The sequence below is a fragment of the Synechocystis sp. PCC 7509 genome (genome assembly GCF_000332075.2).
Classification (GTDB): Bacteria; Cyanobacteriota; Cyanobacteriia; order Cyanobacteriales; family Chroococcidiopsidaceae; genus Aliterella.
In genome coordinates, this window is record NZ_ALVU02000001.1 from 2,060,108 (window position 1) to 2,117,778 (window position 57,671).

The 57,671-nt window shown below is 41.6% G+C and carries 24 protein-coding genes and 2 pseudogenes (1 of these 26 cut by a window edge); 17 read left to right on the top strand and 9 right to left on the bottom strand.

Annotation, left to right across the window (positions count from 1 at the left end; genetic code table 11):
- Window positions 1–264: 264 nt before the first annotated feature.
- On the bottom strand, window positions 265–1,893 hold the full coding sequence (locus tag SYN7509_RS0210585; RefSeq protein WP_009631325.1) for an energy transducer TonB: 1,629 nt from the start codon (window positions 1,891–1,893) through the stop codon (window positions 265–267).
- Window positions 1,894–2,181: 288 nt separating this feature from the next.
- On the opposite strand from SYN7509_RS0210585, the gene SYN7509_RS0210590 reads away from it, so the two are divergent.
- The 3 genes from SYN7509_RS0210590 to SYN7509_RS0210600 are packed head-to-tail and all read left to right on the top strand — an operon-like array spanning window position 2,182 to window position 5,382.
- Window positions 2,182–2,850 (top strand): MotA/TolQ/ExbB proton channel family protein, encoded by a 669-nt coding sequence (locus tag SYN7509_RS0210590; RefSeq protein ID WP_009631326.1) that lies wholly within the window; start codon window positions 2,182–2,184, stop codon window positions 2,848–2,850.
- A complete protein-coding gene (locus SYN7509_RS0210595) occupies window positions 2,850–3,260 on the top strand; it encodes an ExbD/TolR family protein (protein WP_009631327.1) in 411 nt (136 codons plus the stop codon). Before SYN7509_RS0210590 ends, SYN7509_RS0210595 begins: the two co-directional genes overlap by 1 nt.
- Window positions 3,261–3,285: 25 nt before the next feature.
- Window positions 3,286–5,382 (top strand): acylase, encoded by a 2,097-nt coding sequence (locus tag SYN7509_RS0210600; RefSeq protein ID WP_009631328.1) that lies wholly within the window; start codon window positions 3,286–3,288, stop codon window positions 5,380–5,382.
- Between the two features lie 66 nt (window positions 5,383–5,448).
- Here SYN7509_RS0210600 and SYN7509_RS0210605 read toward each other — a convergent pair whose 3' ends face one another.
- Genes SYN7509_RS0210605 through SYN7509_RS0210615 form a run of 3 tightly spaced genes read right to left on the bottom strand, consistent with a single transcriptional unit; the run spans window position 5,449 to window position 9,452 of the window.
- The gene (locus SYN7509_RS0210605) at window positions 5,449–5,667 is read right to left on the bottom strand and encodes an MbtH family protein (RefSeq protein ID WP_009631329.1); all 219 of its coding nucleotides are present in this window, start codon (window positions 5,665–5,667) and stop codon (window positions 5,449–5,451) included.
- 40 nt (window positions 5,668–5,707) lie between these two features.
- Window positions 5,708–6,829: a PepSY-associated TM helix domain-containing protein gene (locus tag SYN7509_RS0210610; RefSeq protein WP_009631330.1), complete on the bottom strand. Its 1,122-nt coding sequence runs from the start codon at window positions 6,827–6,829 to the stop codon at window positions 5,708–5,710.
- 1 nt (window position 6,830) lies between these two features.
- Entirely contained in the window at window positions 6,831–9,452 is a 2,622-nt protein-coding gene (locus SYN7509_RS0210615) for a TonB-dependent receptor (RefSeq protein ID WP_009631331.1), read from the bottom strand.
- A gap of 617 nt (window positions 9,453–10,069) precedes the next feature.
- Between SYN7509_RS0210615 and SYN7509_RS0210625 the strand changes: the two genes are divergently transcribed.
- Genes SYN7509_RS0210625 through SYN7509_RS0210685 form a run of 13 tightly spaced genes read left to right on the top strand, consistent with a single transcriptional unit; the run spans window position 10,070 to window position 54,954 of the window.
- A complete protein-coding gene (locus SYN7509_RS0210625; RefSeq protein ID WP_009631332.1) occupies window positions 10,070–15,310 on the top strand; it encodes a non-ribosomal peptide synthetase in 5,241 nt (1,746 codons plus the stop codon).
- A gap of 37 nt (window positions 15,311–15,347) precedes the next feature.
- A complete protein-coding gene (locus tag SYN7509_RS27600; protein WP_009631333.1) occupies window positions 15,348–20,792 on the top strand; it encodes a type I polyketide synthase in 5,445 nt (1,814 codons plus the stop codon).
- Window positions 20,789–23,368, top strand: coding sequence for a condensation domain-containing protein (locus SYN7509_RS0210635; RefSeq protein WP_009631334.1), 2,580 nt, complete (start codon window positions 20,789–20,791; stop codon window positions 23,366–23,368). Before SYN7509_RS27600 ends, SYN7509_RS0210635 begins: the two co-directional genes overlap by 4 nt.
- The gene (locus tag SYN7509_RS0210640) at window positions 23,368–27,807 is read left to right on the top strand and encodes a non-ribosomal peptide synthetase (protein ID WP_009631335.1); all 4,440 of its coding nucleotides are present in this window, start codon (window positions 23,368–23,370) and stop codon (window positions 27,805–27,807) included. The genes SYN7509_RS0210635 and SYN7509_RS0210640 overlap by 1 nt, the downstream gene beginning before the upstream one ends.
- Window positions 27,804–33,680, top strand: a complete 5,877-nt coding sequence (locus SYN7509_RS0210645) for a non-ribosomal peptide synthetase (RefSeq protein WP_009631336.1) — start codon at window positions 27,804–27,806, stop codon at window positions 33,678–33,680. Before SYN7509_RS0210640 ends, SYN7509_RS0210645 begins: the two co-directional genes overlap by 4 nt.
- 8 nt (window positions 33,681–33,688) lie before the next feature.
- A complete protein-coding gene (locus tag SYN7509_RS0210650) occupies window positions 33,689–34,723 on the top strand; it encodes a TauD/TfdA family dioxygenase (protein WP_009631337.1) in 1,035 nt (344 codons plus the stop codon).
- A gap of 43 nt (window positions 34,724–34,766) precedes the next feature.
- On the top strand, window positions 34,767–39,227 hold the full coding sequence (locus SYN7509_RS0210655; protein ID WP_028954239.1) for a non-ribosomal peptide synthetase: 4,461 nt from the start codon (window positions 34,767–34,769) through the stop codon (window positions 39,225–39,227).
- Window positions 39,227–42,472 (top strand): non-ribosomal peptide synthetase, encoded by a 3,246-nt coding sequence (locus SYN7509_RS27605; RefSeq protein ID WP_009630731.1) that lies wholly within the window; start codon window positions 39,227–39,229, stop codon window positions 42,470–42,472. Before SYN7509_RS0210655 ends, SYN7509_RS27605 begins: the two co-directional genes overlap by 1 nt.
- A gap of 12 nt (window positions 42,473–42,484) precedes the next feature.
- Window positions 42,485–47,089, top strand: coding sequence for a non-ribosomal peptide synthetase (locus SYN7509_RS27610; RefSeq protein ID WP_009630730.1), 4,605 nt, complete (start codon window positions 42,485–42,487; stop codon window positions 47,087–47,089).
- Entirely contained in the window at window positions 47,089–51,357 is a 4,269-nt protein-coding gene (locus SYN7509_RS0210670) for a non-ribosomal peptide synthetase (protein ID WP_009630728.1), read from the top strand. Before SYN7509_RS27610 ends, SYN7509_RS0210670 begins: the two co-directional genes overlap by 1 nt.
- A gap of 39 nt (window positions 51,358–51,396) precedes the next feature.
- A complete protein-coding gene (locus SYN7509_RS0210675; RefSeq protein WP_009630727.1) occupies window positions 51,397–52,791 on the top strand; it encodes an aspartate aminotransferase family protein in 1,395 nt (464 codons plus the stop codon).
- A 22-nt stretch (window positions 52,792–52,813) separates the two neighbouring features.
- On the top strand, window positions 52,814–53,623 hold the full coding sequence (locus SYN7509_RS0210680) for a cupin-like domain-containing protein (RefSeq protein WP_009630726.1): 810 nt from the start codon (window positions 52,814–52,816) through the stop codon (window positions 53,621–53,623).
- Window positions 53,620–54,954, top strand: a complete 1,335-nt coding sequence (locus tag SYN7509_RS0210685) for an MFS transporter (RefSeq protein WP_009630725.1) — start codon at window positions 53,620–53,622, stop codon at window positions 54,952–54,954. Before SYN7509_RS0210680 ends, SYN7509_RS0210685 begins: the two co-directional genes overlap by 4 nt.
- A 307-nt stretch (window positions 54,955–55,261) precedes the next feature.
- Here the strand turns inward: SYN7509_RS0210685 and SYN7509_RS25665 are convergent, their stop codons facing one another.
- The 3 genes and pseudogenes from SYN7509_RS25665 to SYN7509_RS0210700 all read right to left on the bottom strand — a co-directional run bounded on the left by SYN7509_RS25665 (window position 55,262) and on the right by SYN7509_RS0210700 (window position 56,334).
- Window positions 55,262–55,837, bottom strand: a complete 576-nt coding sequence (locus SYN7509_RS25665; protein ID WP_227501491.1) for an IS630 family transposase — start codon at window positions 55,835–55,837, stop codon at window positions 55,262–55,264.
- Window positions 55,831–55,962, bottom strand: a pseudogene (locus tag SYN7509_RS31725) (winged helix-turn-helix domain-containing protein); the annotation flags it as partial. The pseudogene SYN7509_RS31725 and the gene SYN7509_RS25665, both read right to left, overlap by 7 nt.
- 18 nt (window positions 55,963–55,980) lie before the next feature.
- Entirely contained in the window at window positions 55,981–56,334 is a 354-nt protein-coding gene (locus SYN7509_RS0210700; RefSeq protein ID WP_009630723.1) for a helix-turn-helix domain-containing protein, read from the bottom strand.
- A 172-nt stretch (window positions 56,335–56,506) separates the two neighbouring features.
- On the opposite strand from SYN7509_RS0210700, the gene SYN7509_RS0210705 reads away from it, so the two are divergent.
- Window positions 56,507–57,265: a helicase-related protein gene (locus SYN7509_RS0210705; protein ID WP_227501552.1), complete on the top strand. Its 759-nt coding sequence runs from the start codon at window positions 56,507–56,509 to the stop codon at window positions 57,263–57,265.
- A 147-nt stretch (window positions 57,266–57,412) separates the two neighbouring features.
- On the opposite strand, the pseudogene SYN7509_RS31730 reads toward SYN7509_RS0210705, so the two are convergent.
- Together SYN7509_RS31730 and SYN7509_RS0210715 are read right to left on the bottom strand one after the other, a co-directional pair.
- A pseudogene (locus SYN7509_RS31730) lies at window positions 57,413–57,499 on the bottom strand (hypothetical protein); the annotation flags it as partial.
- A 60-nt stretch (window positions 57,500–57,559) separates the two neighbouring features.
- Window positions 57,560–57,671, bottom strand: partial view of a helix-turn-helix domain-containing protein gene (locus SYN7509_RS0210715; protein WP_009631412.1) — the end only. 242 nt of this gene lie beyond the right edge of the window; only the last 112 of its 354 coding nucleotides appear in the window; its start codon lies beyond the right edge, outside the window — the gene reads right to left on this strand; it ends in the stop codon at window positions 57,560–57,562.

A 57,671-nucleotide genomic window follows, 5' to 3' on the forward strand; every position in this document is an offset into this window, starting at 1 on the left:
TGTTGCATACTTCTTACAGGCGATCGCAAAAAATTAGCTTTAAACATTTAAAAGTTTAAAATTAAAACGCATACCTAGTATGTATTCCAGGCTTATTCCGGTTTCCTGTTCCGATGATTATCACTACCCTAAATCATCTTTTGCCTTTCACCTTTATCGTAATCCTTTACGCGGACATGATGTCATCCCTGCTTTGGTTGGGTCAAAAAAGTTTTGATGCTGCTAGTCGGGATGCAAACATTTTTTACAATTTCAGCAACGCCACTAATCGTTAGGATTATCTGTTAGTTGAGACTGTTGTAGTTGGCGTAAGGACTGCCGCAGTTTAGTCTGGTTAGAGCTTTGGCGCTGACGGCGCAGAGATTGACCTAGCGCCCTTTGATTAGTAATTAGAGCTGGCTGGGGCGATCGCCTTGATGCTCTAGCGCGCCGACGAGGTAGGGCGGCATCTTCTGCTCGACGTGGTGGTAAGGTATCTACACGGCGAGTGGCGGCAGTTTGAGGGCGACGAGGCGATGGACTTGAGTTTTGCTGTCTCTGTCTAATTCTGCGAGTTGGTGTAGGTGTGTTTGTTGTCTCCGTAGCTGGATTGGAGCGGGCGTTTTCTATCGGTGCGCGTCTTGACTGGGCGGGTCGGCGTTTGCGGCGTTCTCGGAGTTTGCGCGATCGCTCTGACCCCTCAATTGCAAAGTCTACTTTGGCAGAAACGCTCCGTTTTCCCCCACTTGGAGCTTTAAATTTCCAACGTCTTGCTTCTTCTAAAGCGGCTTTATCTAGCTCGGAGTGACCGCTAGAACGTGCTAGGCGTACTTTAGTTACATTTCCTTTGCCATCAACATCAACGTTAATTTCTGTTTTGCCTTCCAATCCTCGTCGCCGCGCTTTAGCTGGGTACTTTGGTTTGCTACAAGTGCGACAAGCTAAACTACCGGAACTAGCATTTGCATTGCTACTAGATTCTGGCTGGGCATTTCTTGATCTAACATTCTGCGCTTCTGTAGCTACATTTGAGCCACTTCTGTTATTCGTACCAATTCTAGAGCCGCTATTCGTACTAGAACTGGGTTTATTTCCTATCCCAGTTCTAGAGCCACTTGCAGAACTATTAGCTCTGCTTGTTCCAACAGTGGAATTGCCCGTGCTATTACCAGATGGGGCGTTACCTGTAACTCTAGAGCCGCTATTCGTACTATTTACAACCCAATTACCACTTTGAATCGGTAAGTTATTAGTGTTGCTTGGTTGGCGAAGTCCTAAAGCATTAGGTTGACTACTTGCACTGATATTATTTGGTTTTTGATCTGTATTTCTAGTAGTTGCAAGTAAATCTCTTAATTTTTGATTATTTGGCGATCGCGGAGTTACGGAACTTGGTACTGTTGGGCTTGCGGCTACAACTTCTGGCGCTGTGGGAACTTTTGCGGGTGCTGTTATCTTGGCAACTGGTGCTGGCTGGGGTTTAGTGATTTCTTTGGGAGTTTGGATTAGTTTTTGTTGTGGAAGTGGTGTCTTTGAGTTCTCAACAACTTGTTTCTTTGGAATGTTTGTTAAGGGTTTAGGCGGTTTTTGAGTAACAACTGATGGTGAAGATGGTGCGATCGCTATAGATGAAGGTGCAGACACCACTTTTGGAGTTTCGTTACGGCTAGCGCTAGGGGGCGATTTTTCTTGAGTTTCTGCAACGGGTTTTTCTTCTAAAGTGGGTGGTTCGATTAGCGTCAATTCCATTGGCTCATCTTTCAAGGGGGGTACTTTGTCCAAGAAATTGCCAATCCCAAACCCTAATATCGCAATATGTAACCCTACTGAGCCAATCAGACCGAGAGCCAGAAAAGACTTGAGAGTCTCGGCGGCTTTTTCTCTCTGTTGGGCAGCTATGTTAGAAAAGCCCATACTTTATTGCCATTCTTTTGCACTAATTGAGCTAAAGATTAAAACGTAATAGAGCAAAAGTCAAGCGAGAAATTAAGATGGATAGCGATCACTCTACGTGCGCTTTCGCCATTGTCTGAACGATCCATAAACATCAACCGTAGAGGAGCAGTGCATTGCGCCCCTACAAGTAATTAAATTGCTTGACATTAATTCTCATTTAACTTAATCTCACTTGAGAAGTATTATCAGCTTGTAGAGTCATTCAACAGGCTGACGGTTGGTTAAGAATAGGGCTAGAGATAGGTTATGGGCATAAATGAAATATTTGTTGCCGGAGGGATTGTCATGTATCCCTTGTTGGCATTTTCGTTGACAGCGATCGCGCTAATTATTGAACGCTGTTTGTTTTGGTACAAAATCAACCAAAAGCAACGCCGTGTAGTGCGCGATGTATTAGCTGCCTACCGCGATGGTTCAGAGATTGTTTTGTCCAAGTTGCGACAAAATGGCGATTTGCCTATTGTCCGCATCTTTTTAGAAGCTTTAGAGTTAGATTACGCCCCACCGCAAGCTTTTCGCCTTGCCTTAGAAGGTGCAACGCAGGCAGAATTGCCAATACTACAGCGATTTAACACAGTTTTTTCCACAATTATTACTGGATCTCCTCTCCTTGGCTTATTAGGTACGGTTTTGGGTTTAATTCGCACCTTTGCTAACCTCAGTATTGGTAATACAGGTGGTAAAGGAGTTGGACAAGTAACGGCGGGTATCTCCGAAGCCTTGGTTTCTACAGCTTCGGGCATGGTAGTTGCTTTTATAACCCTCCTTTTTTACGGTGCATTTCGCGGATTGTATAAGCGACAGTTAGCTCTGATTCACGAGTATGGCAACCAGCTAGAGGTATTGCACTTGTTTCGGTACGAAGAACGACAAACGGATATAGGAATAAAAAGTTTGGGACAGGGAAGAAAGTAATGAACGTGCCTAATGACGATAACGATTCTCTGCCAGAGATTAACCTTACTCCGATGATTGATGTTGTTTTTGCGATTTTGACATTTTTTATTTTAGCCAGCCTGCTTTTAACTCGTTCGGAGGGTCTACCAGTAAATCTCCCCAGTGCGAAGACGGCAACACAGCAAAATCAAACCCCAACTAAGTTGACAGTGACCATTGACGAGCAAGGCAAAGTATCCCTCGATCGCCAAAGAGTTGAAGTCAGCGAACTAGCGACGCGAGTTAAAGCATTGAAAGGCAATAAACCAGAATTACTAGCGATCGTCAATGCAGATCGAGCGGTGGTACATGGTCAGGTAATTACAGTAATGGATGAATTACGCACAGTACCAGGAGTGAAGTTAGGCATTGCTACACAGCCGAAGTAATCAATAGGTCAAAAAGCTAAATAAAATGCTGTCTTTTTTACTTGCTTGGTACAAGCGCTATTTATTTAAAACTTTAGCGTTTACATTCAGTCTTATTTTTGTCTTAATTGTCGGCAGCCAAAGTTTTAGCTCTACTTCTTTATCTAATCAGATACTTTGGGATACTTATGGCGTACCGCACATCTACGGTCAAACTATCCCTAGTGCGTTCAAAGAATTTGGCTGGGCGCAAACGCAAAGTCATGGCAACTTACTTTTGAGTCTTTACGGTCAAGCTAGGGGAAGGGCGGCGGAGTATTGGGGAGAGGAGTATGTAGAATCAGACCAGTGGGTTTTAACTATGGGCGTACCCGATCGCGCCCGTGCTTGGTATGCTGCCCAAAGCCCAGCTTTTCGCAGCTATTTAGATGCTTTTGCTTCCGGTATCAATGCTTATGCCCAAGCACACGCCGATCTAATTGATGACTCAGTGGAGGTGGTACTACCAGTTAAGGGAGAAGATATATTAGCTCACTTGCAACGAGTCCTCAACTTTACTTTTATTGTCGATCCTACTCAAGTTGAAAGTTTGAGTCACAAACAGCCCAAAGCTGGCTCTAATGGCTGGGCGATTTCTCCCCAACGTTCAGCAAGTGGCAATGCGATGTTACTTGCAAATCCTCATCTACCTTGGTCAGATTTATTTTTGTGGTACGAAGCGCAGATAACCGCCCCTGGAATTGATGCTTATGGGGCAACACTGGTTGGGATTCCAGTTTTAGCGATCGCTTTTAATAATAATTTGGGCTGGACGCATACCGTCAATACTTTTGATGGTTGGGATGCCTACGAACTCAAGCTTGCTAATGGTGGCTATATTTTTGATGGGAAAGTTCGCCTTTTTGAGAGTGAAACTATTGCTCTAAAGGTAAAGCAAAAAGATGGATCGCTTAGTAACAAAGAGCTTATAGTTAGGCGTTCGGTTCACGGTGCTGTATTTGCCGCCGATAAAACTGTAGCTTTGCGCGTTGTCGGTTTAGATCGACCAGGTACGTTAGAACAGTGGTGGGATATGGCGCGATCGCAAAATTTCCACCAGTTTCAAGCCGTACTGCAACGCTTGCAACTACCAATGTTTACAATTATGTATGCCGATCGCGCTGGGCATATTATGCACCTATTTAATGCTCAAGTACCAGTACGCCAGCAAGGAAACTTTGCTGATTGGGAAAAGCTAATTCCGGGGGAAACCTCAAAAACTTTGTGGACTAAAATTCATTCCTACCGTGACTTACCGCGCATTGTTGACCCCGCTAGCGGCTGGTTGCAAAATGCCAACGATCCGCCTTGGACTACTACCTTCCCACCAGCTATTGATGCTAATAATTATCCAGCTTATATAGCACCGCGTTCTATGTCTTTTCGGGCGCAACGTTCCGCCAAGATGCTATTTGAGGATAAAAAAATTTCCTTTGATGAGATGGTTGCTTACAAGCATTCTACACGGATGGAATTAGGCGATCGCTTACTAGACAATCTTATTCCTGCCGCAAACAAGTACGGAAATAAAATAGCCAAACACGCAGCTAAGGTACTGCAAACTTGGGACAGACAAACTAATGCTGATAGTCGCGGTGCGGTCTTGTTTGCCTTGTGGGTGCAAGCAATGGACTTAGATACAGCATTTAGTCAACCTTGGAGCGAAAAATCGCCGCGTACAACACCTGATGGATTAGCTAATCCTCAAGCTGCGGTTGCTACCTTAGAAGCTGTAGCAGAAAAGGTTGAAAAGACTTATGGGGCGTTGAATGTGCCTTGGGGAGATGTTTTTCGCCTCAAGTATGGCAATGTAGATTTGCCTGCTAATGGTGGTTCTGGAGACTTAGGGATTTTTCGGGTAGTAGATTTTATTGCGGCAAAAGGCGAAGTCTTTCAACCTGTAGCTGGAGATTCTTTTGTTGCAGCTATTGAGTTTTCCCAACCTGTAAAAGCAATGGCACTGACTAGCTACGGTAATGCAACTCAACCAGGTTCACCACATATTAGCGACCAATTGCCGTTATTTGCTCAAAAAAAGTTACGTCCAGTATGGCGGGATTTCAAAAATATTCAGGCGCACTTAGCTAAAAAAGAGGTATTTTAATCTCCTAAAGTTGATAATTAAGTTTTTAGTCTTGGCTATATATACCTAGCCAAGACGTATACCACTTTAACAGGCAGAATCTTCCATCTTCTTCCTTAAACTTAAAGGTCGCATATCTGTCCAAACTTCTTTAATATATTCTAAGCATTCATGTTTTAAACCGCTTTTACCCGCATCTTTCCAGCCAAGGGGATTTTCTTTATCCACAAGCCAAATTGAATATTGTTCTTCATGATTGACTACAACTTTATAAATTGTGTTATCTATTGTTTCGTCTTGATACATATTCTTACTCCTGTTTTCTAACACTGTTCGTCAAAGAATCTCATTTGCAATTTAACTTTTCTAACTTTCTCCTTTTTTGGGCTAACGAATTATTAGGTTGATACCACCACATCACTAAACCAGTAATAAATAAAATCAATGGTGTAAGTCCTACAAAAAAGTAAAGAATCCGGGTTGGTAAACCGCCAAACGTTCCAAAATGTAAAGGATTAAAAGCATCTACTACCTCATCGCCTAAAGAAAGCGATCGCGAATTTCTAAGTTGCAACACCTCCCCGGTATATCGATCTAAATAAACTCGACTGCGCCAGACTTCTTTTTCTTCAGGAAATTGTTTACCTACCATAAATACCGATTCCGGCGTAGTAGGAAAACTGATATAAGTAGTTTTAGCACTGGGTAAAGCTTCCTCGGCACGTTTTAGCATTTGCGCGATCGCTATAGTTGATTTTCCTTTTGCTGGTTTAGATACTGGTTTTGTGGGGATAGGCGTAAATGTAGCTGCATAAATTATCGGTTGAGTGTAAGCGTAAAAGTTCCAGCAAAAGCCAGTAAAACCAGTGATTGCTAGAAAAATAGCTGCAATAATTCCGACTACTTTATGAATATCAAAGTTAAGTCTTTTGATCGAAGCATTAGTTTTAATCTTGAAGCCATTAATCAACTTGCGCCAACCAGACCAAAGGATAATACCCGTAATACTCAGTACAAACAAGAAAAAAGCGGCAATTCCCACAATGATTGTCCCAGTTTCCCCAGTTAACAAAGCATTATGCAAATTATAAACAATGTCCATAATGGCATACTGAGAAATGCGATCGCCTAATATCTTGCCTGTATAAGGATTAACAATTACTTCCGTTGTCGGTTGATTTTCCGATTCTAATTCAACTCTAATTGGCGCATTTGCTTGAGTTGGTAGCTCAAAAAAACTCAATGTAAACTTAGGTTCTGGATAAGCTGCCTTGACTGTATCAATAACCGACAAAATCGACACTTGTTGCTGCTGAGGAACTATTTGCCCAAACTGAGATTGCAGCAGAAAATGATTGATTTCATGCCTAAATACTAGCAAGCTACCCGTCAAACCAACAATTACTATAATTAGTCCGGCAACTAATCCAAGATAGCGATGTAATTTGAAAGCAGTGCGGCGGATCATACTAAAACTCAATAGAAAATGAACCAACAACGGTTAAAGGCGCACCAGGTACAACAGTGTTTCTACCAATCTCGCTAGTAGCAAAATAGCCAACATCAAATAAGTTTTGGACGTTGATTGCCGTGCGCCAATTATCTCGGCGGTAAAAAATCGCTGCATCGGTACGCACATAGCTTGGTAACTGGAAGCTATTATCCAAATCTCCTAGTCTAGAGTCTACATAATAAAAGCCCAAACCAAACCCTAACCCGTGCAAATCCCCATTTTGTAGCTCGTAAGTAGTCCACAAACTAGCTTGATTTCGCGGCACATTGGGAATCTTATTGCCCACTGGAAAATCATTACTTTCAGTAATTTCAGCATTAGTATTGCTATAAGCTGCAATAACATTTAATCCTGGTAAAATTTCCCCCGCAACATCTAATTCAATTCCCTGACTGCGCTGTTCGCCGATTGCGATACTAAAGGCTTCTTCTACTGGATCGGTAGTTGAAATATTAGTTTTGGTAATTTGATAAGCCGCCAAGGTAGCAGTGAACCTTTCATTTAACTGAGTTCTAACTCCTACTTCGTATTGAGTTCCGCGTGTCGGTTCTAATAAGGAGCCGTCAGCACGAATACCACTATTGGGAGCAAACGAACGGCTGTAGCTGGCATAAAGTGAAACTGGTTCAATGGGTTGGTAGACAATACCGATACGCGGACTAAAAGCATCATTTGATTGGCTAGTTTCGCTCTCGTTCAATTTGTCGTCCACTTCTTGAGTAACGCTATCAAATCGACCGCTAATTAAAAATTTGAGATTGTCAGTTATGGCAATTTGATCTTGGAGGAAAATACCTAATAAATTGACAGTGGTTTTGTCATCTCGCAAAAAGATTAGCTCTGAACGATCTGGTCGCGGACGCTGGTTGTAGATGGGATCGTAGATGTTGATGCTAGGTGTAAAACGATCCTCTATTGAAGTATCGAAAGCATCTGAAGGTGTTTTAAAAAAACCTTCTAGGGTACTTCTTTGCAAATCGAATCCAACTAATAACTGATGCTCGACGGAGCCTGTATTAAATTTGTTAGTTAGCTCAGTCTGCATTGCATAGATTTTAAAGGCGTTGGCGTTATCAAAGTAATCGCGCGATAACTCTCCAGTTTCTTCGTTTAATTCTAGGGCGTTGGTATTTTTAACGGTTTCGTTATTTTGTAAGTATTGAAAAGCATTGCGGATTTTGAGATTGTCGTTAAATCGATGCTCTAAGTTATAACTAATATTTGTTTGTTCGCTCTGGCGAAAGTCTCCAGGTTCGCCCAAAAAGTACTCGCGGGGAATATCCGCCACTCCTTCCCCAATCGCAACTATACCCCGGTCAAAGGTTCGCCTGTCGTACAAATAGCTAGTATCGATTGATAAATTAGTCTGCTCCCCAATCTGCCAACTAAATACCGGAGCAACAAAAACTCGTTCGCTGTTGACAAAATCTCGGAAGCTACCAGCATTTTCATAAGCAACATTCAGTCGATACAGCAACTCTTTGTCTGGAGTCAATGACCCGGATAAGTCAATGCTAGGGCGATAAAAGTTATAAGTACCAATGGCTAAATTGAGATTATAAAAAGGATCTGCCAACGGTTTTTTAGTTACAACATTGACTATACCCCCCGGCTCAACATTGCCGTAGAGAACGGAAGCAGGCCCTTTTAGTACCTCAACTTGCTCAATATTGGCGGGATCTCGCAAAATTAAACCGCTTTCTGTAAAGCTGTCTTTAAATCCATCTCTCAATGTCGTTGCATCTGCAAAACCTCGAATATTGAAGTTATCAACAGTACCGCCGAAGTTGTTTCCCGAAAATACGCCGCTCACATTTTGCAACGCTGCTTCTAACCGAGTTATTTGGCGATCTTCTAAAACCTGTTGCGGTACTACTTGAATAGATTGCGGGATATCGCGGATTGGCGTATCTGTTCTAGTCGCTGTGGACGCATCGGGAATATTATAGCCATCATCTTGCCTTCCCGTAACCAGAATTTCCGGTATTTCCTCTGGTTCTGTGGGGGGTATTTGCGCTTCCTCTAATTCTGTATTTGGTTTTGCGGGGGGTGTTTGCGCTTCCTCTGATTCTGTATTTGGTTCTGATGGGGTAGTAGGAGGAGTTTGGGCTGTATTTGTCGTTGGTACAACTCCAAAAATTAAACCTTCCTCGCCATCAAATAACTCAATTTGGGGTGGGGTATTTTCTCCGTTTACGGTGACGCGGATAGTATTAGCATCAGAATTAGTAACCGTTATATTAGCAATTCCGCTAACAGGTTTATCTTGGTTAAAGGTAGCCCCAGATGGTAAGCGCAGTTGAGCATTTTTGACATCGGCAATAAAACTATTTCCCTCACTCCCCTCGACAACTTCCAGTTTTTCGCTGTTAGCAGACTGCAATATTAGCTCAATTCCAAGATCGGTAGAGTTAACTTCAACTCCAGTAATTTGTACTACTGCTGGTGTTTGTGCTAACTGAGTAGGAGTTGCGATTACTTTTTGTCGATCTTGTCCCTGTACTAGCTTTGTTTTTACCTCCTCGGCAAGGGCGGCATCAATCGCCAATACCCCAGCTAAACCTGAAACCAATAGCATCGGAAGTAACTTCTGTAGCTCCACTTTTAAACCCCAAACTTAACTGTCCTTTCTTAGCCGTAGTCAATCGGTACTTATTGAATATTCTTAGCACTACTTAGGCTAGTAGACTCTGAGCTTATTGCAAATAATACTTATTACGGTCAAACCAGATTATTGCAAACTATTTGCATTTTTGAAAGTAGTTAGCCAAAATTAGATTCAAAATTACCTTGAGAAATTGAGTAGAGATGATTGAATAATCTATACCTATCAGTGCTTTTAGGGCGTAAATTTCAATTGCAATCAAGTTAAAATTCATCTGAGCATGAATAAAATTATTGACTCTATAAAGCTTAAAAATCTTTGCATCTATCTAAAGATAGAAAAAAAAGTTTTAAACGGGGCTTTACTTTATTGCGAATATTTGTAAATATACAGAGGCTAAATGCGATTAAAGCCCTAGAGTGATTTTGTGTAATTGAGAAAGACTAGCAACAAAACCTAAAGTAATGCTTGAATAAATATTTCTGACCAAGAGGGCAAACTAGATGCGATCGCCACGAGGGCATCTAGCACATTGCCGAGGAGAACGGACAGGGTTTTGTCCTACTAAAGATTTTTAAGGGTGGATTTTAATGTTTGATAGCGGACTTGCACTATTCAATAACGGCGACAAAAAAATTACTGGGGATTTTTCGACCTTTGTAGAACTTCTCCGCCATAGAAGCGTTACCCAATCGGATGTACAGGCTTTTACATTTTTGCTTGATGGGGAGAATGTAAAAGCAAGCTTGACTTATCAGCAGTTGGATAGCCAGGCGCGGGCGATCGCATCTCAATTGCAGGCAAAAGGAGCAGCAGGCGATGTCTACGACAGGCTGCGCCTACGCGCATTATTACTATATCCACCAGGTTTAGATTATTTGGCAGCATTTTTCGGCTGTTTGTATGCGGGAGTCGTGGCTGTCCCCGCCTACCCACCTCGCAATCAACGCAACACGCCCAGAATTAAAGCAATTGTTGCCGATGCCCAGGCACAGATTGCTTTAACAACAACGGCTATTTATTCTACAGTCCAGTTGCTAATAGATTCAGATTCCTTAGAGTGGCTAACTACTGACAACCTAGAACCGGGTATAGAAGATGCTTGGCAACAGCCTTGTATAGACACAGATACCTTAGCGTTTTTGCAATATACCTCTGGTTCTACAGGTACGCCTAAAGGAGTGATGCTAACTCACGGCAACTTGCTACACAATGCGGCAGCAACTTACCAAGTAATGGAACATTCCCCCGCTAGTAGGTTTATTTCGTGGCTGCCGACTTATCACGATATGGGATTAATCGGCGGCATATTGCAGCCTGTATATGGCGGTTTTCCTTGTATTCTCCTGCCCCCAGCATCGTTTTTGCAACGTCCTTATCGCTGGTTGCAAACTATTTCCCACTACAAAGGGACTACAAGTGGCGCTCCCAACTTTGCCTATGAGTTATGCACGCAAAAAATTACCCCAGAACAAAAACAAACTCTAGATTTAAGTAGTTGGAGTGTTGCTTTTAATGGTGCTGAACCAATCCGCAGCGATACCTTAGAGCGTTTTGCTACAGCTTTTGCAGATTGTGGCTTTCGCCCGGAAGCATTTTATCCCTGTTACGGGATGGCAGAAGCAACGTTAATAGTTGCTGGCGGTCAAAAATTAGCAATCCCGGTTGTTAAAACAGTTCAAAAATCAGGTTTAGAAGTTAATCAAATAATTGCTGCTAACGATGAATGCCATCTTGTTAGTTGCGGTCAAAGCATCCCAACACAACAGATAATTATTGTCAATCCTGACACTTTAACTTGTTGTCAAGCTGGGGAAGTAGGCGAAATTTGGGTATCCGGTGCTAGTGTTGGTCAAGGTTACTGGCAGCGTCCTACAGAAACTCTAGAAACTTTCCATGCTTATTTATCAGATACGGGGGAAGGTAGTTTTTTGCGGACTGGGGACTTGGGCTTTTTGGACGATCGCCAATTATTTGTTACAGGTAGACTCAAGGATTTAATTATTATTCGCGGTCGCAACCTCTATCCGCAAGATATAGAATTGACCGCCGAACGCTGTCATTCTGCTCTACGTCTGGGTAGTAATGCTGCCTTTACCATTGAAAGTAATAGCGAAGAACGTTTATTAATAGTCCAAGAATTAGAATTTCGTGCCAAACCAAATCTTGATGAAGTTGCAAGTGCTATTCGTCAGGCTGTAACTGTCGAACATGAAATTCAAGTCTATGCAGTAGTGCTAATTAAAGGCGGGACTATTCCTAAAACCTCTAGTGGCAAGATTCAGCGCCGCGCAACTCGTGCAGATTTTGATAATGGGCAACTAGAAATATTACACAGCAGTATTCAAGAAAGTATTTTTGTTAATGAAGTAAGTATTTTAAAACGCGATCGCTTGCTAACTCTAACTCCGGCGGAACGTCAACCTATATTAACATCCTACCTAATTGCCCAAGTAGCGAGGGTGTTGGCAGTTTTACCGACAGCAATTGAACAAGAGCAACCTTTAAATAGATTAGGACTTGATTCGTTAAAAGTATTTGAGTTAAAAAATCAGATTGAGCATGATTTAGAAATTACGGTAGCTGTTGCAGACTTATTTGAGAATGCGATCGCTCAATTAGCAATAAAGCTATCGGATCTCACCGTTGATACTGCACTGAATTTAACTCAAATTAAAACAGATAATCAGTTTCATCCTTTATCCTTTGCCCAACAACAACTATGGTTCGTGCATCAACTAGCGCCGGAAAGTTCTGCTTACAACATTCCCCTAGTGGTGGATTTTAAAGGACGGCTAAACGTTGGACTGATGGAACAAAGCTTGAATGCAATTATTAACTGTCATGCAGTTTTAAGAACTAACTTTACCGTAGTAGGCGATCGCCCGATGCAAGTTATTCATCCTACTGCAACTATCGATTTGCCTGTTGTGGACTTGCGGGAATTGTCAGATAGCGAACGTGCTGAGAGGGTGCAAAGGCAAACAACAAATTTAGCTCATCAGCCATTTAACTTATCTACGCAACTACTTATCCGGGGTTTGCTGCTACGTCTAGCTAATGAAGAATACAAACTATTGCTGACTTTGCACCATATCGTTGCTGATGGTTGGTCTGTAGGTATATTAATGGGAGAATTGATAGAACGTTATGGATCGTTGAAACCCTCGTCAGAGCTACCTTTACAGTATGTAGATTTTGCCTATTGGCAAAGGCAATATTTACAAACAGACAACAAACTACTGGCATATTGGCGGCAGCAATTGGGTGGGAATTTACCTGTATTGAATTTGCCAATGCGATCGCGTCCTCCAGTACCAACTTTTGCAGGTGATCGCACTAGCTTAACCATACCAAAAGACCTTACCCAAGCTCTCAAACACCTTAGCCAGCAAGAGGGCGCAACTTTATACATGATTCTGCTGGCAGCCTTCAAAACCTTACTTTATCGTTATACAGGGCAAACAGATATTTTGGTAGGTTCTCCCGTTGCCAATCGTAACCACACGGAAATAGACTTGTTAATTGGCTGCTTTGTTAATGTGTTGGTGTTACGTAGCCATTTAAGTAATGAACTTAGTTTTAAACAACTGCTGGCACAAGTAAAGTCTACTGCTTTAGCCGCTTACGAGCATCAAGACTTACCTTTTGAGCAATTAGTCCAGCAATTACAACCAGAACGCAGCCTTAGCTACAATCCGTTGTTTCAGGTGATGTTTGTTTTCCAAAATATGCCGATGGCAACGCCAACGTTAGCGGAAATATCTATTGATTGGCAAGAGGGATACACTAGCACCTCTAAGTTCGATCTAACTTTATTTATGCACGAGCAAGGACAAGAATTAGTCGCAACTATAGAGTACAACACAGATTTATTTGACGCAGATGCGATCGCGCGGATGTTGGGACATTTGGAGACTTTACTTGGAGGTATTGTTGCTAATAGCGATCGCTCTATTGCCGAATTGCCTTTACTAACCGCCGCCGAACAGCATCAAATTCTAGTTGAATGGAATAATACTCACCAAGATTATCCCCGCGTTTGCATTCATCAACTATTTGAGCAACAAGTAGAACTCACGCCGGATGCTGTGGCTTTGGTATTTGGGCAACAAAGACTTACTTATCGCCAGTTAAATAACCAAGCTAATCAATTAGCGCACTACTTGCAAACTCTTGGAGTCAAGCCGGAGGTTATTGTTGGTATCTGCGTGGAACGTTCGATTGAGATGATTGTAGGGCTTTTAGCAATTCTCAAAGTTGGCGGCGCATATTTGCCCCTCGATCCTAAGTATCCTCAAGAACGCTTGAATTTTATGCTGGCAGATAGTCAATCGCAGATATTAGTTACACAGAAGCATTTAGTTGAACTTTTTAGTAAGGTGCATACTGTCTGTTTTGAAGATATAGAGGTTACACGACAAAGTATAGAAAATTTAGACAGTGAAGTAACGGCGAAAAACTTAGCCTATGCTATATATACCTCTGGTTCTACAGGTATTCCTAAAGGCGTTGCGATCGCTCATTCTAGTTGCGTTGCTTTACTAACTTGGGCGCGAACAGTTTTTAGCGATGATGAACTTAAAGGAGTTTTAGCATCAACTTCTATTTGCTTCGATCTGTCGGTATTTGAAATATTTGTCCCGCTAAGTTGGGGTGGGAAAGTAATTTTGGTAGAAAATGCCTTGCATCTTTCTAGTGTAACGGATGAAGTAACTTTAATTAATACAGTTCCTAGTATAATTTCCGAATTATTAAACGGAAATATGCCTACTTCTGTTCGCACTATTAACTTAGCTGGCGAACCTCTGTCCTATCAACTTGTGCAGCAAATTTATCAAAATCAAGCAATTGAAAAAGTTTTTAATCTTTACGGGCCGTCGGAAGATACAACTTATTCAACATTTACTTTAGTGAGAAAAGATGATAGAATTGTATCCATCGGTCGCCCAATCAGTAATACACAAATTTATCTTCTTGATTCTTGTTTACAACCAGTTCCAATTGGTGTAACAGGAGAAATTTACATAGGTGGAGCAGGGCTGGCTAGAAACTATTTGCATAGCCCAGAAGTAACTAAAGAAAAGTTTATTACTAATCCGTTTAGTAGCGAATTAAAATCACGGTTATATAAAACTGGTGATATCGCGCGTTACTTGCCAGATGGTGACTTAGAGTATTTATGGCGAATAGATAACCAAGTAAAAGTTAGAGGTTTTAGGATTGAATTAGGTGAAGTTGAAAAGGTTTTAAGCGAACATCCAGCAGTAAGTAAGGTTGTAGTTTTAGCAGTTGAACAACAATTATTAGCTTATTTTGTTCCTTGTCAAAATTTAACTCCTACTACAGAAAATTGGCGGAGTTATTTAAAACAATTGTTGCCCGATTTTATGATTCCTGCGGCATTTGTATTAGTAGATAGTATACCGCTATTGCTAAATGGAAAAGTTGATCGTAGTGCTTTAAATGGAATAAAAATTAATCAAACCAAGGCTTATGAAGCTCCGCAATCGGAAATAGAAGAAACGATCGCTAAAATTTGGCAAGAGGTATTACAGCTAGAGAATGTCAGTGTCAATGATAACTTTTTTGATATGGGTGGTCATTCTTTATTGATGGTACGAGTTCAACAAAAATTAGGCTCGGTATTAGAACAAAAGGTAGGGATTATCGATTTGTTTCAATATCCTACTATTCGCTCTTTAGCACAGTATTTAAGCCGAGATGAACAGAAAGATTTGGTTTGGCGATCGCTAAAAGAACGAACTCAAAAACAAATGGATGCTGCGAAGAAAAGAAAGCAGTTGGCGAGAAAGTTTGCTGAATTTTGATATTGCATTTTTTGTTGTTAGTAATTTGTAGTGGTTGATGATGAGTACAGAAATAGATGAATCACTGGAAAAGGTTGCTGTTATTGGCATGGCGGGGCGTTTTCCTGGGGCGGAAAATATAGAAACCTTTTGGCAAAATTTACAAGATGGGGTTGATTCAATTTCGACGTTTTCCGATCAAGAGTTGTTAGCAGTAGGTGTCGATCCAACTTGGCTTGATTTGCCGAGTTATGTCAAAGCTGGCGGTGTACTGGAAGATATCGATTTATTTGACGCAGCTTTTTTTGAATTTAGTCCCAAAGAGGCAGAAATTACCGATCCTCAACATCGTTTGTTTTTAGAATCGGCTTACGTGGCGATTGAGGATGCTGGCTACGATTTGCAAAGGTGTACAAGTCGCGTTGGTGTATATGCTGGGGCTAGTTTAAGTAATTATCTGGCTTTGAATTGCGATCGCTTTGGTTCGGCAACATCTTATCAAGCTTTGATTGGTAATGATAAAGATTTTTTGACTACTCGCGTTGCTTATAAGCTAAATCTTAAAGGTCCTTGTATCACCGTTCAAACTGCTTGTTCTACTTCGTTGGTGGCGGTGGCTTTGGCTTGTCAAAGTCTGCTGAGTTATCAGTGTGACATGGCTTTGGCGGGTGGTGTTTCTATTCGTACTCCCCAAAAAACAGGCTATTTCTCTGAATCTGGAGGGACTTTATCGCCGGATGGTCGTTGCTGTGCTTTTGATGCTAGTGCAAAGGGTACGGTGGTTGGTAATGGGGTGGGTGTGGTGGTTCTTAAGCGGTTGCAAGAGGCGATCGCCGATGGAGATCATATTTATGCCACGATTAGCGGTACGGCGATTAATAATGATGGTGCGGGTAAGGTTGGCTACACAGCACCTAGTGTAGATGGTCAAGGGGAAGTAATCACCGAAGCGATGATGTTGGCGGGTGTGAACCCGGAAACAATTAGCTATGTAGAGGCGCACGGTACGGGTACGGCTTTAGGCGATCCGATTGAAATTGCCGCACTTTCCCAAGCTTTTCGGACTGATAAAACAGGTTTCTGTGCGATCGGTTCAGTTAAAACTAATATTGGTCATTTGGATGCTGCTTCGGGCGTTACAGGGCTAATTAAAACGGCTTTGGCGCTTAAATATAAGCTGATACCACCAAGCTTAAATTTTCAGCAACCCAATCCGCAGATTGATTTTGCGAATAGTCCTTTTTATGTCAATACTAAGCTGAAGGAATGGCAAACAAGTCCGCGCCGTGCGGGTGTTAGTTCTTTGGGGATGGGTGGGACTAATGCTCATGTTTTACTAGAAGAAGCGCCGATACAGGTGCAAAAGGTAGAGAAGAAATATCATTTATTGGTTCTTTCTGCCAAAACTACGTCGGCGCTAGATAATGCAACTAGAAATCTTGGTAATTATTTACAGCAACATCCCCAAGCAAACCTAGCGGAAGTGGCTTATACCTTGCAAGTGGGACGCAGGGAGTTTGATTATCGCTGCGCTTTGGTGTGTCGAGATATTGATGATGCTGTAAGTCAGCTAAGTTCAAAGTTAACGCATCACCAAGTAACGGGCGATCGCTCAATTACCTTTATGTTTCCCGGACAAGGTTCTCAGTATGCAGACATGGGCAAAGAATTGTATGTTAGCGAACCTGTATTTCGTCAATGCGTAGATCGTTGCTGCGAGATATTAGAGCCTTATTTGGGGTTAGATTTGCGATCGCTGTTTAATTCCACAGAACAACTAAAACAAACTCCTATAGCTCAAACTGCATTATTTGTTGTTGAATATGCTTTAGCGGCGTTGTGGATGTCTTGGGGGGTAAATCCAGAATCGGCAATCGGTCATAGTATTGGCGAATATGTGGCGGCTTGTTTGGCTGGTGTATTTTCCCTAGAAGATGCTTTGAGGTTGGTGGCGGTGCGCGGACAGTTGATGCAACAATGCCCTACGGGTTCTATGTTGGCGGTGTCGTTACCTGAAACAGAAGTTACAGCTTTACTTAGCGATCGCCTATCTTTAGCGGCTATTAATGCGCCCTCATCTTGCGTAGTGGCGGGAACAGATGATGCTATTGATAGTTTGCAACTTTGCTTGCAAACCCAAGGGATAAGTTGTCGTCGCTTGCACGTTTCCCATGCTTTTCATTCGCCACTGATGGACGAAATCTTAGAATCATTTAGGCAAGAAGTATCCCTCGTTAAACTGCATCCGCCTAAAATTCCCTTTATTTCTAACGTTACGGGAACTTGGATTACAGCCCAAGAAGCGACAGATCCTAATTATTGGGTAAAACATTTGCGTCATACAGTTTGCTTTAGTAGTGGAATTGCTGAATTACTCCAATCGCCCAATCGAATTTTGTTGGAAGTAGGCGCGGGGCGCACATTATTTACCTTTGCCAAACAGCACTCAGAACAACGAATTATTTTATCTTCTTTACCTCATCCTCAAGAAAAACAATCTGATATTGCTTGCTTACTGCATAGCTTAGGTAGTCTTTGGCTATCGGGAGTGGCGATTAATTGGACTGGGTTTTATGGTGAAAATCGCCCTCAACGTCTTCCTTTACCTACTTACCCTTTTGAACGCCAACGTTATTGGCGCGATCGCCCGGCGGTAAAAAGTCTTGGGCAAGCGGTAGTAGAAGCTAGTCAAAGAGAAATTGCAATAGGCGATCGCCAAACCCATATACAGCATAAAACCCGTTTGGAATATCTCTGCACGGCATATATGAATCTAGCTTTAAGCCATTTGGGTAGATGCAAAGATCCATTTACAAAAGAAGAATTGTTAGCCCAAGTTGTACCCCGTTATCGGCAATTATTGGATCGCTGGCTGGAGGTTTTAGTCGAACGAGGGCATTTACAGCAAGATGGTAACTTATACAGCAACCTTTTATCTTTATCTCCTACAGCTATCAATGATTTAGTAGATGAAGCAATAACTCAACATTCAGGCTATCAACAACAGTTAGAACTTATCCAAACTTGCGGAGAGAACTTAGCCGCCGTACTGGTTGGTACAAAAGAACCTTTAGAGTTGCATTTTGCCACATTAGTTAAAAATGGAGCAATTTCTAGAGCTAATTTACCTGCTGATGATTATTACAACAGTATTTTGCGATCGAGTTTAGAGCAGGTTATAAAGTCATTGCCACCAGAAGCAAACTTGAGAATTTTAGAAATTGGTGGCGGTACGGGTATTGCTACTACAGAAATATTACCCTTGTTGCCACCAGAAAGGACTAAATATACTTTTACCGATGTTGGGAGTTTTTTCCTAGATGCTGCCAAGCAGAGGTTTAGTAATTATCCTTTTGTGGAATATCGCACTTTAGATATTGAAAAACCTCTGACAGAGCAAGGTTTTTCGCAGCACTTTGATGTAGTTATTGCTGTTAATGTTCTGCACGTTACCCAAAACTTAACAGATACCCTCGCTCGTGTGCATTCTATACTCGCTCCTGACGGCTTGTTGCTGATGCAGGAAATTACCCAACCGCAATTAGAATTTGATATTACCGATGGTTTGCTGATGCACCCTCTAGAGGACGTTCAACGTAGCCAAGGCAATCCATTTTTATCTAAAGAACAGTGGCAAGAATTACTAGGCGATCGCGCTTTTAATAAAGTAGTAGCTTACGGAGATGTAGACTTTGGGCAACATATTTTTATCGCTCAAGCTTCCTTGACGCAGAAAAAAGATATCGCAGACTGGTTTTACATTCCTTCTTGGCAGCGTTCTTTACAACCTTTAGATACAGATAACCAAAAACAACGCTGGCTAATATTTTTAGATGATCGCGGTTTAGGCGATCGCTTAGTACAACGATTGCAGTTGCAAGGACACGATATTGTTACCGTGAAATTAGGGACAGAATTTAGTTCTATAGGCGATCGCTCTTACACTCTCAATCCTCAACACAAACCAGACTACAACACTCTAATTCAAGCACTTGCTGCCAAAAATTTGCTTCCCAGAGCGATCGCTCATTTATGGAACATTACAGATATTTGCGAACTAACAACTGCTGAAGTCAGCCACGCGCAAACGAGAGGATTCTATAGCCTACTTTTTCTTACTCAAGCGCTTGTCGCCCAAAACTGCGATTCTTTGCAAATAAAAGTAATCTCCAACAATATGCAGGCGGTGAATGTAAATGAAAGTCTTTGCCCTCAAAAAGCTACGGTAGTTGGACTTGTTAAAGTTATTGCTCAAGAATACCCACATATTCGCTGTTGTAGCATTGATGTTACTCTCCCCGCGCCGGATAGTTGGCAAGCAGAGAAACTTACAAACAAGTTATTAGCAGAACTTACAGCAACTTCTACCGATAAAGTAGTTGCCTACAGAGGCGGTTATCGTTGGCTACAAAACTTTCTTCCCGTGTCTTTGCCAGCATCGACAGTACAAAAACTCAAGCAAGGGGGAGTTTATCTAATTATCGGTGGACTAGGTAGCCTAGGGTTAGTGTTGGCGGAATATTTAGCAAAAACCTACCAAGCGAAACTAATTTTGGTTGGGCGTTCTGCTGTACTCTCGCCAGAGGATTGCAAACATAAAAAATTGCTGGAATTGGAAGCTTTGGGGGCTGAAGTTATAACTTTTAGCGCCGATACCGCCAACTTAGAACAAATGCAAAGTGCGATCGCTTTAGCAGAAACCAGGTTTGGGCGACTTGATGGTGTTATTCACTCCGTTGCAACTAACATTACCGAACGAATGCGCCGGATAGAACAACTTAGTCAAGCTGAATGCAATCGTGAATTTCAAGCAAAAGTCTATGGCATTTTAGTTTTACAGCAAGTTTTACAAAGTAAACAGTTAGATTTTTGTTTGGTTGTATCTTCTTTAGCCTCAATATTTGGTGGAGTTGGACACGCGGCTTACTCGGCGGCTAACTTGTTTTTAGATGCTTTTGTTTGTCAGCACAATCAAACTAATCCCGTACCTTGGACAAGTGTCAACTGGGATGGACGAATACCATTTTTGCCCGGATTGAACGTTAATCCCGAACTAACGATGACACCACAAGATGACATCGAAGTATTTAAGCGCGTCTTAACTGGAGAAGATGGACAGATAGTAGTATCTACTCGCAACCTGCAAACTAGGATAGACACCTGGACTAATCAAGCGCCAACTAACTCCTCTGGGCATTCCGGGCCCAAGTTGCAGACTAATTATATTGCTCCCCGCGATCGCTTAGAACAAGATATTGCAGACATCTGGCAAGAGGTACTAGGCATTAGTCAAATAGGTATTCACGACAATTTCTTTAAATTGGGCGGTGATTCTCTAACTGGAATAACGATTATCAACAAATTTCAACAACTAAGTTACAACATTCCAATCGCTGCGTTATTTGAAGCACCAACTATCGCCGAACTGGTTGCACACTTTCCTCAAAAATCTCTCACCCCTGTCTTAGCTAGCAAAAGTAATCGCGAGGAGGGCGAAGTATGAGCGCTACCAGTCAATTTATCTCTGAGATTGCTAACCTAGATGTCCAGTTGTGGGTAGAGGGAGAAAAGTTACGTTACAGCGCCCCTCAAGGCAAAATTACCCCAACTTTACTAACTCAGATGCGGGAACGCAAAGCCGAGATTATTCAATTACTGAGTCAAGATAGCGCCATTCACCCAGCAAAGAAAGACAATTTACCTCTATCTTTTGCCCAACAACGACTCTGGTTTGTAGAACAACTCCAGCCGCATACCTGCACCTACAACGAACCCGTTGCATTGCATTTAGTGGGCAATCTCGACACCGCCGTATTAGAGGAGAGTATCAACGAAATTATCCGCCGTCATGAGATATTGCGTACTACATTTATAGCGATCGCCGGACAACCTACACAAGTCATCTCTCCCAGTTTGCAAGTAAAAGTAACAGTTATAGATGTCAGCAATTTATCAAAACCGGAGGTGCAAGAATTAGCCGATACCGAAGCTAAGTTACCTTTTGATTTGACAAAGTTACCCTTAATTCGGCTAACTTTGCTCAAACTTGGCGACTTAGAAAACATTTTATTGCTCACCGTACATCATATTGTCTGGGATGGTTGGTCTATAGGGGTGTTAATTCGGGAATTAAGCGCCCTGTATCGCGCCTTCAGCAGCAATCAACCTTCGCCGCTACCAAAATTAACTATTCAGTATGCAGACTTCGCTGTATGGCAGAGAAACCGCTTGCAAGGCAAGGTATTAGCTGAAAAACTAGCTTATTGGCAAGCCCAACTAGGTAACAACCTTCCCGTTTTGCAACTACCGACAATTCGCCCTCGTGCAGAAGTCAAAACTAATCGTGGTGCAAGTCAATCTTTTTTACTACCCTCTAATCTTACTGAGGCAATCCAAGCTCTCAGCCAGCAAGAGAATGTTAGTTTGTTTATGACACTGTTGTCAGCTTTTCAGGTGCTTCTGTGGCGCTATACCAATCAAGAAGACATAGTTATTGGTACAGATATCGCCAATCGCAGCCATGCAGAGACGGAATCATTGATTGGTTTTTTCATGAATCTGTTGGTATTGCGGACAGATTTAAGCGGAAATCCTAGTTTTAAAGAACTACTCGCACGGGTGCGTCAAGTAACGCTATCAGCCTACGCCCATCAAGATTTGCCTTTTGAGGAATTAGTCAAGGCGCTGCAACCAGAACGCAATTTAAGCAATACCTCACCCCTATTTCAGGTATTGTTTGTTCTTCAGAATACACCGATGCCTGCCTTAGATTTGCCAGGAGTGCAGTTGAAAGAATGGTTTTGGCGCAACGATACCGCTAGGTTTGATTTGGCTATTTTTCTGACGAAAACACCCCAAGGAATTATCAGCACTTGGCGCTATAGTACCGAACTATTTACCGAAAATGCGATCGCAAAGATGGCAAGTCATTTTGAAACTTTACTTACCAATATTGTCAGCCAGCCTCATGCGCGAATCGATGCTTTAGAAATGTTGACGGAAGACGAACTTAAACAGCAAGCTATGCAAAAAAACAAGCGTAAAGCTTTTAATCGAGAGCAATTATTTAAAGCTGCGCCTACAGCTATTAATCTATCGGCAAACAACTTAGTTACAACAACTTATTTACAACAAGATCGAACATTTCCTTTAGTTATTCAGCCTGTGAATAACGAGATCGATTTAGTTGATTGGGTTAAAAGTAATCGAGACTTTATAGAAGGTGAGTTAATCAAGCACGGCGCTATTCTATTTAGAGGATTTCCAGTTAATTCTGTAGCTGGCTTTGAAAACTTTGCTACAGCTATTTGTCCGCAGTTATTTGGTGAATATGGCGATTTACCTCGTGTGGGAATAGGTAATAAAGTGTATGGTTCTACACCTTATCCCGCAGACAAAGCGATTTTATTTCACAATGAAAGTTCTCATTTACATTCCTATCCTTTAAAAATTTGGTTTTTCTGTTTACAGCCAGCACAAAAAGGCGGAGAAACACCAATTGTAGATTGTCGCAAAGCTTACAAAATTCTTTGTCCTCAACTGCGAGAAAAATTAGCTAAAGAACAATTAATGTACGTTCGCAACTACACAAATGATTTAGACGTTAGCTGGCAAAACTTTTTTCACACTTCTGATAAAAGTGTAGTAGAAAAACACTGCCGTCAAGCCGGAATTAGTTTTGAATGGTATGGAAAAGATGGGTTAATAACTCGCCAAATTCGTCCGGCGATCGCTATACATCCTAAAACTAAAGAACCTGTATTTTTCAATCAAATTCAGTTACATCATATTGCTTATTTAGAGCCAGAAACTCGCACATCTTTGTTATCATTATTTGCTGAGGATAAGTTACCGCGTAATGTTTATTATGGTGACGGTAGTTCAATTAAAAATGAAGCGATAAAAGAAATAAATCGCGTTTATCAACAGTCTCAAACTAGCTTTGTTTGGCAAAAGGGAGATATTTTAATGCTAGATAATATGTTGGCTGCACACGGAAGATTGCCCTATATAGGAGAGCGCAAAATTGTTGTAGCAATGGGAGAAATGAGTAATTTTTTTAAAGGGTGGAGAAACTAATGCTAACTGATTTAAGAGGCTTTCGCCTTTCTCCTCAACAAAAACAATTGTGGTTTTGGCAAAAAGAAAGTAATGCTTATGTGGCTCAAGTTGTTATTGAAATAACAGGAAACCTAAATTCACAAGCTTTGCAAGCTACCATCCAAGAAGTTACCATAAATCATGAAATTCTCCGCACTGCTTTTCGTCAGATTGCCGGGATGAAAACGCCGATTATGGTAGTAGAAGATAACTGTCTTATTTCCTGGCAAGAATTTGATTTACAAAGTAGCAGTATTGAGTTAATTTGTCAGCAAGAAAGGGAAAAAAGCTTTGATTTAGAGCAAGTGCCATTGTTATTCGCATCTCTAGTTAAAGTATTAGCAAGTAAGCATATTTTATTGATTACTATGCCCTCTTTGTGTGCTGATAGCGAGACGTTGAATAACTTATTTATAGAAATTTGCGATCGCTATGCTTATAATTCGCCAAATTCAAGTCAAGAAATTGTCCAGTATACTCAGTTTTGCGAATGGCAAAATCAATTATTAATAGAGAATCATCAAGATTACTGGCAACAACAAGATTTATCTACATTGCCGTTAATACTTCCTTTTCAAGCAGACAAGCAAGCAGAATTTAAGATTAATTCTTATAAGTTAGCTCTTGACAATTATCTAGTTGCTGGTATTAAAAATTGGTTGCGGCGAAAAGACTTTGATCTATCTAACTTCTTACTCGCCTGCTGGCAAATTTTACTGTATCGCATCACAAACCAATCCGAAATAATTGTAGGTCAACTTTTTAATGGTAGAGAATACGAAGAATTACAAGCTACTTTAGGATTAATTGCCAAATCCTTACCAATTTGTAAACGTTTTACTCCAGACTTACAATTTGAGGAAGTAGTAAGACAAGTTACAGCAACTAGCCAGAATGCTTGTGAATATCAGGAATATTTTACTAAAGAAGTTGATAATTTATTAGTTTTGTTTGAACTGATATATCTCCCAGAAAAACGTTGCTTAAACGATGTGACTTTTGCTATTGACAATCAATTTGTTTGTACTGATAAATTCACTATTAAACTTTCTGTATTTCTACGTGGCGAATCTATAGGTATTCGGATTGATTACAATCAAAACCTTTTTGAGGCGCAAGCCATCACCTTATTAGCCGCACAGTTTCAAACTCTGATAACCAGTGCGATTAATAACCTTAGTGAGTCAATTAGTCAATTAAATATTTTACCTCCCCAGCAGTTACAGCAAATATTAATTGATTTCAATCAAACTCAAGTTGATTATCCTCAAGACAAATGTATTCATCAGCTAATTGAGGAACAAGCTAAATTAACACCAAATGCGATCGCAGTTATTTATGAAAACGAACAACTAACTTACAGCGAACTCAATAACCGCGCCGATAGATTGGCTTGCCACTTACAACAGTTAGGAGTCAAACCAGAAACCGTAGTTGGCATTTATTTAGAACGCTCTAATTTAATGCTAGTGGCAATGTTGGGCATTCTCAAAGCTGGGGGCGCTTATTTGCCTATAGAAGCAACTTCACAGTGCGATCGCATCAGCTATATCTTAGAAGATGCTCAAGTAGCGGTGCTATTGACTCAAAAAAAATTAGCTAATTTGCCCGATTGTATCCAGCTATGCTTAGATGATTGGGATCGAAGTTGCGATAGCGCAAGCGCGCACGCAGGGCTTCGCCTTCCTGTTAGCCTTGCTTCTCACAATTTAGCCTATATCATCTATACATCGGGTTCTACGGGTAAGCCGAAAGGCGTTGCAGTTGAACATCGGCAACTATGCAACTATACCAAGGGCGCATTAGAACAGATAGATTTACCTTATGGGGCAAGTTTTGCGATGGTTTCCACCTTCGCGGCAGATTTAGGCAATACAGTTATCTTCGCCGCTTTGCTTACAGGTGGATGTCTGCATATTATTTCTCAAGAAAGGGCTACTAATCCTGTAGCCTTAGCTGGCTATTTTCGCCGTCATGCTATCGATTGTCTCAAAATTGTTCCTTCTCACCTGAATGCCCTATTAACTGTCAATGCTGAAGATATCTTGCCATCAAAACTACTTATCCTTGGCGGTGAAACTGCTAATTGGGAGTTAGTGGATAAGGTTCAGCAGCTAAAACCAGATTGCAAAATTTTGAATCATTATGGACCTACAGAAACTACTGTCGGCGTACTGACTTATAAAGTCAAACCAATTAACCAAGCTAAAACCCTGCCAATTGGTCGCCCTCTTGCTAATACTCAGGCTTACATCCTAGACGATCGCTTGCAACCTGTCCCGATATTTGTACCTGGAGAACTATACATTGGCGGCGCAAACTTAGCGCGGGGTTATCTTAATAGTCCTGAATTAACAGCCCAAAAGTTTATTAATAATCCCTTTAGCGATACAGGCAAGTTGTACAAAACAGGTGATAAAGCCCGGTTTTATCCAGATGGTAGCATCGAATTTTTGGGGCGGAGCGATCGCCAAGTAAAAATTCACGGTTTCCGCATAGAACTAGAAGAAGTAGAAGCTATTTTTAGCCAGCACCCAGCTATTAAACAGGCGGTGGTAATCTGCGAAAACGAGCGTTTAATTGCTTACATAGTTGCCCATCCTGCACCAACTGCGAAAGAATTGCGGCACTTTGGGCTAGAGTTGCTACCCGAATATATGTTACCTTCAGCCTTTGTATTTCTTGATGCTATTCCCCTTACGCCGAATGGGAAAGTAGACTTTAAATCGCTACCTGCACCAGATACCGTAGAACTAGCAACAACCTATATTGTCCCGCGCACTCCCCAAGAACAACAATTAGCAAACATTTGGGCAGAAGTTCTCAAATTGCCACAAGTAGGAATTAATAGTAACTTTTTTGAATTGGGTGGCGATTCTATCCTCAGCATTCAGGTAGTAGCCAAAGCAAATCAAGCAGGTTTGCAGCTTACACCCAAGCATTTATTTGAACATCAGACAATTGCCCAATTAGCAGCGATCGCAATTACAGCTAATGTTACGTCAGAAACCGGATTAGTAACAGGATTAGTACCCCTTACCCCGATTCAACACTGGTTTTTTGCTCAAAATTTACCCCAGCCTTATCACTGGAATCAAGCAGTATTGCTAGAAGTTATACAACCTTTAGATATTCAAAGATTAGAACGAGTTACCGGGCAGCTTTTGCAACATCACGATGCGCTGCGGTTGCGCTTTCACCCCAGACAAGACGGTTGGCAACAAATTTGTACTGAACCTAACGACATTGTGCCAGTTACGCGCTTAGATTTGTCGTCACTATCAGAGACTGAACAAGAGCGAATAATTGTAGATACTGCCACAGAACTGCAAGCTAGTCTTGATTTATCTACTTCTCTAATGCAGGTTGCCTATTTTAACTTAGGGAATGAAAAACTAGGACGGTTGTTAATTATCATTCATCATTTAGTCATTGATGGCGTATCTTGGCGCGTATTCCTAGAAGATTTGCAGACAGCCTATCAACAACTTAGCAAAGGCGAAACAATCCAACTACCTGCAAAAACTACTGCTTACAAGCAATGGGCAGAACAATTAATAGAATACGCTCAAACTACAGAAGTGCGATCGCAATTTGACTATTGGCAACAAGTAGAACGCTCTAGCTTTAAATTACCTGTTGATTTCCCCAATAATTTAGCAACAAATACTGTCGCCTCGGCTCAAACTATTTCCGTTACCCTTAGCCCGATGGAAACTCAAGCCTTATTACAAGAAGTCCCCAGTGTCTACCATACTCAAGTTAATGATGTGCTACTTGCTGCTTTAACTTTGACCTTTGCTCAGTGGACGGGAGAAAATTCGCTGTTGTTAACGCTTGAAAGTCACGGGCGCGAAGATATTTTTCCGCAAATCAATTTGTCGCGTACTGTCGGTTGGTTTACTAGCCATTTCCCCGTGCAATTGAGCTTAGATAACGATTCAACTTTAGGAAATACTCTCAAAAGTATCAAAGAACAATTGCGATACATTCCTCAGCACGGCATTAGTTACGGCATTTTGAAATACTTAAGTGGGGAACAACTACCAGGAATATCGCAGGTTAAATTTAACTATTTAGGACAGTTTGACCAGCTATTTACTGATAATTCCTTATTTAAACTTGCTTCTCGGTCTGTAGGCGCATCTCGCAGCCCGCACGGAAGGCGCAGCCATTTAATAGAAATCGATGGAATGGTTGCTAGTAAACAACTGCAATTCAATTGGACTTACAGCCAAAATATTCATTGCGCCGCCACGATTGAAAGTTTAGCAGAAAAATTTATTGATACATTGCGATCGCTCATCACTCACTGTCAGTCCCCGGATGTTGGCGGCTACACCCCTTCAGACTTCCCTGAAGCTCAATTGAGCCAAACAGAACTAGACAACCTACTAGGCAAAATAGGTAAGCTATGAAAACAGAGAATATTGAAGATATTTACAAACTTTCCCCCACACAGCAGGGTTTATTGTTTCATACCCTCTACGCTCCTGATTCTGGCGTGTATTGCGATCGCTACAATATTACCCTCAAAGGCTTGAAGGTTTCCGCTTTTAAGCAAGCTTGGCAGCAAGTAGTCCAGCGTCATGCGGTGTTGCGGACATCTTTCTTTTGGGAAGAAGTAGACGAACCTATCCAAGTAGTCCATCGTCAAGTAACGCTGCCTTTTACACAACATGACTGGCGGGGAATAGATGAACAGCAACAAAAACTAGCCGCATTTTTAAATGCAGAGCAAAAACGTGGTTTTGAACTGGCAACCCCGCCGCTAATGCGTTTAGACGTTATTCAGATGACGGAAAATGTTTATCAATTTGTTTGGATTAACCACCACTTGCTTTTAGATGGGTGGTCGCGGTTTGTACTATTTAAAGAGGTTTTGGAACTTTATCAAGCACTGTGCAACAACCAAAACTTGTATTTGAAACCTGCTTTTCCCTATCGCAAATATATCGCTTGGCTAAGACAACAAGATTTAGGTCAAGCCGAGACATACTGGCGACAAACTCTTAAAGGCGTAACTGCACCAACTCCTTTAGTAGTCGATAAGTTTATTGTCGGTTCATCTAGTGAATTTAGCGATCGCCTTCTTGAGCTATCACCCGCAGATACCGAGCAACTCAAAGCTTTAGCAAAGCAACATCAACTTACCCTCAACACTCTAATACAAGGTGCTTGGGCGTTGTTATTGAGCCGCTACAGCAACGAAAATGATGTTGTCTTTGGGGCTAATACTTCTGGTCGTCCAGCAAACTTATTAGGAGTAGATGCAGCCATTGGTTTGTTTGTTAATACTTTACCTGTGCGCGTAAAAGTGAATGGTAGAGATCGCCTAATTCCCTGGCTGAAAAACCTCCAAGCAGAACAAGCCCAAGCCCGTCAGTACGAATACAGCCCGTTAGTGCAGGTGCAAGGATGGAGCGAAATACCCAAGGGCGTACCTTTATTTCATAGTTTCATTGCTTTTGAAAATTACCCAGTAGATGCTAGTTTGCGCCAAAGTCAGGGAGGCTTAGAAATTGGGGCTGTAGATGCGATTAATCGTAACAACTATCCGTTAACTTTAATCGTCGCTCCTGGCGAACAACTGCACCTACAAACTATCTACGATCGCCAGTATTTTGATGACGAGGCAATTTCTAGGCTGCTAGGACATTTACAGACTTTGTTAGTCGGGATGGTTGCTAATCCCCAACAACAGCTACAAGACTTACCACTACTAACGCAAACTGAGCGCCAAAGCATAAATAAGTGGAATAGTACCCATACTAAATATTCGTTCCAATGCCTGCATCAGTTAATAGAACACCAAGTAGAAAAAACGCCCAATGCGATCGCTTTAGTATTTAATAACCAGAAGCTAACTTATCAACAACTCAATAGCCGCGCCAACCAACTAGCTCATTACTTGCAAAAGTTAGGGGTCAAACCAGAGATCCAAGTCGGCATTTGCGTCGAGCGATCTTTAGAAATGATCGTAGGAATTTTGGGCATTCTTAAAGCTGGCGGTGCTTACGTACCAATAGATCCAGAATATCCCTCGCAGCGACAGCTTTTTATGCTGCAAGACTGTAAAACAACAGTGCTGTTAACTCAAGAGAAATTTACAGCAACCTTATCGGACTCTCTGCAAGTTATTTGTTTAGATACAGACTGGGAAGACTTCGCCCAACAACCCACCTACAACTTAACTACTAGCGTCACCCCAGAAAACTTAGCCTACACTATCTATACTTCCGGTTCTACGGGCAAACCCAAAGGGGCGATGAATACTCATATTGCTGTCTGCAATCGTTTGTTGTGGATGCAAGAAACCTATCAAATTAGCGCCGCCGATCGCCTAATTCAAAAAACTCCTTTTAGCTTCGATGTCTCTGTATGGGAATTGTTCTTACCTTTGCTTGCAGGTGCTTGTCTAGTAATTGCCCAACCTGGAGGGCATAAAGATAGCAACTATTTAGTCAATCTCATCGCCCAAGAACAAATTACTACAGTGCATTTTGTCCCCTCTATGCTGAGAATTTTCTTGCAGGAAGCAGAGTTAGAAAAATGTATTTCCTTACGGCGAGTATTTTGTAGCGGTGAAGCACTCCCCTTTGACTTGCAACAAAGTTTTTTCCAGCATTTAAACGCCCAACTGTACAATCTTTATGGCCCCACCGAAGCGGCGATTGATGTCACTGCTTGGACTTGTCAAAACCATAGTACCGAAGTAGTTGTACCAATTGGTTATGCGATTTCCAATATTCAAATATATATTTTAAATGCCGAGTTCAACTTAGTTCCCGTAGGTGTTCCAGGCGAATTATATATAGGTGGTGTCGGTTTAGCACGGGGTTATTGCGACTTCCCAGATTTAACAGCAGAGAAATTTATTCCCCATCCTTGGAGTTTAAAACCAGGAATGCGCTTGTATAAAACTGGCGATATTGCCCGTTACCATGCAGACGGTAGCATTGAATATTTAGGCAGAAGCGACAATCAAGTTAAGCTGCGTGGCTTTCGGATTGAACTGGGAGAAATTGAAGTTGCGCTTCGCCAACTTTCCACCGTGCGCGAAACAGTTGTATTACTCCGAGAAGATATCCCTGGCGAACAGCGTTTAGTTGCCTATGTAGTAGCAGATGAGATCGGCAATTTTCGCCAGTTACTTAGCGACAAGTTGCCAGAACATACAATTCCGGCGGTTTTTGTGCAATTGCCAGCTATACCATTAACAGCTAATGGCAAAATAGACAGGCGAGGTTTACCAGCACCAGATGCAGTTAGACCAGAATTAACTAAATTTGTATCTGCCCGTACTCCCCTAGAAGCCAAATTAGCCGCAATTTGGGCGGAAGTCCTGCATTTAGAACAAGTGGGGATTCATGACAATTTCTTTGAATTGGGTGGCGATTCAATTTTAAGCATTCAAGCGATCGCTAAAGCTAAACAAACAGATATCCAACTAACGCCCAAACTATTATTTTCTCATCCCACAATTGCCGAACTAGCCACCGTTGCTACAACTACACCAACAATAAACGCCCAACAAGGGCTAGTAACAGGTTCAGTCCCGCTTACACCGATTCAACACTGGTTTTTTGAGCAAGAAATAATCGATCCGCACCACTGGAATCAAGCGGTATTGTTACAAGCAAAGCAAAAACTAGAACCGGAGTTGTTAGCCGCCGCCGTCAAACAACTAATTCACCATCACGATGCTTTGCGCCTGCGCTTTACTCCTACTACAACAGGTTGGCAGCAAGTTAACGCCCCACCCGATGAAGTTGTGCCATTTTCCCATATAGATTTATCTACGCTACCAGAAAGCGATCGCCTTTTGGCAATGGAAACAAAGATTAATCAACTGCAAGCCAGTATCGATTTATCTCAAGGTTCGCTGCTGCGCGTCGCCTTATTTAATTTGGGTAGAGAACAACCCCAGCGCTTGCTCGTCATTGTTCACCATTTAGCTATTGATGGAGTATCTTGGCGGATTCTACTTGCAGACTTGCAAACAGCGTATCAACAACTAGCTTTACCACCAAAAACTACTTCTTTCCAAGCTTGGGCTTACCGCTTGCAGGAATACGCGCGATCGCAATTATTCAAGCCAACAATACAACAATCAACTCCGCTACCCGTAGATTACCCAAACGGCACAAATACCGTTGCATCGGCGCAGACTATTAATATTTCCCTGACTACCGCCGAAACTCAAGCTTTATTGCAGGAAGTACCCAAAGCTTACAACACGCAAATTAACGATGTGTTGCTAACTGCATTAGTCCAAGCTTTTACACAATGGACGGGAGAATCTGCCGTATTAATCGACTTAGAAGGACACGGGCGGGAGATGTTATTTGCCGACGTGGACATTTCCCGGACTGTTGGCTGGTTTACCTCAATATTTCCAGTGCGCTTAGATTTAGAAACACTCGAACCAGGGGCAGCATTAAAGTCAATTAAAGAGCAATTGCGGCAAATACCCAACAATGGCATTGATTACGGCGTACAGCGCTACCTTGCTAAAAACTTAGAAATTGCTGTTTCTCCGCAGATATCGTTTAATTATTTAGGTCAATTTGATGCCACGCGATCGCAATTATCCCTTTTTGAACTAGCACTAGAAACCGAGGGTATAACCCGCAGCTTGCAAGGAAAGCGCAGTCATTTATTAACAATTAATGGTTTCGTTAGCGAAGGTAAATTACAACTAAGTTGGACGTATAGCAATGCTATTCATCAAGCTTCTACTATAGAGAACTTAGCACAGGGATTTTTAGGAAGATTGCGATCGCTGATCGTTCACTGTCAGTCACCTACTACAGGAGGTTATACCCCTTCAGATTTTCCCCTTGTAAAACTCAATAGCGCCACTCTAGATCGATTAATTGGCAGCAATTACCGCCAAATTGAAGATATTTATCCTCTCTCACCTCTTCAACAAGGCTTGCTATTTCATACCCTGTACGCTCCAGAGTCGCAAATGTATGTCGAACAGTGGAGTTGCAGCTTGCAAGGCAAATTAAATCTACCAGCTTTAAAGAGCGCGTGGCAGCAAGTAATCGAGCGCCATAGCGTGCTGCGGACAGCTTTTTACTGGGAAAACCTAGACGAACCCGTACAAGTTGTTCGCAAACAAGTAGAACTACCTTGGCAACAGTACGACTGGCGGGAATTGTCGCCTACACAGCAAAACCAGCAATTAGAACAGTTTTTAGCTTCTTGTCAACTGCAACTTTCCTCTGCACCATTAATGCAGATTGCCTTAATTCAAGTTGCCGACGATAAAAGTTACTTTATCTGGAGTCACCATCACATCTTAATGGATGGATGGGCAGCAGCTTTACTACTCAAAGAAGTGTTTGCCCTGTATCAAGCCGCAAATCGCGGCGAACAACTAGCTTTAGCCCCAGCTTGCAGCTATCGCAACTATATTAACTGGTTGCAACAGCAAAATATGCAAGCAGCAGAAACCTTCTGGAGGCAAGCTTTACAGGGATTTACTACTACAACACCTGTATTCCCTCAATATCAAACATCTAACCCAGATAATAGCTACAAATTACAAGAAATTCAGCTTTCGCCAACTACTTCCGCCACTCTCCAAGCCTTAGCAAGCCAACATCAAATTGCTTTAAACGCCCTAATACAAGGAACTTGGGCATTACTCCTTAGCTACTATAGCGGTGAACTAGATGTAGTTTTTGGGGCTACAGTATCCGGTCGTCCAGCCACTTTAGCAGGTGCAGAATCGCTCGTAGGGCTATTTATTAATACCTTACCTGTCCGAGTCCGCATTGTTCCCGATGCTTTGCTTTGGAGTTGGTTGCATCAGTTGCACTCCTTGCAAGCCGAAGCACGTCAATACGAACACAGTCCCCTGGCTGCAATCCACAAATGGAGCGAATTACCTCAACATTTGCCACTATTTGAAAGTATTGTTGTGTTTCAAAACTACCCTGTAGCGCCAGCCTTAGAGCGAGAAAGTACAGATTTACAACTAACTGATGTCCGGGCGGCGGTTTCTCGCAACAACTACCCGTTAACCCTTAGAGTCCGGGCAAATACTGCTTGGGTGATGCAACTTCTTTATAATTGCGATCGCTTTGAATCTGCCACAATTACCAAGATTTTTCACCAATTGGAAACGCTACTAAATCAAATAGTTACCCAGTCTAACAGCAAACTAAGCGATTTATTAGCAACGCTGGCAGCAGTAGAAAAATCTCAAAACCAACAATTGTCAACCGCCAGCTTGGAAAAGTTAAAAACAGCGAAAAGAAAGGCTATTTCTAAATAGGAATTATTATGGAATCAACATCGCCAACATCTAACATTAAGCTAGGCAATATCCGCCGTAAATCTATCAATTTATCGCCAACACAATTAGTTAAAGTAGGCTTGCTTCCATCCAGGAAAATTCCCTTAGTTATTCAACCTGCTGTTGAAGGCTTGAACTTAGTAAAATGGGCGCAAGATAACCAAGATTTTATTGAAAAAAACTTGCTCCAACATCGAGCATTGCTATTTCGCGGTTTTAATATAAACACCAGCGATTTATTTAACCAATTTGTTAGCACTACCTCTAGCGGACAACTATTAGAATACCGCGATCGCTCCTCTCCCCGTCACGAAATTAGCAACAAAATTTATACTTCCACAGACTACCCCGCCGATCAAAGTATTTATCTCCACAACGAAGGTACATACTGGTTAACTTATCCCTTGAAAATTTACTTTTGTTGTCTTGTTGTAGCAGAACAAGGCGGGGAAACACCAATAGCAGATTGTCGCCAAGTCTTTGAAAGGATTAGCCCTCAAACTAGGCAAAAATTTATAGACAAAAACATTTTGTATGTTCGCAACTATAACGATGGATTTGGACTAACTTGGCAAACAGTATTTCAGACAGAAGACAAAGCCGTAGTAGAAGAATACTGTAATAAAAACGCTATTGAATATGAATGGAAAACAGGCGATCGCCTGCGTACTCGTTCCTATCGCCAAGCGATTGCCAAGCATCCAATTACAGGCGAATTATCGTGGTTTAATCATGCTGCTTTTTTCCATGTCTCCACCCTCGAACCTAGTTTGCAAGAAGCTTTACTAGCAGAATTTAAACAAGAAGATTTACCAAATAATACTTATTACGGCAATGGTTCGCAAATTGAGCCAGAAATATTAGCAGAAATTAGAACAGCTTATCAACAAGAAAAAATAATGTTTCCCTGGGAACAAGGAGATTTATTAATGTTAGATAATCTTTCTGTAGCTCACAGCCGCACCCCATTTATAGGTAAGCGCAAAGTAGTAGTAGCAATGACAGATCCAGTTAAAAAATAAAAGTTTAAAAAATAATTGTAGTTAATCAAAAATATTTTCAATTATGCAATCAACAACTCTTACAGGCTACAGACTCTCTCCTCAGCAAGAACATTTATGGCAATTTAATCCTACTGCTAACAGCCAATGTAGCATTACAATCCAAGGCAACCTTAACCCAGAAATATTAAAATCTGCCATCCAAAATATTGTCAGCCAGTATGAAATTTTCCGCACCAACTTTGATTGTTTACCACAAACAAAAGTTCCCGTACAAATCATACGCGATCGCCAATCAATTTCTCTCGATTATCATGAGTGGGATACCTTGCCAATCCCCACCCAAAATCTAAAAATAGCCGAACTATTTCAACAACAAAGCTATAAAAATGTCAATTCAGAAACAGGATCGTTATTACAACTAACCTTAGTTAAACTTTCCGCAAACAAACACGTATTATTAGTAACTTTACCTACGGCGATCGCTGATGTAATTAGCTTGCAAAACTTCGTTCAAGAAATTAGCATTTTTTACACTGCGGCTATCAACAATCAAGAAGTAGATAACGACATACTCCAGTATGCAGATATAGCCGAATGGCAACACGAATTACTACTAGAAGCAGAAGGAAAAGCTTATTGGGAAAACAAAAACATTTTGTGTTCACCTATTAAGCTACCTTTTGAACAGCACCTTAAGCAAGATATTCAATATCAATTATTGAAGGTCGATATTGTCAAGCAAAAAAATGACAACTTACCTGCAAATTATGCAAGCTGGCTGTTAACTTGCTGGATAGTTTTATTGTGGCGAAATACTGACGTTACGGAAATAACTATAAATAGCTTATACGACGGACGCAAGCACGAAGAATTGAGATCGGCAATCGGACTATTTGCTAAATATTTACCTTTAGTATGTTCTTTGAAGCCAGATTTATCTTTTAGCCAAGTATGGCAACAAGTTCAATCATCTGTGAATGAAGCATATCAATGGCAGGATTATTTTGTTGGGCAACAAAACGACCAGGATTTTACTGATTTACCAATAGCTTTTGATTTTATAGAGCGATCGCCACAATATACAGCAGGTGAAATCTTTTTTGCAATATCCCAGCAGTACGCTTGTATTGGTAGATGCAAATTAAAACTATCGTGCTGGCATCAAAACGACAATTTAGTATTAGAGTTGCACTACGATTCTCTTATATACCAAGCTCAAGATATTTGTAGATTAACAGAGCAATTTCAACAGCTATTGACGAGTGCTACCAATAATCCACAAACATTAATCAGCGAACTAGAAATACTAGGCGATCGCGAAAAGCATCAATTACTAACTGAATTTAATAATACCCAAACTACTCTCCCCAGTTACCAATTAATTCACCAATTATTTGCAGCACAAGTAGCACGTACTCCAGATAATATTGCGGTAATATTTCAAGAGCAAAAATTAACCTACGACGAACTTAATAAACGTGCCGACCAATTAGCCAACTACCTGCAACAACTAGGCGTTAAACCAGAAACCGTAGTCGGAATTTGTGTAGAGAAGTCGCTAGAAATGATAATTGGGATTCTTGCCATTCTCAAAGCAGGCGGTGCTTACCTACCATTAGATCCAGCCTACCCTCAAGAGCGGTTAGCTTTTATTCTTCAAGATACCCAAGCACCGATAGTCTTAACTCAGCAAAAACTCGTCCAAAATTTACCCACACATCTAGCAAAAGTTCTTTGCTTAGATGCAGATTTGCAAGATACTGAAGCTGCAAGCCAATCTAGTTATGCTGTAACTTCAACCAATTTAGCTTACATAATCTACACCTCCGGCTCTACAGGCAAACCTAAAGGCGTACAAATCAGCCATCAAAATTTAGTCCATTCCACTCAAGCGCGGATTAATTACTACTCTGAACCTGCTAGGAATTTCTTATTACTTTCATCCTTCGCTTTTGATAGTTCTGTAGCTGGTATTTTCTGGACTTTATGCTCTGGTGGCGCTCTCATACTTCCGCAAGCAAAAGGAGAACAAGACATTCCTTATCTCCTCGATCTAATTACCCAACATCAAATATCCCACGTCTTAACCCTGTCTTCCTTGTATGCAATTGTTTTAGAACAGGCAAAACCAGCACAGTTAGCCTCACTACAAAACGTTATTGTCGCTGGTGAGTCTTGTTTACCTGCGTTAGTCAACCATCATCAGCAACTACTTCCTCAAACATCCTTATATAACGAATATGGCCCTACTGAAGGGACTGTTTGGAGTAGCGCAACCAAACTGACAGTACCAGTATCTATCGGTCGTCCGATCGCAAATACGCAAATTTATCTACTCAACTCCTGTCTCCATCCCGTTCCCTTGGGCATGGCTGGTGAAGTGTATATTAGTGGCGATGGTATAGCAAGAGGCTACCACAATCGTCCTGATTTGACCGCCGAACGCTTTATTCCTCATCCTTTTAGTGACGTGCAAGGATTGCGGCTTTACAAAACAGGTGATCTAGCTCGCTATTTGGCAGATGGAAATATTGAATTTTTGGGACGAATTGACCAACAAGTAAAAATTCGCGGCTTCCGCATTGAATTAGGCGAAATTGAAACCGCAATAATGCAACATCCCAGTATCCGCACCAGTATCGTTGTTGCTCGAAATGATGTAAGCGACTTCCAGCGTCTAATAGCCTATATCATCCCTGAATCAGGAAAAATAGCGCCTACTCTTACCCAAATACATCAATTCCTCCAACCGCAGCTACCAGAGTACATGATGCCCTCAGCGCTCGTGGGTATTATCTCAATTCCTCGGCTTCCCAATGGCAAAATTGATCTCAAAGCATTACCAGAGCCGGAATTATCTAGAACTTTTGTTGCTCCGCGTACTATTACAGAAAAGACTTTAACCACTATTTGGCAACAAGTTTTACGCCTGGAACAAGTAGGCATCCATGATAATTTTTTTGAGTTAGGCGGAGATTCTATTGTCAGCATTCAGATGGTCAGCAAAGCCAATCAAGCAGGGTTAAAGCTTACTCCCAGACAGATATTCGAGCAACCAACGATTGCTCAATTAGGTGCGATCGCACTTTTAACTCCAACGACTCTAATAGATCAAGGATTAGTTACAGGTGCAGTACCCCTTACACCGATTCAGCACTGGTTTTTGGCACAAAATCAACCCGACGCGTACCACTGGAATCAGTCACTATTATTAGAAGTTGCGCCCGGAAGTAACCCCGATTTGTGGGAACAGATAGTACAGCATTTACTTAACCATCACGATGCACTGCGCTTGATTTTTCAGCAACAAGAATCTGGCTGGCAACAAACTATTGGCTCTCAGCAAAGGGAAGTATTTACAACAGTAGATTTATCAGCATTGCCAGAAAGTGAGCAAAAAATAGCAATAGAAGCTACCGCCACCAAATTGCAAGCTAGTTTGAATTTAGCAGAATCGCTAGTAAGGTTTGTGTGGTTTGACTTGGGGCGATCGCCTAGTCGTTTATTAATTATCGTTCATCACTTAGCTATAGATGGCGTTTCTTGGCGGATTTTAATTGAAGACTTGCAAACTGCCTATCAGCAACTTAGCCAAGGTGAGGGGATTGCTTTGCCTGATAAAACAACGTCGTGGCAAACATGGGCGTTGCATTTACAAGAGTATTCCCAGTCTTTGCCACAACTAAATTACTGGTCAACACAATTGCAAAAACCCGTGACAGCTTTACCTGTGGATGATGCGGGGGGCAAAAATACTGTAGCAGAGGCTAATACTGTATCTGTATATCTGAGCCAGCAAGAAACCCAAGCTTTATTGCAAGAAGTACATCAGGCTTATCGCACCCAAATTAATGATGTGTTGCTGACGGCGCTATTACAAGTTTTTACTCAGTGGACAGGAGAAAGTTCGCTCTTTGTGGAATTGGAAGGACACGGGCGCGAGGAAATGTTTGCTGATGTAGATTTGTCGCGGACAATTGGCTGGTTTACTACTCATTTTCCTGTACGGCTGGAATGGCAAGGAAGCGATTTAGGCAATAGCTTGAAGGCTGTTAAAGAGCAATTGCGGTCGTTGCCCGATCGCGGATTTGATTATGGTGTACTGCGCTATCTCAGTAATGCAAGGGAAAAATTGCTAGTACCTCAAGCTGAAGTCTTGTTTAACTATTTAGGTCAAACCGACCAAATATTGTCATCATCGCTGTTTGCACCCGCCGCAGAGTCGATTGGGGGAAACCGCAGCCTACGAGGAAGGCGGAATTATTTGCTAGAAATTACCGCCGTTGTGGTAGGCGATCGCTTACAAGTTAATTGGACTTACAGCCAACAAATCCATCACCGCACCACGATTGAGAATTTGGCAGCAGATTTTATAGCCAAGTTGCGATCGCTAATTGCCTATTGCCAAGCACCCCCAGACGCAGGCTACACGCCTTCAGACTTTCCCCAAGCCAAACTCAACTCTCAAGACTTAAATAAGTTTTTGGCAAAGTTCAACCGCTCATCGGAGGAGACAAACTAATGAATACAGCCAATATTGAAAACATTTACGAACTTTCCCCCGTACAACAAGGTTTACTTTTTCACAGCCTGTATGAATCTGACGGCGCTTATTTTGTCCAGTTGAGCTATAGCTTTGATGGATTATTAGATATTGTCGCCTTTACGCAAGCTTGGCAAAAAGTTTTAGAGCGCCACGAACCCTTGCGTACAAGTTTTTATTGGGAAGGGATTGATAAACCTTTGCAAGTTGTCAACAAACAGGTAGATTTGCCCCTCAAACAATTAGATTGGCGGGAAATAGCCCCAGAGGAACAACAAATTAAATTTCAGGATTTGTTGTTGAGCGATCGCCAACGAGGGTTTAATTTATCTACGGAATCTTTGTTGCGTCTAACATTGATTCGTTTAGGCGATCGCGCTTATCAATTTGTTTGGAGTTCTCACCACATCATCTTAGATGGTTGGTCAACAGCTTTAGTATTCAAAGACTTTGTTTTGCTCTACCAAGCTTTTTGTCAAGGTAAAGATATAACTTTACCTTCTAGCAGTTGCTTCGCTGATTATATTGCGTGGTTGCAACAGCAAGACTTAAACCAAGCAGAAACTTTTTGGCGGCGACTTCTTAAAGGAGTACAAGCACCTACACCCCTAACCAATCTTGAAGTCAATAACCTATCTCTTCAAGTAGAAAAATATGACGAACAACGGATTAAACTATCGGTTGCAACTACAGATAAGCTCAAAACTTGGGCAAAACAACATCAACTAACCTTAAACACCTTAGTACAAGGAGCGTGGGCTTTACTCCTGAGTCGCTATAGCGGTCAAAATGATATAGTTTACGGCGTAACCGTTTCCGGTCGTCCCGTTGACCTGCCAAATGCTGAATCGATGGTAGGAATGTTTATTAATACTCTACCTTTGCGGGTTCGAGTAGATGCCCAAATGTTTTTGCTACCTTGGCTTGAGCAACTCCAGCATCAATTACTAGAAATCCGTCAGTATGAGTACAGCCCTTTAGTTGAGATTCAAGGTTGGAGCGAAATACCGCGAGGAGTGCCGTTATTTGAGAGCATATTAGTATTTGAAAACTACCCCGTCGATCAGGCGCTGCAAAATTGGCAAGCAGATTTAGAAATTCGCAATCTTAGCGCTGTCGATAACACCAATTATCCGCTCACAATTAGCGCTATACCTGGGATTGAGTTAGAACTAAGAATTGAGTGCGATCGCCACCGTTTCGATACTTCGACTATTTCTCGAATGTTGGGACACTTGCAAACGTTACTAACAGCAATGGTTTTCAATTCCGAAGTACGCTTGCACGAGTTACCGCTATTAACCGCCGCCGAGAAACAGTTATTAGTAGATTGGAATAAAACAACTACTAACTATCCGCACCAGTGCATTCATCAGTTATTTGCCCAACAGGTAGAAAAAACACCAGATGCAGTAGCCGTAGTGTTTGAAGGTCAAAGCCTAACTTATCAACAATTAAACCTACAGGCGAATCAATTAGCGCATTACTTGCAGAAGTTAGGAGTCGGCGCAGAGGTCTTAGTAGGGATTTGTCTAGAACGCAGCTTAGATATGGCGATCGCAGTTTTAGCTGTCTTCAAAGCTGGCGGTGCTTACGTCCCCCTAGATCCCGATCGACCTTTGCAGCAACTAACTTTTATGTTGCAGGATGCGGGTTGTCAGATTTTACTAACTCACAAACATTTAGCCGCCGATTTTGAGTCAGGACAAATAATTTATTTAGATGCAGATCGGGGAATAATTTCTCAAGAATCACAATTACAACCTCACAGTACAGTTGCACCGGAAAACCTGGCATACCTCATTTATACCTCTGGTTCTACAGGACTTGCTAAAGGGGTAATGGTGACTCATAGCAGCTTGACTAATGCCTATTTTGGTTGGGAAGCAGCTTATCAACTGCAAAATATTAGCTGTCATCTGCAAATGGCGAATTTCTGCTTTGATGTTTTTGTAGGCGATTTAGTTCGGGCTTTGTGTTCTGGAGGCAAATTAGTTTTATGTCCCCGCGACTATCTTTTAGAACCCGCCGCGCTGTACTCTTTGCTGCGCCAGCATCAAGTAGACTGCGCCGAATTTGTCCCCGCAGTTTTAACTAATCTCGTTCAGTATTTAGCCAAAAGTCAACAGCGCCTTGATTTTATGCGGCTAGTAATTTGTGGTTCTGATAGTTGGTATGGCGCAGAATATCAAAAAATTCAAGCAGTGTTAGGCGATCGCGCGCGTCTAATTAATTCCTATGGTTTAACTGAAACTACTATTGACAGTTCCTACTTTGAAACAGTTACAGGTAACTTATCAATAGAGCAATTAGTCCCCATTGGTAGACCTTTCGCTAATACTCAACTTTACATCTTAGATCCTTATCTACAACCAGTCCCGATTGGAGTATGTGGCGAACTTTATATTGGCGGTTCAAGTTTGGCTAGAGGTTATCATCACCGCCCAGAATTGACCGCCGAAAGATTTATTCCCGATGGTTTTAGCGATCCAGGTAGCCGGATGTACAAAACTGGCGATTTAGCCCGTTATCTCCCAGATGGCAACATTGCTTTTATAGGTAGAGTTGATTATCAAGTCAAAATTCGCGGTTTTCGGCTTGAATTAGGGGAAATTGAAGCCATCCTCAGCCAACACCCAGCCGTAGAAAAAGTTGTAGTTGTAGCTAGAGAAGATGAACTCGGAAAACGCTTAGTAGCTTACATTCAGTGTCAAGATGTTATTTTGCAATTGCGCGATTTTCTGCAATCAAAGTTACCGCAATACGCCATTCCTTCAGCGTTTGTATTGCTTCGCGCGCTGCCACTTTTAGCTAATGGTAAGGTTGATCGGCGATCGCTACCCCAAATCGATCTAGCAGCGAATCTCGATACCTTTATGCCCCCTCGCACCCCTATAGAGGAAGTATTAGCAGGCATTTGGGCAAAAATTCTCCGTGTTGAAAAAGTAGGCATTCACAACAATTTCTTTGAGTTGGGGGGACATTCTTTACTTGCAACTCAAGTTGTTTCTCGCCTCCGCGAAGCTTTTAAAGTTCAGCTACCTTTACGGGCGTTATTTGAATCGCCAACCGTTGCGACTTTAGCGCAAAGCTTAATTACTTACGAGTTAAAGCCAGGAATGACTAAGAAAATCGCCCAAATATTGCAACAGATTGAGGGAATGTCCGCAGAAGATGCGAAAACTGCGTTGCAAAGTAAGAAAGCGGTTAAATCTGTTAATTAATTAGGAAATACGATGGAAAACTTATATTTACAAGCTGAAAAACTGGAACTGTTGGATTACTTATTAGCAGAAGCAGAAATTACATCTTCTCAACCAACAATTGCGCCGCGCTCAAGTTCTGAGAATTTGCCCTTATCTTTTGCTCAACAACGTTTATGGTTTCTCAATCAGTTAAAACCAAACAGTCCTTTTTACAATATTTCTGCGGCTTTGCGCTTGAAAGGCGTACTCAATATTACCGCCTTAGAAAATAGTTTTAACGAAATTATCCGGCGACACGAAGTTTTGCGAACGGCATTTACTGTTGTTGATGGGCAACCGATTCAAGTTGTTACTCCCTGCCAAAAGTTAACTATTAAATTAATCGATCTTACTAATTTATCAATTGTAGAACGTGAAGTTGAGGTACAAAAACTAGCGGTTCAAGAAGTTGGGCAACCTTTCAACTTAGGATCTGGGCTTTTGGTTAGAAGTACATTGTTACGTCTGGGCGAGTCAGAACATATATTAGTGTTTGCTATGCACCACATTGTTAGCGATGGTTGGTCAATAGATGTGTTGGTGCAGGAGGTAGCAACGTTATACGAATGTTACTGTAACGGCAAACCATCCCCTTTACCAGATTTAACTATTCAGTACGCCGACTATGCAGTTTGGCAACGACAGTATTTACAAGGGGAAGTTTTAGAACGTCAGCTTGATTACTGGAAGCAGCAACTAGGAAGCAATTTACCAGTTTTAGAGTTGCCTACAGATCGATCGCGATCGCATAGCCAATCTTTTCGCGGTGCAAGTCAATCTTTTTACCTCCCTCAAAACTTAGTTATTGCGCTTAAAAGCCTCAGCCAGCAGGAAAGTTGTACTTTGTTTATGACTTTTTTGGCAGCTTTTCAAGTGTTACTTTCTCGTTATGCGGGAATGAGGGATATTGTTATCGGTACGCCAATTGCCAACCGCGATCGCACGGAAACCGAAAGGTTAATTGGCTTTTTTGTCAATACTTTAGTATTGCGGACTGATTTGTCAGATAATCCTAGCTTTCGAGAACTATTAAAGCGGGTACGGGAGACAACTTTAGGTGCTTACGATCATCAAGATTTGCCTTTCGATTTATTGGTAGAAGCTTTAAATCCGCAGCGAGATTTGAGTCATACGCCTTTGTTTCAAGTAATGTTTGTCTGGCAAAATACGTCAATGTCCCAAGTAGAACTATCTGGTTTGACTTGGGAAACTGTAGAGACTGATAGCAAAACAGCTAAGTTTGATTTGACTTTATTAATGGACGAAACCGAGTTAGGGCTAAGGGGTGCATTGGAATATAACACCGATTTGTTTGAGGCGACAACTATTAGCCGAATGGTAGAACATTTACAGATTGTTCTTGAGGGTATTGTTGCAAATCCTAGTCAGTCCGTCTCCCAAATCCCTCTAACCCCGCAGCTAGATTGGAATTTTACTAAAGCTGAATATGTTTTAGATCGCTGCATTCATGAGTTATTTAGCGATCGCGCCGCCCAAACACCCGAAGCCGTCGCCGTTGTATTTGCTGACAAACAATTAACTTACAAGCAGCTAAATACTCAGGCAAATCAGTTAGCGCATTACCTGCAAAAACTAGGTGTTCGTCCCGATTCTTTGGTAGGTATTTGTGTCGAACGTTCCTTAGAAATGGTGGTAGGACTTTTAGGCATTCTCAAAGCTGGAGGCGCTTATTTACCTCTAGATCCCGATTACCCCCAAGAACGGTTGGCATTTATGTTAGAAGATGCGGGTATATCAATATTACTGACTCAGGAAAGATTAGCTAATTTGCTGCCCGAACAAGCACAAGTCATTTGTTTAGATAGTGACTGGGAAGAAATCGCCCAAGCAAGTCAGGACAACCTCAATAGCACTGTACAACCGGAAAACATCGCCTATGCCATTTATACATCTGGTTCTACAGGCGTTCCTAAAGCTGTAATGATTCCCCATAGGGCAATTTGCAATCATATGTTATGGATGCAAGGGGAATTTCCTTTAACACCCGCAGATTGCGTACTTCAGAAAACCCCCTTTAGCTTCGATGCGTCTGTTTGGGAATTTTACGCCCCTCTATTGGCTGGTGGTAAATTACTGTTAGCCCAACCTGGCGGACATCAAGACAATACTTATTTAGTTGACCTAATTGCCGCCCAACAAGTAACTATTTTGCAATTAGTACCCACGCAACTAGGATCGCTATTAGAAGATCCAAGAATCGCCCACTGTCAAAGTTTGCGGCGGGTATTTTGTGGCGGGGAAGTATTAACTACTGACTTGCAACAGCGATTTTTTAGCTGTTTACCAAAGGTAGAACTGTACAATCTTTATGGCCCGACTGAAGCAACGATTGATACTACCTTTTGGCGATGTCAGTTTGAGGATGAATATAGAGTAGTACCGATTGGCAATGCGATCGCCAATGTGCAAGTTTATGTCTTAGACTCCTACCTCCAGTTAGTTCCTGTAGGTGTAGCTGGCGAAATTTATATTGGTGGTGATAGTTTAGCGCGCTGTTATGGCAATTTCCCAGATTTGACCGCCCAAAAGTTTATTCCTCATCCTTTTGCTACGGGGAAGCGCCTATATAAAACTGGAGATTTGGGGCGTTATCGAACCGATGGCGCGCTCGAATTTCTCGGTCGTATTGATAGCCAAGTAAAGTTAAGAGGTTTTCGCATTGAGTTAGGAGAAATCGAAGCGCAACTGGGCCAACACCCCAATGTAAAACAAAACGTTGCGATCATCCGGGAAGACGTACCAAGTCAACAGCGCTTAGTAGCTTATATTATTGCTCGTCAGCCGTCCCCCACCGTTAGCGAACTGCGGAGTTTTTTAAAACAGAGACTACCCGACTATACAATTCCAGCTATCTTTATTTTCTTAGATGTTTTGCCACTTTTACCCAATGGCAAGATAGACCGAAATTCTTTACCATTACCCGATCTTCAGAGATCGAATTTAGAGTTTACCGCGCCCCGTAACTCTATTGAAGCAACCTTAGTTCAAATTTGGAGCCAAGTTTTACAAATAGAAAATATTGGCGTAGATGATAACTTTTTTGAATTGGGTGGTGACTCAATTCTCAGCTTGCAGGTAATCGCCAAAGCCAATCAAGCAGGTTTGCAACTATCGCCTAAGCAAATATTTGAGGAGCAAACGATCGCTCAATTAGCCAAAGTTGCTAGTACAACAACAGTATTGCAGGCAGAACAAGGACTTGTTACGGGTTCTCTACCTTTAACACCTATTCAACACTGGTTTTTTGAGCAGGAACTTACCGATCTGCACCATTGGAATCAGGCAGTTATGCTAGAAGTGCCTCAAACAAGCGATCGCCAAATTTGGGAGCAAGTAGTTCAAAAACTGCTCGAACATCATGATGTTCTGCGATCGCACTTTACCCAAACGGCATCTATTTGTCCTTCTCCCGCTAATACACCACCTTTTACCGTTGTTGATTTATCAGCTTTGCCTGTAAGTCAGCAAAAGCAGGCAATTGAGACTACCGCCGCCACTTTGCAAGCAAGCTTAAACTTATCTGGGCAATTAGTAAAAGTTGTCTTATTTCAACTAGGAAGGGAACAGCCTAGCCGATTATTAGCGATCGCTCATCATCTAATTATCGATGGTGTTTCTTGGCGCATATTACTAGAAGACTTGCAAACAGCTTATCAGCAGCTTAGTCACGGTCAAATAATTGAACTACCAGCAAAAACAACCTCTTTCAAACAGTGGGCGGAACAACTAAGAATATACGCTCAATCTAGCGCCGTAGAATCCGAGCGAGATTACTGGCTTAGTCAAGCTTATTTACAGCCTCTACCCGTAGATTTTACCAATGGTGAAAATATTGAAGCTACGGCGGCTACTGTATCGGTTTCCCTTAGCCAGCAAGAAACCCAAGCTTTGTTACAGGAAATACCCGCCGCCTATCAAACTCAAATTAATGATGTATTACTAACGGCATTAGTCCAAGCTTTTTCGCAGTGGACGGGGGTAAATTCCCTCTTAATTGACTTAGAAGGTCACGGACGAGAAGATATTATTCCTAATATTGACTTATCGCGGACAATTGGCTGGTTTACTACTATTTTCCCCGTATATTTGCACCTAGAATCAAATAGCGCCCCAGAAACGGCATTAAAGACGATCAAAGAGCAATTGCGTAGCATCCCGCACCGAGGAATTAATTATGGTGTATTGCGCTATCTTTGCCGAGACGAGGGGCTGCAAGCACTGCCCCAAGCGGAAGTGAAGTTTAATTACTTAGGTCAGTTCGACCGAGTATTGTCTATATTTCAAAGCGCGTCCGAATCTAGCGGTTTAACTCAAAGCCCACGCGGAAAGCGTAACTGTTTATTAGAGATCAATGGATTAATTATCGAAAATCAGTTGCGCCTAAATTGGACTTACAGCCAAGCCGTACATCAACACACCACCGTTACTAAGTTAGCTGAGAGCTTTATTAGTGCATTGCGATCGCTAATTGCTCACTGTAAATCTCCCAATGCTGGCGGTTACACGCCTACAGATTTTCCCCAAATGCAATTTTCGCAACAAGAACTAGACAGCTTAATTGCTGAACTAAACTAATGAATAAAAAAAATATCGAAAATATCTACCCGCTTTCGCCTACGCAGCAAGGCATACTATTTCATACTCTCCACGCGCCAGAGTCAGGAGTTTATGTTGTGCAAAGTTGCTATACGTTTAGCCAAACTCTTGACATAGTAGCTTTTCAACAAGCTTGGCAACAAGTTATTAACCGACATCCAATTTTACGAACTTCTTTTCATTGGCAACAATATAAAGAGCCGTTTCAGGTAGTTCATAAGTCCGTAACTATACCTTGGCAATATTACGACTGGCAAAACTCCTCAGAAATTGAGCAGCAATTAGCAGCTTTTTTACAAGCAGACTGCAAGCAGGGATTCGATCTTACTCACCCGCCGCTATTGCGTTTAACTCTAATCCAAATAGCCGAAAATACTTATCATTTTGTTTGGAGTAGCCACCATTTAATTTTAGATGGATGGTCGACAGCCTTAGTTCTCCAGCAAGTATTTCTTTCTTATGCAGGAATAAGCGATCGCTCCTGTGCAACGCGCCCCTACGCAGACTATATTAACTGGTTGCAACAACAAGACTTGTCCCAAGCCGAAACCTTTTGGCGCAAGACACTCCAAGGATTTACTGCACCTACTGCGCTAAAGTTAGGGAAATCAACAGGTTATAGTAACCAGTCGCTCAAATTATCCGCAGTCACCACCGCCGCGCTGCAATCAATAGCACGACAGCACAGATTAACCTTAAACACTCTCTTACAAGGCGCTTGGGCTATCCTTCTAGCTCGTTATAGTGGTGAGGAAGATGTTGTCTTTGGGGCAACATCTTCCGGTCGTCCACCTACCTTAGTTGGCTCAGAATCAATGGTAGGGTTATTTATCAACACCTTGCCAGTACGAGTACAGGTGTCGGGCAAAGCCTTACTAATACCCTGGTTGCAACAACTCCAAGCGCGACAAGTAGAGGCACAACAGTACGAATATAGCCCCCTCGTACAAGTACAAACTTGGAGCGATGTACCGCGCGATGTGCCTTTATTTGAAAGCATTTTAGTATTCGAGAATTACCCTGTAGACGCTGGCTTGCAACAATGGGCAACAGAAATGCAAGTTCACCAAATTCAATCTGTAGAATCAACCAATTATGCGATCGCTCTAAAAGCTGGAGTTAGTAACGAGCTATCTTTAGAAATTTTAAGCGATCGCGCCTCCACTACAATCAAACGAATGTTAGGTCATTTGCAAACATTATTAGAGGGTGTGGTAGAAAATCCCCAAAGTGCGATCGCTTCTTTACCATTACTAACCACCGCCGAACAAAAGCAACTACTAGAGTGGAACAATACCCAAACTGATTACTCTCAAGACAAGTGCATTCAGCAATTATTTGAAACCCAAGCAGCGCAAACCCCAGAAGCCGTCGCCGTAGTATTTGCAGACCAATATTTGACTTATCAACAACTAAACAGCCGTGCTAACCAATTGGCGCACCATCTGCAAAAACTCAATGTGGGGTTAGAGGTTCCGGTTGCTATTTGCTTAGAGCGTTCTTTAGAGATGGTTATCGGTATTCTAGCCATTCTCAAAGCTGGGGGAACTTATGTACCAATCGATCCAGCTTCTCCTCAGGAACGATTAACGGCGGTATTAGCAGATGTCCAAGCGCCAGTATTTTTAACTCAAAAACAGTTATTAACCAAACTTGCACCCATCAATACTAAAGTTATTTGCTTAGATGCAGATTGGCAGAATATCCGCTTAGAAAGCGAGAAAAATCTATCCGTTGCTGTCACTCCTGACAACCTAGCCTACATTATGTACACCTCTGGTTCTACAGGCATCCCCAAAGGTGTAAGCGTCTTACATAAGGGTGTAGTGCGGTTAGTTAAAGCAACGAATTACGCTCAATTAAACGCTCAAGAAGTATTTTTGCAAGCTGCGCCGATTTCCTTTGATGCAGCGACTTTTGAGATTTGGGGCTGTTTGTTAAATGGCGCAAAATTAGTATTGTTTCCCGGTGACATCGCCTCTTTATTGACTCTAGGGCAAGTAATTCGCCAACATCAAATTACAACACTGTGGCTGACAGCAAGCTTGTTTCACCTCATGGTAGACGAGCAACTAGAAGATTTACAGACAGTAAAACAAATTTTGGCGGGTGGCGATGTGCTATCTGTTTCCCACGTTCAAAAATTACTGCAATCTCAAAATTGTCAGCTAATTAACGGCTACGGGCCTACCGAAAATACTACATTTAGCTGTTGTTATCCAGTTACAGACGCGCGCTATTTAGAAAATATCCCTATTGGTCGTGCGATCGCCAACACCCAAGTTTATATCTTAGATCGCTATCTGCACCTGCTTCCGATCGGTGTTAGCGGCGAAATCTACGTTGGTGGCGATGGTTTAGCCAGACACTATCACCGTCGCCCAGAATTAACCGCTAGTAGCTTTATTCCCCATCCTTTTAGTAAAACTCCTGGGGCGCGACTTTATAAAACGGGGGATTTAGGACGCTATCGGGAGGATGGCAATATCGAATTTTTGGGAAGAAGCGATCGCCAAGTAAAAGTTAGAGGCTTCCGCATTGAGTTAGGAGAAATCGAAGCGGCAATTTCCCAATATCCCCAGGTAAAGCAAGCAGTAGTAACAGCAAATAACGAGCAATTAGTCGCCTATGTTGTTATAGAACCATCCTTAATTGACGACTTGCGCGGCTGGTTGCAATTGAAACTACCTAAATATATGCTGCCATCAGTCTTTATACCTCTGACAGCCCTACCACTAAATGTTAATGGCAAGGTTGATCGCCGACTATTACCAGCGCCACAGTTGCATTTATCACAAAAGCAGACCTATGTATTACCACGTACCACCCAAGAAACTCAACTGGCACATATCTGGGCAGAGATTTTAGGCTTAGAACGGGTAGGGATTCACGATGACTTTTTTGCCCTGGGCGGTCATTCCTTGGCGATCGTGCGGCTATTTGCACGAATTAGGCAAACGTTTGCGGTGGATATCCCAATTCAAACTATATTTACAGCCCCTACGGTAGCTGAATTTGCTCAAAAACTGTTATCAGATACTCCTACATCGCCAGTTTTCGATCTTCAAGCTGAAGCCGTCCTCGATTTAGAAATTGCTTGCTCAAAAAAATATATTCCCGTCGCCAAACCTGCAAGTATTTTCTTAACAGGAGCTACTGGATTTTTAGGTGCATTCTTACTTGCTGAACTACTGCAACAAACTAGAGCAGATATTTATTGCTTAGTACGTGCAGCCAATGGGGAAGCTGCTAAACACAAGATTCAAGACACTTTTACCTTTTACTCCCTCAATGATGTTGGGCAAAGTTCGAGAATTATTCCTGTTGTGGGAGACTTATCGCAGCCGCTATTAGGACTTAGCGAGTTACAGTTTGTAGCCTTAGCAGAAAAAATCGATGTTATTTACCACAATGGCGCGTGGGTTCATCATGCTTCCCCCTACTCTACTCTCAAGGCGGCGAACGTCTTAGGAACTCAAGAAATTTTACGATTAGCCAGCCAAATTAAAATCAAGCCAGTACATTTTATTTCTACTATTAGCGTCTTCTCGGCGGCTGGAGAAGCAGGCTTAAACGTAGTTTCAGAAGATTCTAGCCTAGACGAGATTTCCGTTCCAGAGGGCGGCTATGCACAAACTAAATGGGTAGCAGAAAAGTTAATTAAGATTGCAGGCGATCGTGGTTTACCCATTTCTATTTATAGACCAGGACGAATTTCTGGACATAGCCAAACTGGTGCATTCAATCCCAATGACCTTTTATCTAGGTTACTCGTAGGTTGCCTACACTTGGGCAGTTTCCCAGAAGAAGAACGTCTAGAAGGACTAGCACCCGTAGATTATGTTAGTAAATCTATTGTCTATTTATCACAACAACCAGCATCTTTAGGCAAAGCATTTCACCTATTAAATCCTCAGCCGTTTGAATTACAAATGCTGTTCAAGGTTATTCATTCCTTTGGCTACCCATTAAAACAGATTTCTAGCGATTCCTGGCAAGCCGAATTAGCTTTAATTGGCGATCGTTCCCCCGAACATCCCTTGTATCCTTTGATTCCGCTACTGCACGCAAACAAAAAATCACCGCCGACAACACTAAACTTTGACTGTGAAAATACCCTGCAAAGCCTCAACAATAGCTCAATTATTTGTCCATCCACCGATGAAAAATTACTTAGTCTCTACCTATCTCATATAATTCGCAACAACTTAGACTCTCTAACCCAAAAAGATATTATTCACAAATAATTTTTCCTTCCACTTCGCGTCCTTTATTAATCCAATCTCATGCAAAAAAGTATTTCTCCTGTATCGCCAAACGTCCAAAGCAACTATTTATCAGAGTTTATCGCTCAATATAGCGATCGCACCAAAACATCTAAACAACTTGCTCAAATTCACCGTGCTACCTTAGCCGATAACCGAGTTTCCGCAGGTTTTAACCTAGCACTTAAAGAAATATGCTATCCCATAGTTGCTAAAAAATCTCTTGGTTCTAAAATTTGGGACGCAGACGGCAACGAATATATTGATGTTGTTATGGGGTTTGGTATCAACCTATTTGGTCACAATCCCCCTTTTATCAAAGCCGCACTCTTAGAACAATTAGATAAAGGCACTCACTTAGGAGTACAAACAGAATTAGCGGGCGAAGTAGCACAGTTAATTACTGAAATGACAGGTATGGAAAGAGTTGCTTTTAGTAATACAGGTACAGAAGCAATTATGACCGCAATTCGTATTGCTAGAGCTACTACAAATCGTCACAAAATTGCTATATTTTCCGGTTCTTATCACGGTCATTTTGATGGCACGTTAGTTGAAACCAAAGAAATAAATGGTAATTTCACTACCGTTCCCGTAGATTCAGGTACACCACCGAATTTTGCAGAAGATGTTTTAGTTTTAGATTATGGCAATTGGCGATCGCTCGATATTATCAAAGCAAACAAAAATGAATTAGCAGCTATTTTAGTTGAACCAGTCCAAAGTAGCCGGATTGATTTTCAACCGCGTGAATTTCTCCATCAATTAAGGCAATTAACAACTCAATTAGACATTGCTTTAATTTTTGATGAAATGGTTTCAGGCTTTCGCATTCATCCTGGCGGCGCGCAAGATTGGTTTAATATTACCGCCGATATAGCTACCTACGGCAAAATTATCGGTGGCGGAATGCCCATTGGCGTTATTGCTGGTAAAGCTAAATATATGGATAAAATTGATGGCGGAATGTGGAGTTATGGCGATTCTTCTTATCCTCAAGTTAAGCAAACTTTTTTTGCAGGTACGCATTGCAAACATCCTCTATCCTTAGCCGCCGCAAAAGTTGTACTACAACACCTTAAAGATCAGGGAGCAGTTTTACAAACCCAGCTAAATCAGCGTACAACCCAGTTTATTCAAACCTTAAATACTTATTTTGAATCTGGAGAAATACCTATTAAACTGATCAGTTTTGGTTCGGTGTTTGGGGCTGCTAATTCGACATCAAGTAGCAATTCTAGCGATTCATCATCTTTGGGATTAAGCCTATTATCTTATCATTTAATTCACAAAGGCATATTAAGTAGAGGTGGTAGCGGATTCTTATCTACAGCCCATACAGATGAAGATATCAATTGTATAGTTCGGGCTGTTCAAGACAGTATTAGTGACTTGCAATTGGGCGGCTTGTTGTAAAAGTAATACCCAGAAAAGAGTTATGAATATTCAACCTATCCAGCGTATTGAAAACCCATCAGTTCTTGAATTCCAAACAAAGTTTGGCTTACAAAGTAAACCAGTAATTATTTCTGGTGTTGCTAATGAGTGGTCAGCATCTTCTTTATGGCAACCCGAAATGTTTAAAGATATGTTTGGTGATGTAGCTGCACCTCTAAGAGCTAGTGATAATGAAATTGATGTTTTCTTTGGGCAATCGAAAGAATCAAAAGTAATATCAATCGCTGAATATATAGATAGCATTAATTCAACCGATATAAATGGACAGCGCCCAGCCTATCTAGGTAATATTCCCCTCAATTCACCGCTAACTCAACAGTATTTTGACAAAATTAAATCTCATTTTAGTTTTCCTAACTACTTGCCGGAAAATAGCGGCAATGAAATACGTTTATGGATTGGTGCTACTAATCAAAAGTCAACAATTCATAATGATAACTATCACAACTTTAATGCTCAAATATTTGGAAAAAAAACATTTTTACTTTTTCCACCAGAGGAGTATGAAAAGTTATCGATTGTCAAGATTGATGACGAATTATGGTCAAGTCCCATTGATCCCCAAAAACCAGATTTAGATAAATTTCCTAGTTTCAAGGAAATTAGTGGATTAGAAGCTGAATTACAGGCAGGAGATATACTTTTTATCCCGGCTTTTTGGTGGCATCAAGCACGAACAATTACAACGGCAATTAATCTCAATATGTGGGTTTTTACTGAAAATATTTGTAAAACTTGGCAAGAACATCCTGCCTTTAGCAAAGCTGTAAGTACAGGATATAAATTTTGAATGCCGCAGATATTCAAAAAACTAATCTCCGCACCTTTGTAATTATTTGGGCAAGTCAAGTAGCCTCTATACTTGGCTCAGAAATGACTAATTTTGCTATAACTATTTGGGCGTGGAATATTACAGGTAAAGCTACATCATTATCTTTGATTATCCTCTTTACCCAAATTTCTAGATTAATAGCAGCAATGTTTGCAGGCATATTAGTTGATCGGTGTGATCGCAAATTACTAATGATCTTAGGAGATACCGCCGCCGGGATATCAACTATTGCTATATTTATCCTCCTGACAACCAATCGCCTAGAAATTTGGCATCTCTACATTACCGCAGCTTTTAGCGGACTATTTGGTTATTTTCAGCATTTAGCATACTCCGCTTCTATATCGGCGCTTGTACCCAAACAACATTACACGCGAGCGGCGGCTTTGTGCAATCATGTGGGACAATTTGGTTCAAATATCATTGCCCCAGGACTAGCCGGAGCGCTTTATTATCAGATTGGTCTGCAAGGTATTTTGACTATTGATATTTCTACTTTTGCGATCGCTATCTGCACAATATATTTTGTCCAAATCCCCCAACCTGTCGTTAAGCGAGAACCAGAACAACAAAAACTTTGGCAAAATCTAACTTTCGGTTGGCGCTACATTTTAAAAAATCCTAGCTTGCGATCGCTACTAATATTTCTCCTTATTTTCAACTTCCTTGATTACGCAATTTCTGGTATCCACGCCTCATTAATTTTGTCCCGCAGTCATAACAACACCGCAGTATTTGCCAGCGTCCAATCTGCGATCGGTCTGGGTGGTGTAATTGGTGCGGTATCGCTGAGTGTGTGGGGTGGGTTTAAACGCCGCATTCATGGGATGTTGCTAGGAACAGTATTAAGTTATGGCTGTATGGTAGTGTTTGGATTAGGAAATTTACCCGCAACTTGGATATTAGCTGGTTTTTTCACCGCCGTATTTTGGTCATCTATTAGTAGTTCAGAGCAAGCAATCTGGTTATCTAAAGTCCCACCAGAAGTACAAGGACGAGTCTTTGCTAATCGTTATTTGCTTACCCAGCTTGCTGCACCAATGGGACTTGCGATCGCTGGACCATTGGCTGACAAATTTTTCCAGCCTGCTATGCTGCCTGGAGGGATTCTAGCAAATACATTTGGCGGCTTACTTGGTAATGATTACAGTTCTGGGATCGCCTTGCAATACACCCTCTTTGCTTTCTGTGGTGTACTGCTGGGTTTAAGCGGATACACCCGGAGTAAATTGCGAAATATTGAACTTGTTATTCCCGACTATGAGGTTAACAACAAAAGCACAATATAAAAGTCCTAAATGATTTCTGAAAAGTATTAATAGGTAAATAAAAAGTTTAGGAAATGCAAAGATTTGACGATAGGTTACCAACTCAAACAGAAACTGTACTATACCAAAAGATTTGCACAGATAGAACTGTAGCTGGATTTTGTTACAAAATTTCGTTGATTTTTTCAGAGCTATGACCGAATAACACTAAGTGAAGAAAAAGCATTAGCGACGAGACACTCCTGACGTAATAGAGGCAGATACAGTGTAGACACTGTTGGCGAAATATTGCTTAACAAGGGATAAAATTTTGAAAACGCTCGTCATACTAAGTTGCAGTCTGAGGTAGTATTTTAAGATGAGAAAAGTAAGTCATTGAACGCAGGCGCTCACAACTAGAAGAAAGTTCAAGCAAGCCTTGACACAGAACATCTTCTACTTGTGCTAGAGATGAAAAGGCTTGATTATAAAAATGATTTTCGCGAATGTCCTCCCAGATATGTTCAACAGGCATTAACTCTGGGCTATAGGCGGGTTGAAAAATCAACCGGATGTTTTCGGGAACTGTTAAACAGTTAGAACGATGCCAAGAAGCTTTATCCAGTTGTAAAATCACAAAATAATCGTCAAATTCTTTAGAAACTTGCGCCAAAAATAAATTCATCATCTTAGTATTAGCGTAGGGTAAAATTAAGCAAGTCATTAAGCCTAATTGAGGCGCTACGGCGGCGTAAGCATAAACATATTGTCTGACTTGTTGCTTAGGTACAATTGGACGTACACCTAGTGGACACCAGCAAGCTCTGACTTCTCCGATCCGCCCAAACCTCCCTTCATCTCCTGCCATCAATACTATTGGTCTAGTATCAGATGGGTTCCTGGTTTGATTTATCTGCTCTACCAAGCTGGAGAAGTTTTTTTAAATTCATCAATGGCACTAGGATCTTTTTTCGGGTGACAAGACCTTGGCACAATCTTACGCCATTGATGTCGTTCTAACAATCGATAAATTGTCGTCTTATGCACTAGAAAACCACATTTTAGTTCCTAAGCAAGTTTGATTTGAATTGCAGTGGCTATTTGACCACAACGGGCTTTTTCTTTGAACCCATCTATTAGTTGTTTTTCCTCGTCCCAACTTAAATAACAATTACGCCTACCTCCTTTGCCGGGAGTAGATAATCCAATTTCTCCAGTGCGATTATATTGCTGAATTACTTTTCTCACAAATCCTTCAGACACTCCACAATGACGCGCTATCTCGGCGGAGGTTCTAGGGTCTACTAGGGCATTGTAGATCACCAGCCATTTTTGTTTATTCCAATGGGATGATGCTAACTTTACTTTCTGCCTGACCATTTCTAAGTCTAAATGAGGATAAGCTTGCGTTACTTGACCCATATATACATTTATCTTTCACAATTTTCTTGCTCTTATTACTCTACTACCTCTGATCACAACTTAGTATGACCTAGAAAACGTTGTAGCGTCTGTCGATCCCATTGCCCTACAAGATGAAATTAGAACGCTAAATAAGCTAGTTAAACTAGCCAAAGACCTAGAAAACCGTGAAATAGAGTCCAAGTTACAGCGTTTAAAGCAATTATTGGTAAAAGAGGGTTTCTTTAATGATCCCAAAATGAAATTGCTGATCTTCACCGAGCATAAAGATACCCTTGATTTTCTTGCTGGTGATGGTAAACACGAGCGTCCTTTAGGCTTGCTCAAACAGTGGGGACTAAGCGTGACCCAGATTCATGGGGGCATGAAAGTAGGCGATCGCAATACTCCTAATAGTCGCATTTATGCCGAGCGCGAATTTAAAGAAAGCTGTCAAATTCTCGTAGCAACCGAAGCCGCCGGAGAGGGCATCAACCTTCAGTTTTGTTGGCTGATGATTAACTACGACATTCCTAGGGATCCCGTGCGCTTAGAGCAACGGATGGGGAGAATCCACCGTTACGGACAGGAAAAGGATTGCTTAATTTTTAACTTTGTCTCTACTAATACCCGCGAAGGTAGCGTGTTTTGGAAGCTATTCGAGCGCATCCAAAAAATTGAAGCAGACCTCGACCCCGAACGGACGGGGAAAGTTTTTAACGTCTTGGGCGATGTCTTTCCCGCCAATCAAATTGAAAAAATGCTGCGGGATATGTACGCGCGTAATTTAACAGAAGAGGTGATTAAAGATCGGATTGTCGATCAAGTGGATAGCGATCGCTTTCGCCGGATTACAAAATCGGCATTAGAGGGACTGGCAAAGCGCGAACTAAATTTATCTACAAACCTAACTGGGGTGCAACGGCGGCATAAGCGTAAACCTATTGTCTAACTTGTTGCTTAGGTACAATTGGACGCATACCTTTTGGACACCAGCAAGCTCTGACTTCTCCTATACGCCCAAACCTACCCTCATCTCCCGCCATTAATACTATTGGTCTAGTATCAGATGGATTCCTGGTTTGATTTATTTGCCTAACTAAAGACGAGAAGTTTTTTTAAATTCATCAATGGCACTAGGGTCTTTTTTTGGATGAGAAGACCTTGGCACAATTTTGCGCCATTGATGCCTCTCTAATCAGCGATAAATTGTCGTCTTAGGTACTGGAAAACCACACTTAAGTTCCTAAGCAAGTTTAATTTGAATTGCGGTGGCTATTTGACCACGACGGGCTTTTTCTTTAAACCCATCTATTAGTTGTTTTTCCTCATCCCAACTTAAATAGCAATTACGTCTA

Coding starts and splice junctions, on each gene's coding strand:
- SYN7509_RS0210585 (WP_009631325.1), bottom strand. CDS start 1,893: ATGGGCTTTTCTAACATAGCTGCCCAACAGAGAGAAAAAGCCGCCGAG.
- SYN7509_RS0210590 (WP_009631326.1), top strand. CDS start 2,182: ATGGGCATAAATGAAATATTTGTTGCCGGAGGGATTGTCATGTATCCC.
- SYN7509_RS0210595 (WP_009631327.1), top strand. CDS start 2,850: ATGAACGTGCCTAATGACGATAACGATTCTCTGCCAGAGATTAACCTT.
- SYN7509_RS0210600 (WP_009631328.1), top strand. CDS start 3,286: ATGCTGTCTTTTTTACTTGCTTGGTACAAGCGCTATTTATTTAAAACT.
- SYN7509_RS0210605 (WP_009631329.1), bottom strand. CDS start 5,667: ATGTATCAAGACGAAACAATAGATAACACAATTTATAAAGTTGTAGTC.
- SYN7509_RS0210610 (WP_009631330.1), bottom strand. CDS start 6,829: ATGATCCGCCGCACTGCTTTCAAATTACATCGCTATCTTGGATTAGTT.
- SYN7509_RS0210615 (WP_009631331.1), bottom strand. CDS start 9,452: ATGCTATTGGTTTCAGGTTTAGCTGGGGTATTGGCGATTGATGCCGCC.
- SYN7509_RS0210625 (WP_009631332.1), top strand. CDS start 10,070: ATGTTTGATAGCGGACTTGCACTATTCAATAACGGCGACAAAAAAATT.
- SYN7509_RS27600 (WP_009631333.1), top strand. CDS start 15,348: ATGATGAGTACAGAAATAGATGAATCACTGGAAAAGGTTGCTGTTATT.
- SYN7509_RS0210635 (WP_009631334.1), top strand. CDS start 20,789: ATGAGCGCTACCAGTCAATTTATCTCTGAGATTGCTAACCTAGATGTC.
- SYN7509_RS0210640 (WP_009631335.1), top strand. CDS start 23,368: ATGCTAACTGATTTAAGAGGCTTTCGCCTTTCTCCTCAACAAAAACAA.
- SYN7509_RS0210645 (WP_009631336.1), top strand. CDS start 27,804: ATGAAAACAGAGAATATTGAAGATATTTACAAACTTTCCCCCACACAG.
- SYN7509_RS0210650 (WP_009631337.1), top strand. CDS start 33,689: ATGGAATCAACATCGCCAACATCTAACATTAAGCTAGGCAATATCCGC.
- SYN7509_RS0210655 (WP_028954239.1), top strand. CDS start 34,767: ATGCAATCAACAACTCTTACAGGCTACAGACTCTCTCCTCAGCAAGAA.
- SYN7509_RS27605 (WP_009630731.1), top strand. CDS start 39,227: ATGAATACAGCCAATATTGAAAACATTTACGAACTTTCCCCCGTACAA.
- SYN7509_RS27610 (WP_009630730.1), top strand. CDS start 42,485: ATGGAAAACTTATATTTACAAGCTGAAAAACTGGAACTGTTGGATTAC.
- SYN7509_RS0210670 (WP_009630728.1), top strand. CDS start 47,089: ATGAATAAAAAAAATATCGAAAATATCTACCCGCTTTCGCCTACGCAG.
- SYN7509_RS0210675 (WP_009630727.1), top strand. CDS start 51,397: ATGCAAAAAAGTATTTCTCCTGTATCGCCAAACGTCCAAAGCAACTAT.
- SYN7509_RS0210680 (WP_009630726.1), top strand. CDS start 52,814: ATGAATATTCAACCTATCCAGCGTATTGAAAACCCATCAGTTCTTGAA.
- SYN7509_RS0210700 (WP_009630723.1), bottom strand. CDS start 56,334: ATGGGTCAAGTAACGCAAGCTTATCCTCATTTAGACTTAGAAATGGTC.